52 protein-coding genes, 4 tRNA genes and 2 pseudogenes (2 of these 58 cut by a window edge) are annotated in these 57,671 nt (G+C 33.3%); 34 read left to right on the top strand and 24 right to left on the bottom strand.

Features of this window, described 5'->3' with window-relative positions:
- Positions 1-1,400: the 3' portion of an ABC transporter permease gene (locus phytr_RS02800; protein ID WP_106874372.1), read on the top strand. The gene continues 331 nt to the left of window position 1, outside the view; the window shows 1,400 of its 1,731 coding nt (coding positions 332-1,731); its start codon lies off the left edge, out of view; its stop codon occupies positions 1,398-1,400.
- A complete protein-coding gene (locus phytr_RS02795; RefSeq protein WP_106874371.1) occupies positions 1,400-2,626 on the top strand; it encodes an ABC transporter ATP-binding protein in 1,227 nt (408 codons plus the stop codon). Before phytr_RS02800 ends, phytr_RS02795 begins: the two co-directional genes overlap by 1 nt.
- On the opposite strand, the gene phytr_RS02790 is transcribed toward phytr_RS02795, so the two are convergent.
- Complete coding sequence (locus tag phytr_RS02790; protein ID WP_106874370.1) at positions 2,621-3,493, bottom strand: UbiA family prenyltransferase; 873 nt, start codon at positions 3,491-3,493, stop codon at positions 2,621-2,623. The genes phytr_RS02795 and phytr_RS02790 overlap by 6 nt on opposite strands.
- 5 nt (positions 3,494-3,498) lie before the next feature.
- The gene (gene rsfS, locus phytr_RS02785; RefSeq protein WP_106874369.1) at positions 3,499-3,822 is read right to left on the bottom strand and encodes a ribosome silencing factor; all 324 of its coding nucleotides are present in this window, start codon (positions 3,820-3,822) and stop codon (positions 3,499-3,501) included.
- 373 nt (positions 3,823-4,195) lie between these two features.
- Here rsfS and phytr_RS02780 point away from each other — a divergent pair, with 373 nt between their 5' ends.
- From phytr_RS02780 to nrdR, 7 genes are all read left to right on the top strand, one after another.
- Positions 4,196-5,455 (top strand): dicarboxylate/amino acid:cation symporter, encoded by a 1,260-nt coding sequence (locus phytr_RS02780; protein WP_106875029.1) that lies wholly within the window; start codon positions 4,196-4,198, stop codon positions 5,453-5,455.
- Positions 5,456-5,659: 204 nt separating this feature from the next.
- The gene (gene rpsB, locus phytr_RS02775; RefSeq protein ID WP_106874368.1) at positions 5,660-6,520 is read left to right on the top strand and encodes a 30S ribosomal protein S2; all 861 of its coding nucleotides are present in this window, start codon (positions 5,660-5,662) and stop codon (positions 6,518-6,520) included.
- Positions 6,521-6,579: 59 nt separating this feature from the next.
- Positions 6,580-7,446 (top strand): translation elongation factor Ts, encoded by an 867-nt coding sequence (gene tsf, locus phytr_RS02770; protein ID WP_106874367.1) that lies wholly within the window; start codon positions 6,580-6,582, stop codon positions 7,444-7,446.
- 36 nt (positions 7,447-7,482) lie between these two features.
- Positions 7,483-8,628 (top strand): DNA polymerase III subunit beta, encoded by a 1,146-nt coding sequence (gene dnaN, locus phytr_RS02765; RefSeq protein WP_106874366.1) that lies wholly within the window; start codon positions 7,483-7,485, stop codon positions 8,626-8,628.
- A 45-nt stretch (positions 8,629-8,673) separates the two neighbouring features.
- Positions 8,674-8,750 (top strand) — tRNA-Val (locus tag phytr_RS02760).
- On the top strand, positions 8,724-9,350 hold the full coding sequence (gene pth, locus phytr_RS02755; RefSeq protein WP_158706835.1) for an aminoacyl-tRNA hydrolase: 627 nt from the start codon (positions 8,724-8,726) through the stop codon (positions 9,348-9,350). Before phytr_RS02760 ends, pth begins: the two co-directional genes overlap by 27 nt.
- Complete coding sequence (gene nrdR / locus phytr_RS02750) at positions 9,331-9,780, top strand: transcriptional regulator NrdR (RefSeq protein WP_106874364.1); 450 nt, start codon at positions 9,331-9,333, stop codon at positions 9,778-9,780. Before pth ends, nrdR begins: the two co-directional genes overlap by 20 nt.
- Before the next feature lie 13 nt (positions 9,781-9,793).
- Here nrdR and phytr_RS02745 read toward each other — a convergent pair whose 3' ends face one another.
- The 3 genes from phytr_RS02745 to phytr_RS02735 all read right to left on the bottom strand — a co-directional run bounded on the left by phytr_RS02745 (position 9,794) and on the right by phytr_RS02735 (position 14,619).
- On the bottom strand, positions 9,794-11,470 hold the full coding sequence (locus phytr_RS02745) for an ankyrin repeat domain-containing protein (protein WP_106874363.1): 1,677 nt from the start codon (positions 11,468-11,470) through the stop codon (positions 9,794-9,796).
- Between the two features lie 245 nt (positions 11,471-11,715).
- Positions 11,716-12,750, bottom strand: coding sequence for an ankyrin repeat domain-containing protein (locus phytr_RS02740; protein WP_106874362.1), 1,035 nt, complete (start codon positions 12,748-12,750; stop codon positions 11,716-11,718).
- A gap of 126 nt (positions 12,751-12,876) precedes the next feature.
- Positions 12,877-14,619 (bottom strand): ABC transporter ATP-binding protein, encoded by a 1,743-nt coding sequence (locus phytr_RS02735; RefSeq protein WP_106874361.1) that lies wholly within the window; start codon positions 14,617-14,619, stop codon positions 12,877-12,879.
- A 175-nt stretch (positions 14,620-14,794) separates the two neighbouring features.
- Here phytr_RS02735 and phytr_RS02730 point away from each other — a divergent pair.
- From phytr_RS02730 to phytr_RS02720, 3 genes are all read left to right on the top strand, one after another.
- Positions 14,795-14,871: transfer RNA gene (locus phytr_RS02730), tRNA-Arg, on the top strand.
- Positions 14,872-14,886: 15 nt separating this feature from the next.
- Positions 14,887-16,680: an aspartate--tRNA ligase gene (gene aspS / locus phytr_RS02725; protein WP_106874360.1), complete on the top strand. Its 1,794-nt coding sequence runs from the start codon at positions 14,887-14,889 to the stop codon at positions 16,678-16,680.
- 160 nt (positions 16,681-16,840) lie between these two features.
- Positions 16,841-19,078 carry a hypothetical protein gene (locus phytr_RS02720; protein WP_106874359.1) on the top strand — a complete coding sequence of 746 codons (2,238 nt, stop codon included), beginning with the start codon at positions 16,841-16,843 and terminating at the stop codon, positions 19,076-19,078.
- Positions 19,079-19,258: 180 nt separating this feature from the next.
- Here the strand turns inward: phytr_RS02720 and dapE are convergent, their stop codons facing one another.
- The 3 genes from dapE to phytr_RS02705 all read right to left on the bottom strand — a co-directional run bounded on the left by dapE (position 19,259) and on the right by phytr_RS02705 (position 22,644).
- Positions 19,259-20,407 carry a succinyl-diaminopimelate desuccinylase gene (dapE, locus tag phytr_RS02715; RefSeq protein ID WP_106874358.1) on the bottom strand — a complete coding sequence of 383 codons (1,149 nt, stop codon included), beginning with the start codon at positions 20,405-20,407 and terminating at the stop codon, positions 19,259-19,261.
- 274 nt (positions 20,408-20,681) lie between these two features.
- Positions 20,682-22,328 (bottom strand): chaperonin GroEL, encoded by a 1,647-nt coding sequence (gene groL / locus phytr_RS02710; protein ID WP_106874357.1) that lies wholly within the window; start codon positions 22,326-22,328, stop codon positions 20,682-20,684.
- Positions 22,329-22,350: 22 nt separating this feature from the next.
- Complete coding sequence (locus phytr_RS02705) at positions 22,351-22,644, bottom strand: co-chaperone GroES (protein ID WP_106874356.1); 294 nt, start codon at positions 22,642-22,644, stop codon at positions 22,351-22,353.
- Positions 22,645-22,917: 273 nt separating this feature from the next.
- Between phytr_RS02705 and phytr_RS02700 the strand changes: the two genes are divergently transcribed.
- The 3 genes from phytr_RS02700 to phytr_RS02690 all read left to right on the top strand — a co-directional run bounded on the left by phytr_RS02700 (position 22,918) and on the right by phytr_RS02690 (position 24,498).
- Positions 22,918-23,304: a hypothetical protein gene (locus phytr_RS02700; RefSeq protein ID WP_106874355.1), complete on the top strand. Its 387-nt coding sequence runs from the start codon at positions 22,918-22,920 to the stop codon at positions 23,302-23,304.
- A 130-nt stretch (positions 23,305-23,434) separates the two neighbouring features.
- Complete coding sequence (locus phytr_RS02695) at positions 23,435-23,899, top strand: hypothetical protein (protein WP_106874354.1); 465 nt, start codon at positions 23,435-23,437, stop codon at positions 23,897-23,899.
- Positions 23,900-24,078: 179 nt separating this feature from the next.
- A complete protein-coding gene (locus tag phytr_RS02690; RefSeq protein ID WP_106874353.1) occupies positions 24,079-24,498 on the top strand; it encodes a hypothetical protein in 420 nt (139 codons plus the stop codon).
- Here the strand turns inward: phytr_RS02690 and phytr_RS02685 are convergent.
- The 7 genes and pseudogenes from phytr_RS02685 to phytr_RS02655 all read right to left on the bottom strand — a co-directional run.
- Positions 24,488-25,483, bottom strand: a complete 996-nt coding sequence (locus phytr_RS02685; protein ID WP_106874352.1) for a class I SAM-dependent methyltransferase — start codon at positions 25,481-25,483, stop codon at positions 24,488-24,490. The two genes, phytr_RS02690 and phytr_RS02685, sit on opposite strands and share 11 nt — an antisense overlap.
- Positions 25,462-26,232 carry a prolipoprotein diacylglyceryl transferase gene (gene lgt / locus phytr_RS02680; protein ID WP_106875028.1) on the bottom strand — a complete coding sequence of 257 codons (771 nt, stop codon included), beginning with the start codon at positions 26,230-26,232 and terminating at the stop codon, positions 25,462-25,464. Before lgt ends, phytr_RS02685 begins: the two co-directional genes overlap by 22 nt.
- Positions 26,233-26,241: 9 nt before the next feature.
- Complete coding sequence (gene murB, locus phytr_RS02675; protein ID WP_106874351.1) at positions 26,242-27,144, bottom strand: UDP-N-acetylmuramate dehydrogenase; 903 nt, start codon at positions 27,142-27,144, stop codon at positions 26,242-26,244.
- Between the two features lie 2 nt (positions 27,145-27,146).
- Positions 27,147-28,565, bottom strand: a complete 1,419-nt coding sequence (gene murC / locus phytr_RS02670) for a UDP-N-acetylmuramate--L-alanine ligase (protein ID WP_106874350.1) — start codon at positions 28,563-28,565, stop codon at positions 27,147-27,149.
- On the bottom strand, positions 28,562-28,987 hold the full coding sequence (locus phytr_RS02665) for a DNA polymerase III subunit chi (protein ID WP_106874349.1): 426 nt from the start codon (positions 28,985-28,987) through the stop codon (positions 28,562-28,564). Before phytr_RS02665 ends, murC begins: the two co-directional genes overlap by 4 nt.
- A gap of 6 nt (positions 28,988-28,993) precedes the next feature.
- Positions 28,994-30,256, bottom strand: coding sequence for an HlyC/CorC family transporter (locus phytr_RS02660; protein WP_106874348.1), 1,263 nt, complete (start codon positions 30,254-30,256; stop codon positions 28,994-28,996).
- 64 nt (positions 30,257-30,320) lie between these two features.
- Positions 30,321-30,428 (bottom strand): annotated as a pseudogene (locus phytr_RS02655) (DUF1674 domain-containing protein); the annotation flags it as partial.
- 42 nt (positions 30,429-30,470) lie between these two features.
- On the opposite strand from phytr_RS02655, the gene phytr_RS02650 reads away from it, so the two are divergent.
- Positions 30,471-31,175, top strand: coding sequence for an RsmE family RNA methyltransferase (locus phytr_RS02650; RefSeq protein ID WP_106874346.1), 705 nt, complete (start codon positions 30,471-30,473; stop codon positions 31,173-31,175).
- Here phytr_RS02650 and phytr_RS02645 read toward each other — a convergent pair.
- Complete coding sequence (locus phytr_RS02645) at positions 31,149-32,633, bottom strand: Npt1/Npt2 family nucleotide transporter (protein ID WP_106874345.1); 1,485 nt, start codon at positions 32,631-32,633, stop codon at positions 31,149-31,151. The two genes, phytr_RS02650 and phytr_RS02645, sit on opposite strands and share 27 nt — an antisense overlap.
- Before the next feature lie 582 nt (positions 32,634-33,215).
- On the opposite strand from phytr_RS02645, the gene phytr_RS02640 reads away from it, so the two are divergent.
- From phytr_RS02640 to phytr_RS02590, 11 genes and pseudogenes are all read left to right on the top strand, one after another.
- Complete coding sequence (locus phytr_RS02640) at positions 33,216-33,722, top strand: hypothetical protein (RefSeq protein ID WP_106874344.1); 507 nt, start codon at positions 33,216-33,218, stop codon at positions 33,720-33,722.
- Between the two features lie 173 nt (positions 33,723-33,895).
- Entirely contained in the window at positions 33,896-35,149 is a 1,254-nt protein-coding gene (locus phytr_RS02635) for an outer membrane protein assembly factor BamB family protein (protein ID WP_106874343.1), read from the top strand.
- Positions 35,150-35,151: 2 nt separating this feature from the next.
- Complete coding sequence (gene trhO, locus phytr_RS02630) at positions 35,152-35,877, top strand: oxygen-dependent tRNA uridine(34) hydroxylase TrhO (RefSeq protein ID WP_106874342.1); 726 nt, start codon at positions 35,152-35,154, stop codon at positions 35,875-35,877.
- A 6-nt stretch (positions 35,878-35,883) separates the two neighbouring features.
- Positions 35,884-36,702 carry an aminoglycoside phosphotransferase family protein gene (locus tag phytr_RS02625; protein ID WP_106874341.1) on the top strand — a complete coding sequence of 273 codons (819 nt, stop codon included), beginning with the start codon at positions 35,884-35,886 and terminating at the stop codon, positions 36,700-36,702.
- 74 nt (positions 36,703-36,776) lie between these two features.
- Positions 36,777-37,631, top strand: coding sequence for a DMT family transporter (locus tag phytr_RS02620; RefSeq protein WP_106874340.1), 855 nt, complete (start codon positions 36,777-36,779; stop codon positions 37,629-37,631).
- A 92-nt stretch (positions 37,632-37,723) separates the two neighbouring features.
- The gene (locus phytr_RS02615) at positions 37,724-38,620 is read left to right on the top strand and encodes a DMT family transporter (RefSeq protein ID WP_106874339.1); all 897 of its coding nucleotides are present in this window, start codon (positions 37,724-37,726) and stop codon (positions 38,618-38,620) included.
- Positions 38,621-38,734: 114 nt separating this feature from the next.
- A tRNA-Ala gene (locus phytr_RS02610) sits at positions 38,735-38,809 on the top strand.
- A gap of 16 nt (positions 38,810-38,825) precedes the next feature.
- Positions 38,826-39,679, top strand: a pseudogene (locus tag phytr_RS02605) (YihY/virulence factor BrkB family protein).
- Positions 39,679-40,035, top strand: coding sequence for a ribonuclease P protein component (gene rnpA / locus phytr_RS02600; protein ID WP_158706833.1), 357 nt, complete (start codon positions 39,679-39,681; stop codon positions 40,033-40,035). Before phytr_RS02605 ends, rnpA begins: the two are co-directional and overlap by 1 nt.
- A 36-nt stretch (positions 40,036-40,071) precedes the next feature.
- A complete protein-coding gene (locus phytr_RS02595) occupies positions 40,072-40,689 on the top strand; it encodes a protein-L-isoaspartate(D-aspartate) O-methyltransferase (protein ID WP_106874337.1) in 618 nt (205 codons plus the stop codon).
- A gap of 106 nt (positions 40,690-40,795) precedes the next feature.
- On the top strand, positions 40,796-42,139 hold the full coding sequence (locus phytr_RS02590) for an ankyrin repeat domain-containing protein (protein WP_106874336.1): 1,344 nt from the start codon (positions 40,796-40,798) through the stop codon (positions 42,137-42,139).
- Positions 42,140-42,242: 103 nt separating this feature from the next.
- On the opposite strand, the gene phytr_RS02585 is transcribed toward phytr_RS02590, so the two are convergent.
- The 3 genes from phytr_RS02585 to ettA all read right to left on the bottom strand — a co-directional run bounded on the left by phytr_RS02585 (position 42,243) and on the right by ettA (position 44,672).
- Positions 42,243-42,566, bottom strand: coding sequence for a hypothetical protein (locus phytr_RS02585; protein ID WP_106874335.1), 324 nt, complete (start codon positions 42,564-42,566; stop codon positions 42,243-42,245).
- 100 nt (positions 42,567-42,666) lie between these two features.
- Entirely contained in the window at positions 42,667-42,981 is a 315-nt protein-coding gene (locus phytr_RS02580) for a hypothetical protein (RefSeq protein ID WP_106874334.1), read from the bottom strand.
- A gap of 32 nt (positions 42,982-43,013) precedes the next feature.
- Positions 43,014-44,672, bottom strand: a complete 1,659-nt coding sequence (gene ettA / locus phytr_RS02575; RefSeq protein WP_106874333.1) for an energy-dependent translational throttle protein EttA — start codon at positions 44,670-44,672, stop codon at positions 43,014-43,016.
- Between the two features lie 124 nt (positions 44,673-44,796).
- On the opposite strand from ettA, the gene phytr_RS02570 reads away from it, so the two are divergent.
- The 7 genes from phytr_RS02570 to phytr_RS02540 all read left to right on the top strand — a co-directional run bounded on the left by phytr_RS02570 (position 44,797) and on the right by phytr_RS02540 (position 56,288).
- Complete coding sequence (locus phytr_RS02570; RefSeq protein ID WP_106874332.1) at positions 44,797-45,654, top strand: ParB/RepB/Spo0J family partition protein; 858 nt, start codon at positions 44,797-44,799, stop codon at positions 45,652-45,654.
- 2 nt (positions 45,655-45,656) lie between these two features.
- On the top strand, positions 45,657-46,322 hold the full coding sequence (fsa, locus tag phytr_RS02565; protein ID WP_106874331.1) for a fructose-6-phosphate aldolase: 666 nt from the start codon (positions 45,657-45,659) through the stop codon (positions 46,320-46,322).
- The gene (gene prfA, locus phytr_RS02560) at positions 46,312-47,394 is read left to right on the top strand and encodes a peptide chain release factor 1 (protein ID WP_106874330.1); all 1,083 of its coding nucleotides are present in this window, start codon (positions 46,312-46,314) and stop codon (positions 47,392-47,394) included. The genes fsa and prfA overlap by 11 nt, the downstream gene beginning before the upstream one ends.
- A gap of 182 nt (positions 47,395-47,576) precedes the next feature.
- The gene (locus phytr_RS02555) at positions 47,577-50,699 is read left to right on the top strand and encodes a UvrD-helicase domain-containing protein (protein WP_106874329.1); all 3,123 of its coding nucleotides are present in this window, start codon (positions 47,577-47,579) and stop codon (positions 50,697-50,699) included.
- Between the two features lie 4 nt (positions 50,700-50,703).
- Positions 50,704-51,504 (top strand): NADPH-dependent 7-cyano-7-deazaguanine reductase QueF, encoded by an 801-nt coding sequence (gene queF / locus phytr_RS02550; RefSeq protein WP_106874328.1) that lies wholly within the window; start codon positions 50,704-50,706, stop codon positions 51,502-51,504.
- A 319-nt stretch (positions 51,505-51,823) separates the two neighbouring features.
- Positions 51,824-54,016 (top strand): ankyrin repeat domain-containing protein, encoded by a 2,193-nt coding sequence (locus tag phytr_RS02545; protein ID WP_106874327.1) that lies wholly within the window; start codon positions 51,824-51,826, stop codon positions 54,014-54,016.
- Positions 54,017-54,314: 298 nt separating this feature from the next.
- On the top strand, positions 54,315-56,288 hold the full coding sequence (locus phytr_RS02540) for an ankyrin repeat domain-containing protein (protein ID WP_158706832.1): 1,974 nt from the start codon (positions 54,315-54,317) through the stop codon (positions 56,286-56,288).
- A 363-nt stretch (positions 56,289-56,651) separates the two neighbouring features.
- Here phytr_RS02540 and phytr_RS02535 read toward each other — a convergent pair.
- From phytr_RS02535 to rplU, 5 genes are all read right to left on the bottom strand, one after another.
- Positions 56,652-56,727 (bottom strand) — tRNA-Thr (locus tag phytr_RS02535).
- Between the two features lie 36 nt (positions 56,728-56,763).
- Complete coding sequence (gene rpsP, locus phytr_RS02530) at positions 56,764-57,117, bottom strand: 30S ribosomal protein S16 (protein ID WP_106874325.1); 354 nt, start codon at positions 57,115-57,117, stop codon at positions 56,764-56,766.
- Positions 57,118-57,120: 3 nt separating this feature from the next.
- Positions 57,121-57,288 (bottom strand): 50S ribosomal protein L33, encoded by a 168-nt coding sequence (rpmG, locus tag phytr_RS02525; protein ID WP_106874324.1) that lies wholly within the window; start codon positions 57,286-57,288, stop codon positions 57,121-57,123.
- 16 nt (positions 57,289-57,304) lie between these two features.
- On the bottom strand, positions 57,305-57,607 hold the full coding sequence (gene rpmA / locus phytr_RS02520; protein WP_106874323.1) for a 50S ribosomal protein L27: 303 nt from the start codon (positions 57,605-57,607) through the stop codon (positions 57,305-57,307).
- Between the two features lie 18 nt (positions 57,608-57,625).
- On the bottom strand, positions 57,626-57,671 hold the 3' end of the coding sequence (rplU, locus tag phytr_RS02515) for a 50S ribosomal protein L21 (RefSeq protein ID WP_106874322.1). The gene runs 272 nt beyond the window's last position; only the last 46 of its 318 coding nucleotides appear in the window; its start codon lies off the right edge, out of view — the gene reads right to left on this strand; the stop codon is at positions 57,626-57,628.

Raw genomic sequence — 57,671 nt, 5'->3', positions numbered from 1 at the left:
TACCAATATTAGGTTACATATCATTTACCACGGCGGGATTTATAGCTCTTGCCCCAGGCTCAAGCTTAGGTTTTGAGATGGTAGCAATTTTTGCGATTTTTACTTCACAGGCATGGAATATTACTTTTGCTATATATCAATCATTCAAAAATATACCTTCAGACTTATTGGAGGTAGCAGCTATTTATAATTTCAGCGGTTGGAGAACGTTTTGGTCTGTTAAATTTCCTTTTGCAATACCCGGTATTATTTGGAACTGCATGCTTTCGATGTCTGGTGCTTGGTTCTTTATTGTTGCTGCAGAATGTATTAGCTATAACGGTATGGAAGTCAGCTTGCCAGGTATAGGTTCATACATAGCTCTTGCCCTTGATCAAAAGGATATACATGCGATTATGGCATCTATTGTTGCAATGATAAGTATAATATTCTTATTTGATCAAATGGTATTTCAAACATTATTGGTATGGTCTAACAAATTTTGTTACAGCACAGAGAATAGCTCTAAACAAACACATTGGTTATACACCCTCTTAACGGGTAGTAATTTGTGTGAATATGTTATAAATTTTTGGCGTAAATTTACTAGATTATTTCTCAAGATACCAATAGGCGTTAACAATAATAGTCATATTAAGGTTATGCAATATCCCCAAATCAAGGAATTTTTTTGGGTTCTAATAGCCTGTTTTATATGTTACATATCTATAAGTTATATTTTATCTTTCCTATATGAAAGAGTAAGCATGTATGACGTATCAGTGGTATTTATGCTGACTCTAATAACTTTCTTAAGGATAATAATTCTTTCAGCTCTAATTTCACTTATTTTTGTTCCTTTAGGCATTTATATAGGTACACGTCCTATTTTATGTAGCTTAGCACAGCCAGTGGTACAAATGTTAGCATCTATGCCAGCTAACTTATTCTTTCCTTTAGCATATATCTACATTAATCGCCATAATGCTAATCCTGATATTTGGCTTAGTCCATTGCTTATAGTAGGCTCTGCTTGGTACCTCCTATTTAATATCATTTCAGGAGCGTCTCAAATACCATATGACTTTTTACAGGTAGCTCAACAATTTAATATTAAAGGATTACTTAAGTACAAAAAGGTCCTAATTCCTGCAATTATGCCGTATTACGTTACTGGTCTGATTACAATGATAGGAGGTGCTTGGAATGCAAGCATCATCGCTGAAATAATAACATGGGGAGGTAAAGGTATCCATGCTCACGGCATTGGTAGTTATATTGCAATAGCCACACAGCAAAATGATTTTTCAAAGATTACTTTAGGAATATCAATAATGTCCTTCACAATCGTGCTACTAAATAAGTTGTTCTGGCAAAAAGCGTACGTGTACGTCAACAAAAAATATAGCTATGTTTCATAATGTCCTTATTAGATTTTTCTTCAGTTAGTTTAAAGTATAATGATCAATACATTATACAGGACATTAATTTAAATGTTGAAGGAGGAGAGATTGTTGCATTAATTGGTAAATCTGGTTCTGGTAAATCAACAATATTAAAGCTTATCTCAAAATTACTTGAACCTTCAGAAGGTGAAATAAAATATTACGATAAGCTGAAAAAAGAGAAAATTTCGATGGTTTTTCAAAATTTCGCTCTATTACCATGGCTTAATATAAGTGAAAATATAGAAGCAGTACTCGAAGCTCAGAATATTCCAGAACAGGAAATAAAAGAACGCACTAAAAACATCATTGGTTTAGTTGGTCTTGATGGTTATCAAGCAGCTTACCCTCGTGAATTATCTGGAGGTATGAAGCAGCGCGTTGGTATAGCAAGAGCATTAGCTGCAAAGCCTCAAATAATGTTAATGGATGAGCCTTTTTCTGCTTTAGATGTCCTGACGGCAAATACGTTAAAGAACGATCTGATGGACTTATGGATTGGTCAAAAAGTTGAGCTTGAATCAATTATGCTAGTCACTCACAATATCGAAGAAGCCGTTATGTTGGCGGATAAAATTGTCATATTATCCTCTAAACCAGGTCGAATAGTTCTTGAGACAAAGGTAAATTTACCACGACCTCGTGATCCAAAAGATCCAGAGTTTATTGCTTTAGTGGAGAAGTTATATGGGCATTTTATTTCGGATAATAAGACTTCTAAAGTAAGTGATATATACTACCCTGTACCTCTTTTTCCAGTTAACGCCTTTTATGGTTTGTTAAAAATCATTAAAGATAGTTCCAATATACTTACTTTAAGCTCTTTGGAAAAACAGTCTAAAGTCAACGCATCTAAGCTACTGTATGTGATTGATTTCTTGGAACTTATTAAATTTGTTAAGACTAAAGATAATACAGTTTCTTTATTACCGGCAGGTCAGATTTTGCTTGAGTCCACTAAAACACAGAAAAAAAAGTTGTTTTCAGAACATCTTATACGTAATCTGCCAATCATGTCTTATGTTTATGAAACTTTAAAAGCTCGTCCACTACGCAGAGCTCCTAAGTCTAGGTTTTTAAGCTTATTAGAAGATCGTCTATCCAAAGAAGAAGCTATTGATACACTCAAGGCTGTAACGGGTTGGGGGAGACATATAGAGCTTTTCTTTTACGATGACCGTAGTCAGCAGTATTATTTATAAAATGCGGCTTAGCAGCATAACAAAGGCACTAATCATTCCTATTTGAGGTGCTTTATTAAAGTGAGTCTGACATTTTGAAACTACAAATACATCAAGCTCAAAAACTTCATTTATAAGCATACCCCATACAATTAAGAATAGATAGCTTGCATAATTTTGAGTTATTGCGATACAAGAGATAAATAAACAGAGTACAAATAAGCTATAGAAAAAAGTGAGATATAATTTAAAATTTTGATCTTCCAGCTTTATGGAAAGAGATTTAATTCCTATTTTTTTATCATCATTGATATCCATGAATCCATATACGGTATCATAACCAATGGTCCAAAAAATACATCCTATATAAATTAGGAAAGCTTCAATAGGAATATATTCTAAAAAGTTTGCCGCAGCTATAATTGAGCCAATGTTAAATATACAAGCTAAAACCACTTGAGGAAAATAGCTATATCTTTTAGCTAAAGGGTATAGGCATACACCGACAAAAGACAATAAGCCTATATGAATGGCATAAGTATTGAGGCGAGTAAGTAAGAATAAGCCTGTTAGTAGTAATATTGACAATAATCCCAATGCTTGGTTGACTGAAACTGCTCCACTTGCAATGGGTCTTGATGCTGTTCTTGCTACTTTGATGTCTAGATCGCGGTCTAAGATATCATTAATGATACATCCGGCTCCTCGCATTATTACACTCCCTGTAAAATAAAAGATGATGTAATAGACTAAGTCTAAAGGTGTTGAGTAGAATAATATTATTGAATACAGACAAGGAAAGAAAAGTAGTAAAAAGCCTGTGGGCTTATCTAATCTTAAAAGTGTCCAGATGTTGTGTTTAGATAAACCTTTGTGCTGAGAGAGCATGCTTATTATGCAGCTTTTGTGAATATATCGTCTATATTATAGTAATCTCTTGTTTCTGGATGAAAAATGTGTAGGATGACGGATTGTATGTCCAACACCACCCAATTACTATGGTTTACTCCTTCAAGAGCTACATTAAGACCTAATTTCTTTTTTATTTCGCATGAAATGTAATCGGCCATGGCTGATACGTTTTTAATCGATCTACCGTTGGCTACAATTATATATGATGCGATGTGTAAGTTCTTGGTATCAAATATTTTAATTTCTTCTGCCTTTTTCTCTTCTAGCTTTGACAAAACAAAATCTTTCAAATTTATCTCTTCCATAATAATTCTTTTAGATTTTTAGTTTTTTATATTTTATATAATACCATTATGAATTTGTTATATCAACTTAAATATTAAGATCGTCTTTCCTAATTTCAAAATTCTATTTGCCTCGAAAGGCAGTGGCCTGACTTTACATTTTTGTTACACTATGCTACCATAACTACTTGAGCTGCTTATAGGTTAAAATAACTTTATAACTTTAAAAGATAATTTTTCTTTTCTTTGAAGATGCCTGATTTAAATAGGATAATTTAGTGCATTCTTGAACAAAAATCTTGGAATCAATGATTTCAATTAATTCTAAATCTTTAACCTATAGCAGAAAGTTTTAAGGATTGTAATTTTAGGTGCGAGTATGAAATTAAAAAAATTGAAATTATGGCATAAAGTAATCCTGGGTCTTATACTTGGGGTATTAATAGGTCTATATCTTCCTGGTTATGCTGTTAAACTACAGTTTATAGGAGATGTTTTCATGAAGGCAATAAAAGTTGTCGTTGGACCTTTAGTGTTTTTTTCATTAGTTATGGGTGTTACGTCTGCAACTGACACGGAGTCTTTGGGTAGAGTTGGCATAAAAGCAGTGGTAGCGTTCCTCGTGACAACCACTTTTGCTGTAATTTTTGGCCTTGCAACTGGTATAATTTTTGAGCCAGGTAAAAATGTTAGCCTAGTTACAGAAGGTCCTGCCGTAATTATAGACTCTAATAGCTGTCCTATTGAATCAAATAAAAAGTTTTGTATTATTCAATTTTTAAGCGATATAGTCCCAGCAAGCCTTACTCAAGCAATGTTAGACGGTAATGTATTGCAAATTGTATTTGTTGCGATATTTACAGGTGTTGCCATAAATAAATTAGGCAGGGATCCTAAAATACAAAGAGAAATCAAAAAAGTTAAAGACTTTTTTATAGCGGGCAATAGAGTTTTAATGAGAATGATCTCTATGGTTGTAGAATTTTCTCCATATGCAGCTTGTGCGCTTATTGCTACAATGGTTGGAGAAAAGGGTTTAGATCCATTGATTGGGGTATCTAAGTTAATATTTGCGGTAGCCATTGCAATGGTGTTGCAGTACATCGTTTTTGGCTTCATGATTAAATATATCGCCAAATTATCTCCGTTGCCATTTTATAAAAAAAGCTTAGAATACCAAGCCGTTGCGTTTGCTACTAGTAGTAGTAAGGCTTCTTTAGGTAAAACCATGGAAGTGTGTAGAGAAAAGCTAGGTATTTCCGAGCCAAGTACTTCATTTTTGCTGCCACTTGGTACATCTATTAATATGGATGGTCTTGCTATTAACCTTGGAATAACAGCTATATTTTTTGCTCAAAGTTTTGGGATGGTCCTTACATTCCAAGATTATATGGTGATTATCTTAACGGCTACTTTAGGTTCTATGGGTGGAGCAGGGATACCAAGCGCATCTTTAATCATGACTCCGCTAGTCTTATCTTCGGCAAATATTCCGCTTGATGGAATTGCTATCCTATTCGGGATAGACAGGATATTAGATATGATGCGTACGGTGATTAACATTACGGGTGATGCAACTATTACATTATTGATAGATGCAAGCGAAAAAACTCTAGATACTGAAAAATATTACGAAGAGTCTAAAGACGAGTAGAAAGGGTATAGGTAAAATTTTAGTATTATAACAAGTACTATAGCATTCCTTTATTTTTTCTCTTTTCTTAGTAATTTAGCTACAAAAAAACTCCTTGAAACTGGCGTTTTAATATGCTATCCTTTCTACTGTTAAATTAAATGTAATTGTCGCTAAGGGCTATTGATGCCTTAAAAATTTAGCTTTATTTAATGGTTTTAATTAGTGTCAAATATTTCAGAAATAAGTATTAAAGACCTGTGGGATGCAGGCGTTCATTTTGGTCATAAGACTTCAAACTGGAATCCTAAAATGTCTCCGTATATTTATGGTCAAAAAAACAAGTTACATATTATCGATTTAAGACAAACTTTAGTGCTCTTAAAAGAAGCGCAAAAGGCTGTTTATGAATGCGTTAAGAATAATGGCAGAATCCTTTTTGTAGGAAGCAAGATTCAAGCTTCTAGCATTGTGGCTGAATACGCTAAAAAATGTGGTCAATACTACGTTTCAACAAGATGGCTTGGTGGTACCTTAACGAATTGGGTAACCATATCTAAATCCATCAAAAAGCTTGATGAAATTGAAAAAACCATAGAAAATTCAGCGGAAAATCAAATCTACACAAAAAAAGAGCTGCTTGATTTATCAAGAACAAGAGATAAACTGCTTAAATCTTTAGGTGGTATTAGAGATATGGGAGGAAAGCCTGATCTTATGATTGTTATGGATACAAAAGAAGATAGAGTAGCGATTGATGAGGCTAAAAAGCTTGACGTTCCCGTGATTGCAATATGCGATACTGATTCAAATCCAGTTGGTATTAAATATGTTGTGCCTGGTAATGATGATGCAGTTAGAGCTATCACTTTATACTGTAAGGCTTTTGCTGAAAGCGCTCTTGCTGGTATAGAAGAGTCATTAATCGCCTCAGGTGTTGATATCGGTTCAGTCAGTGATATTAAAGATGCTCCTAAGGTGAAAAAAGTTGCAAAAACAGAGCAGAAGAAAAAATATACAAATAAGGCTGCGAAAAAGATAGACCAGGCTGTATCTGAAGAATTCCAAAAAATTATAGAAGAATAAAATAAGGCAAGATAAATATATTTTTGCCTTCATCATCAATTAATAAACTAAATACTACTATGACAATAACAGCAGAATTAGTAAATAATTTAAGAAATAAAACCGGTGCTGGTATAATGGATTGCAAAAAGGCCCTTGTTGAGACTGGCGGTGACATTGAAAAAGCTATAGAATTATTGAGAAAAAAGGGAATTGCATCTGCCTCTAAAAAGGCTGGTAGAGAGACTAAGGAGGGTGCCGTTGCTTTTTCTGTTAGAGATAATAAAGGCGTACTAATTGAATTAAATTGCGAAACTGACTTTGTTGCTCGTAATGAAAATTTTCAAAAAGTGTTAAATCAACTTTTGGATTACGCTTTTGAGTTAAATGTATTTGATAAAGAGACTCTTCTTAATTCAACCTCTGGAGGTAAGAAGATATCAGATTATGTTTTAGAGCAATCTGCTGTTTTGGGTGAAAACCTTACATTCAGGAGGGTCGTGGCAATCGAGAGTAAGAATAATTTATTTTCATATATTCACAACGCATACTCCAATAATTCTGGCAAAATTGCTGTGTTGGTAGAGCTTACTTCAAATGCAAGCAAAGATAAGTTAGAAGACTTAGGACGTAAGGTTGCAATGCATATAGCTGCTATGAAACCATTGGTTTTAAATTCTGCTGATATGTCTTCAGAGGTATTACAGAAAGAAAAAGAAATTTTCACTGAACAAGCTAAAGCCTCTGGTAAACCTGAAGCTGTAATAGAAAAAATGGCTGAAGGCCGTCTGCGTAAGTTCTTAGAAGAGGTTGTACTAAATGAGCAAGTCAGTATTTTTGACGGTAAAACAAAAATCAAAGACTTTGTTGCTAATGTTGCTAAAGATTTAGGCGTAGATGTTAAAATTAGCGCTTACAAAAAATTTGAATTGGGTGAAATAGTATAGTAGAATTACTATTCTAGAATACAAAAAGTTAGTAATATGTTTTCTTCTGAAGCATTTGATATAGAGGTTTCGAGTAAAGAACTAGCAAGTTGCCTCTCAGCGGTGACTGCTGTCATCGAAAAAAGGAACGTAGAGCAAACCTTATCCTGCGTCAAGCTCTTTGTTTCAGAAGATAAGCTTTGTATTGAGGCTACTGATGGTAGTATTTTTATTCGGCAGTTTTTGGGAGCAAAAATTCAAAATGAATCCTTGAGTCTAATAGTTGAGGGGAGAATTTTGGAAAGGATGATCAGAGGGCTTGCTGATGAATTTATCAGGATTTTATATATCCCCGAATCTAACGAGTTACTTCTGTCTTCCATTAGCTTTGAACTCCGATTAATTGCTTTATCTCCAAATTCATTTCCAACATTCCCTGTTATTACTTCTCCAGTATCATTCGAGATACTTAGCAGCGATTTGTTTGATCTTATCAATTGTACAGATTTTTCATTATCGAAAGACGAGATTAGATATAACATAAATGGAATTTATATTTATGGTGCTAATAACCAAATACATGCAGCATCTACAGATAATTTTAGGCTTTCTGCATTTAATTTGGAAAGCAAGGGGGTACATAATAACTTTGCTATGATACTGCCAACCAAGACAGTATCTTTTCTCAAAAACTTAAGCTCCGCTAGCTCCGGTCAAGAGATTTTAAAAGTTACCTTGCACCATAATATAGTACAATTTAGCTCACCTAAGATGTGTATAGTATCCAAGCTTATTGATGGATCTTTCCCTGAATATACAAGCATCATCCCTAAAAATAATGACAATAAGCTGGTTATTCAAAAATCTCATTTAGCAAGTGCAATAGAGCGGATCGCATTTATTACCGATGAAAACTCGAGGGCAGTTAAAATGTCCATAAGTGAAAAAGAGGTGGAAATTTCTGCTTATACTCATTCTAAAGGTAAGGCCAAACAGGTCATAGAACACAAATTCTTTAAGTACAAAGGAGAGCCTTTAACTATTGCATTTCAGCCTAGGTATATTCTTGATATCTTATCACTAATTAAACAAGCTGATGCCAAAGTAACAATAGATCTCAAGTCATCATCTTTGCCTGTACTTATTACATCAGATCAATTGCCAAGGTGTTTATTTGTGATAATGTTAATTAAAATAACCTAGCAACTTGAATTTGGAGTTGCTTTCCTATACTATCTTCATAATAACGGGCAGTTAGCTCAGCTGGTTAGAGCACTACGTTGACATCGTAGAGGTCGGTGGTTCGAGCCCACTACTGCCCACCATCAATCAAATTTGACATGTTGTTGATATGCGGTCTGGGTAATTTTGGTAATGAGTACCATAATACTAGACATAACGTAGGTTTTATTTTTCTTGATCAATTAGCCCAGAAATTTGGCTTAAAATTTAACTTTAAATCTAAGTTTAAAGGGGAATTTGCTAAACTTGATTTTCATGACCATGAAATTATATTGTTAAAGCCTCAAACTTACATGAACCTTTCTGGAAGTAGTGTTCAGCCAGTAATGCACTATTATAAAATTCCTCCTTCTCATTTAATTGTTATTCATGACGATTTAGATTTAGCTCTTGGAAAAGTTCGTTGCAAGCTTGGAGGAGGTAGTGGAGGGCATAATGGTATTAAATCTATAGATAATGCTATAGGTAATTCTTATTTTAGAGTTAGAATAGGAATAGGTCGCTCGGATGTTTGGGATGCAAGTAGCTACGTTTTAGGAAAAATGAGTGAGCAAGAACAAACAGTTTTAAGCATTTGTTATGAAGGAATTATAAATAATTTAGAGTTGTTGTTTAATAAAAATGTGAGCATTTTTGTAGATTCAGTTATGAAACATATTAGTTATGAAGTGTCCGTTTTGTAATTCGGAAGATACCCAAGTTAAAGACTCTCGTACTACTAGTAATCATACAGTAGTGCGTCGTCGGAGATATTGTGGTAGTTGTCACAATAAATTTAGTACTGTTGAGAGAATATATTTTAAAGAACTATATGTAATTAAAAAATCGGGCATTCGTAAGCCTTTTGATCGTAATAAAATTAGGCAATCTGTTCAAACAGCTACTCGTAAGAGAAATATTCCTATCAATGAATTAGACAAGATAATTAACGATACTATAAATCAAATTGAGTCATCAAAATTAAAGGAAATTTCCAGCCGTAAAATCGGTGAAATGCTTATGCAAGAGCTATTGAAGCTTGATTTAGTATCTTGTGTACGTTTTGCGTCAGTTTATAAAGATTTTAGTACGCCTGAGGATTTTATAAATTTCATTAAATCTATCAAAAACTAAAAAAGGGAGAAGATTAATAAATAAAATATTTATTAGATCCCAGAATTTCTAAATTGGGGGTATTGCTAGTATTTGTTAATTCTGAGATTTCTGAAGATGGTTCTGCATAACCCCAATATTCTCCGATACAAATGGCCTTAGGATAGTTTATATTTATATTTTCAGATAGCTTGATACGTTTATTGCTTTTTTCGATACACTGCTTAGATTTTTCTAATTTTGGAGGATTTTTGATGGCTAAGAGTAAATTTTCAATATCTTCTCCTTTAAAGAAACTGATGAGATTTGCGATAGGCTCTCCAAATGGAGATAATTGAGTTAAGCGGTTCTCAAAATTTATAACATTATCATCTTGTTGTAGTTCGTGATTTAGTGAATCGGTAGCACTTTTTTCTATCTTTTTTAAACTATTTTTTACTTTGGGACTAATTTCGTCTATAAAACTTAGTAACTTATTATAAAGTTCTTTTATTGGGTCAGAAAATTTATCCATATTTTCCTTTAGTATTTGTTTATACAATTCTTTTATAACACCAGAAACATTATTTATGTTTTGTAAAGGGTTCAACAAACCCATATGTTCTAAATTCATTGTAGGTAGTTTACGAAGATCCTTTTTGGTATTGGGTAGTTTGTCTAGAGATTTTGTAAGCTCAATGGTTAACTCATTTATTATATTAATTTTAGCTGCTTGAACATCTTCTGGTTGTTCTTCTTCGCTAAATTCTTTTAAAAAAACTAATTTAAAAAGCAGCCGTTCCACTAGTTCTATTTTATTTGAAGCTTTGATTTTAAAATACTTAATTTTTTTAGCTAATTTGCAGCGCAATTTTTCATTTTTAAAATCAAATTTTATTCCATGCATATAGAAAGCAAGAAAGCATTCTCTTGAAAATTGATCTTTCAGAAGATAGTCCACGGGCGTAAGACTTTCAATATTTTTATCATGAGGATCAGCTCCCTTATTCAAAAGGAGTGTTATTATTTTCGCTGCCAACCTTGGCTGATAAGCTCTGTTGGCAACTATGAAATGTAAGGCGGTGTTATCTCCTAAATCTTTTAACTTTACGTCAACTCCTTGCTTTATTAAGTATTCTATAATTCTAAAATTACTCATTTCAGCTGCCTTTATTAAAGGCGTTTGACCAAAGTGATCCGTCTTATTAATATCTATCTGATTACTTAATTTATAATCTTCGCCTGATATTCCAAATTCAGAAAATATGTGGAGTATATTGCTACCCGTATTTGTTTCTACAGATGTTAAATCCAGACCATTATCCAAAAGTAATTTGATAATTTTTTCTAATTTAAAATAGTTGCTTTTTGTGTGATTGGAGAAATTGGTAGAAAACCTGGGTTGAGCACAAAAAATTTTCAATAGTGCAGGGCTATTATGCACTATAGCTTGTTTAGGTATGTTTGTTAATAAAAGCTCTATTAAATCCATTCTTTTAGCTGCGATAGCTCCATATAATATAGACATAAGTATAGATGTCGCATAGCTATAAGGATTATGTTTAGACATCTCCATAAGATTATTTAGATTTTGATAATTGATTACCGTATAATTTGCAGTTAAGAGTTGTATAGCTTTAAAATTTCTCAGTTCAATAGCATATTCTAAAGGTGTTTTAAAATAATATCCCAATGGATTATAGCCTTCTAGATTAAAGTGTTTGGTTTTCATTTCTACGGTTTGTCATACAACAAGTGCAATATGTTTGAATAAGAAGGGAAAGTTTTTAGGAATTCATTTCACCTTAACAAAAAATTCAATATATAGTGATACGTTTTGGGATTGTTGTCAATATAACGTTATGAATAAAATGAATTTGTTAAAAATAATAACACAAAAGCATTTGGATCTGTAGAATCTTTAATCAATCTACTAATTTGGATAGTGATAATTAATTAAAACTGAAGGTTATTAGTTTACCCTTCCATTTCAACCAATGAGATTAATTCTACCCCTAATTCTGTTGTAGGAGTCGTTTCGCGTAAGTCATAATGCTCTTTAATAAATTTTGTAGCTTCTGTAGATTCAGGAGAGCAACAGTTTTCGAGAGTTTGACATACTTTATTTATAGCATTGGTTTTTACTTTATCAGAAAAATTTATAGAAAATAGCTGTGTAATATTAGGTATGCTAGTTAAAAGATTGTGTATCAATGGTACCGATAAAGGTATATTTAAATCTTGTTTATTTAATAACAATAGGATCAATTTTCTATTTAATTCTTTTTGTAAAGGATCAGCGGATATAGATGCTTCGATTGATGCTGCTTGTTCAAGCACACTACTGCCACTTTTATCTACTTCGTTAACATTACTGCCATGATACATTAAAAGTGCCAAAATTTTAAGCTTCGCCTTATCTGTATCTTCCGCATCTGCGGGCTCAAAAAATCTAGAAATACTAGTTGATTCTCTTGCTTCAGGTAAAAATAGATCATGCAAAGCTGTGTGTCCTTCTTGACTTTTAATAGTGAAGTCAGCATGATTTTTTAAAAGTAGTTCAACCGCCTCAAACCTTCCAGAGCTTACTGCCCAGTGCAAGGGAGTGTCGCCATGACTATTTTGAAGATTAATATTTTGGCCTTTTTCTAGCAGCCAACTAATCGCTTTGATATTATTCTTTTCTGCGGCCGTATGTAATAAAGGGAAATTAGGAGGATTGATTATATGGCTGGCCTCAAACTCGTTTAGTAAACTATTTTCCAATAAACCTGCACAAATAAAGTGTAGTACAGTAAGACCAGTCTCAAGATCTTGGGGATTGATATCAGCTCCTTGCTTTTTTAATGCCTTGATTTTTGCTTTAGTCTTTGAGGTATGTTCTTTTAAGTTAGATAGCCAATTCTCAAGTCCTTCTTTTTTTATCAAAATCATTATTTCGTCTATTAAGGTGACGCAGTTTTTGGAACTAGGGGATAATTTTTTAGTATCAAAAAAACGACGAAAGAACATTATACACCTAATTTTTAAGTTATCTTAATTAAAGCATAAAGGTTTGTATAAATGTTATCAAGAAAAAATAAAATAATAAAATATAGTCTAAGTTATACGAACCAGTGAGCTAAATTGCTAAAAATGCTACAATATCAAATCCTCTGTATGGCTTGTCCAAAGCTTTTGATATAGTCCTTCCTGCTTGATTAGTTCCTCGTGCTTACCATCTTGGATTATCTTTCCTTTTTTGAACACCAAAATCCTATCCATGGATACAACGCTAGAGAGTTTATGGGCTATCAAGATAACGGTTTTATCTTGCATCAAGAAACTTAAGGATTGACGTATAAGTTTTTCCGTAATGGGATCTAAGCTACTTGTTGCTTCATCTAAGATTAGTATAGGTGCGTTTTTTAATATAGCTCTTGCGATAATTATTCGCTGTTTTTGGCCACCTGACAGGTTTTGTCCTTTCTCGCTACACATAGTATCATAACCATCTGACATAGATATGATCGCTTCGTGAATATGAGCCTTCTGAGCTGCATCTATTATTTCCTCGTCCGTCGCATCAGGTTTACCATATCTAATATTATCTTTTATGCTACGTTGAAATAAAGTTGGCTCTTGTGGAATGAAACTTATTGAGTCACGTAAAGAATGTTGCGTGACTTGTGAAATATCTTGTCCATCAATGAAAATTTGACCTCTATGTACGTCGTGCATTCTTGTAATCAGGCTTATAAAAGAAGTTTTACCAGATCCCGATTTTCCAATCAATGCCACCTTCTGTTTTCCTGGTATAACAACCGATTGATCCATAAAAAGTGGGCTGGTGCCATAGTGAAAACTTACTTTTTCAAATATGATCTCACACTTACTAATTTGTAGATCTTTTGCACCTTTTACATCTTGCACAATATATGATGCAAGAAGTTTTGTAGATTGCTCAAAGGCGCCATAATTCTCAAATACATCTCCTGCTTCTTCTGTTAACTCCCATATTTCTTTAGATATAGTATGACAAAGATACATAACTTGTATAAAATCACCTATGCTCATTTGGTTATGGGTATATAGCTTGCTTAAGTAGTACATCACTCCAAATACAGCAGCAGTGGATGCAAGCCCCAAAAAATATCGGATAATTAGCATGCTTTTATGTAATTCCACATCACTTTTGATGAAATTTTGTACAGGCTTTTCCATATAAAGCAGCTCTTGATCGTAGCCGTTAAACATACGAATAGACAAGATATTATGTATACAATCTATAATTTTACCTCCTATCTCGCTGCGACTTGCTGCTAAATTACGAGAAAATTTCTTGATTATAGGTGATACAAAAAAACTTATTGTATAGACAATAATTATCCAGATAGAGAAGATACCAGCGAAAAGTTTATTTATGTAACATGTTGTGATTAAAGCTCCGATAATGCCGATTAATTTTTTCACTACTTTATCACTTGCTCCATGTAAAAAGTCTTCAAACGCGCGAGCTGCTTCTAAGATTCGATCGGAAAGATTGCCTGCGAGTTGTTGTTGAAAAAACGTATGACTTTGTTTTTGAATATAATCATAAAAATATTTTATTACTTTGCCCTTAATTTGAGGAAAAAGGCATAGATAAATATAATCATATAAACGATAAGTGACGTTTATTGTTTCATTCCAAACGGCATAAATGATTGCCCACTTGAATAGTATGGAAAATGTTTTATGATCATGACTCTCTAGAATATTTATAATATTTTTTAATATGATGCTATCAATGCTTGGAACTATTCCAATAATCACAATCATCAACATTAAAAGCGTGTACTTTACTTCAAATCCTTTAAGGAAAAATAGAACAAAAGACTTAGGGGTGTTAATTTTATTCATTTAAAATTAGATATATATCTCTACAGACTAACAGATTTTCAAAAATTTTCAGATATAACTTTTCATTCTATAACATAAAAGAGTTTTATCAAGTTTTTAAGTCAAAAATTTAGATTTTTTATTTAAATAATTGACGTCAGGGGTCGCTTATTGTTAGAATAGTGCCTTGAATAATGGGGTCGTAGCTCAGCTGGATAGAGCAAGTGATTCCTAATTACTAGGTCGGAGGTTCGACTCCTCTCGATCCCACCAAATTATATTTTACAAATGCATCAATATAGAACTCACAATTGCAAGGAACTTAGAACAAGCAATATTAATTTAGAGGTTAAGCTGTCTGGATGGGTCAGTAGAAAAAGAGATCATGGCCAATTAATTTTTATAGATTTGAAAGATCACTATGGTGTAACACAAATCGTGATAGATAATGCAGAATTAATAGAATTGTGTAATTCCATCTCTCTCCAAAGTGTTATTACTGTTGTTGGAACTGTTAAAAAGCGTGATGCTGATTCTGTTAATAATGCTTTAGCAACAGGGGAAATTGAAGTTGCAGCGCGCAAAATTAATATTGAGTCATTAGCACGTCTTTTACCGCTGAATGTAACTTCTGATACAGATGTAGCCGAAGAAATTAGGTTAGAATATAGATTTTTAGATCTAAGAAGAGATAGGATGCATCAAAATATTATGCTTCGCTCTAATGTGATTAAGGAGATGCGAGACATAATGATAGAAAAGGGTTTTACAGAATTTCAGACGCCAATTCTAACCTCTAGTTCCCCTGAAGGTGCAAGGGATTTTCTAGTGCCATCTCGTATGCATCCAGGTAAATTTTATGCTCTTCCTCAAGCACCTCAGCAGTTTAAACAGCTTTTAATGGTAGCTGGTTTTGATAAATATTTTCAAATTGCTCCATGTTTTCGTGATGAAGATGCAAGACGTGATAGGTCTCCAGGTGAGTTTTACCAGCTAGATATTGAGATGTCTTTTGTGACAGAAAACGATGTATTTACTTGTTTGGAAGACTTGCTATGCCGAATATTTAATAAATTTGGCAAATACGACTCAAGAGTTGTAGCTCCTTTTCAGCGTATTACCTATCATGACTCAATGCGTAAATATGGCTCAGATAAGCCTGATTTGCGAAATCCTATAGAGATGTCTGATTTAACTGATTTTTTTGCTAAGAGTAATTTTACTATCTTTAAAAATAACGTAGCTAAAGGGTTTGAAGTGAGAGGTATTCCAGCCCCAGGTGCAAGTTCTAAGCCTCGTAGTTTTTTTGAAAAAATGGGAGAATTTGCTATATCTCAAGGTGCTAGCGGTCTTGGTTACATTATTTTTGATCCAAACAATGGTGTAGGGAAACGGCCGGTTGCAAAGTTTTTATCCGAAAATGAGCAAGATAATTTAAAGCAAATCGCTGGTCTAAAGAATGGTGATGCTATTTTCTTTTCATGTCAAGACAAAGATTCTATTAATAAGATAAGTAGCGCCATTAGGACCAAGTTAGGTGAAGAGCTTGATATAATTGAAAAAGATGTATATCGTTTTTGCTGGATTACTGATTTTCCATTTTATGAGTGGAATGAAGAAAAGAAAGCTATAGATTTTAGTCATAATCCTTTTTCTATGCCCAAAGGTGGCTTAGAAGCTCTAGAATCAGCAAAATCTAAAGAAGATCTTTTAAAATTAACAGCTCATCAGTATGATATCGTATGTAATGGTATCGAGCTTTCAAGTGGCGCTATAAGAAACCATAAGCCCGAGATCATGTATAAGGCTTTTGAGCTTGTGGGGTATAGCAACGAAGAGTTGGAGCAAAAGTTTGGGGGGATGCTTAGAGCGTTCAAATATGGCGCTCCTCCTCACGGTGGTATTGCTCCGGGTGTAGACAGGATTGTGATGCTACTTTGTGATGAGCCTAATATTAGAGAAGTCATTGCATTTCCATTGAATCAACAGGGTCAAGATTTACTAATGAATGCTCCTGCCGAAGTTATGCAATCCCAACTTGATGAGCTTTATATTTCCATCAAAAAGCCTCGAAAACAATAGGCGCTGTAACTAATTTTTGCATCAAATTATATCAAGAAACAGACCTTATTATCTATTTTAGGCAATCTTTGCTGTAATAAATATATTTTTTATTGATATCATATCCTTTCGTTCATAATATGTGATTATTGTTTTTATGAAACTTTTAATCTTATAAAAAATGGACAAATTACCGGGAAATAAATTTATAAATTTAAATTTATTAAAGAATTACTACATAGACGGATCTTTTGGTGACGTTTTAATTTTGATGTTCATTCATGCTGGGCATAATCCCCAGTATTTAGAAGCAGCACAATATATATATGAACATTTCAAATCAGAGCCGGGTTCTGAAGAGAGTATGAAAGTGATATTCAAGATAGTGCTCATGAATATATGTCATATGGTTAACCATTGTTCGGATGAAGGTCATCCAAAAAGGATAACCTTAGAGAGATTTACTGAAATATTCAATTTTTTGTGCGGCAAGTATGATGTAGAAGCTGAGTCTTTTTTAGAGCTAATTAAACCATGTAAAGTAGAATTTCGCGACATATGTTTGGAAAAGGCTAGAAAAGCGCAAAAATACTTAGGAGAACCAGCTGAGGTGGTGTTCATTCCACTGAATCATTTAATTGATTTTGATCACGTGGCTAACATAATGTACAAATTTATAGCCTGCCAGTCTTTATCTACAGATGAAATTGATGAACTTCTTACTAAAAGAATAGACTTAGTTGGATTTAAATTCATAACACATGAGGCAAAACGAATGGTCAAAAGAAATAGTATAGTTATGACCGTAGATTTTTTCGCTCAACTTGCAGATAATAAAACTTTTAAGTGGTTTATAGAAAATATTAAGATGCGTCCTATTTATGTTGATTGTAAATTGAGACTCCAGACTCGTATTGCAAAGGATTTGTTCACTGAAGGTCATTTTAGTGATTGTCAAAAAGCTGTAGCTAAAATGGACAGTTTATTAGAAGATCTTGAATTTGATGGAATAGATGATATGAGAAGCAAACTTACTACCTTTAATGCTTTGAATTTTAAAGCAGAATATTACTTTGCTTGTAACAATATTCTTGAAGGTATTTATTCACTATTAGCGAGTTATAAGTTAAGTCCTGAGGATGCTTTCACTAATACGCATACCTGGGTTTTAAATCTAAGATTTTTAGATCCCTTAAAAAGAAAGGAGGTGCTTGATCAATTTAAGATTAACTGGCCTATTCCAGGAGAATTAAAAATGAAGCTTTTAAGGTTTTTTAAAAAAGGTTATGAACTTTTTGAAGAGCCTAGTAATCAAAATTTTAAAGAATATGAAAAAATAAAAGAAAGATTAGGAGAATTTTCTGAATTTAGACTGAACGAAGCTATTAATCAAATATTTATAACTCATTCTCTCTATTTTTATGCATCTTGTAATAAAATGAAAGAGGTTTATGATTTACTTGGCATACTGAAGTCAAGAAGTTATATACTTGATCAAGAATATTCTTTAACTATTTTGGATATTTTGTACAATATTCCAACTGATCAAAAGTTGTTTAATATGCTAGAAAAGTCCAACTTTTTTAGCTTAGAGGTACTACCTAATATTTTGGCATGGGAGGTTTATTTAAAATTATCTCAACAAACTTTAGACGTTAGGTATTGGAATAAAGCTATGTATTACCTCGATAAAGCTAATTCAATATTTTATGCAAATTCAGAGGTATTAAAAAACTTTAAAAATTTAATCATATCAAGCAATAAAATAACTGTTATTGAGGCTAATAAAGTTGGTATAAAATGTTACAAATTTTTTAATTTAATATCGAAGATATCTTCTTATGAAGATTTTAAAAAATTTGAAGAATATCTTAATGGATTGCATCAAAAAGTTTTAGAAAAAGATACAGATAGGGATGAATTTACAATATATCGAGATGAAAGGGATGCTTATTATGGAGAATTAGTAAGAGAAAATGCGTCACTAACACGTAATTTAAGAGTTATTAAAAATAATGTATCTCATTGGCGTATAGGTGATAAGTTAGTAAGTTCAAAGGATTTAGATTCTTTGAAGATAGCTGATAATAAGATTTTTGTGTTGATTGATTCTGCTTTATCGTCAAAAGAAATTGCAAAACTATACAAGGCCTTAGAAGCTGGTATGTCATTAGATACAACAAGTTTAAAATTATCCTTAAGTAAAGATATACTAGAAAAAATTAATGTAGCTAAAATATACACCGATTACTCAACGGGTGATGAATTGATATACTTAGCTACTTCTAAAAGTCCTGATACTCCAAGTTCAGATATTGAAACAGATGCATCTAATCAGAAAATTGAATCGAGTGTTGATGAAATTATTGCAGAAAAATTAGGTGATTCTGTAACAAAGGATTTTGATGCATATTATTAACTAAGAGCTTAATCTTTGATAAGCAACGTACAGGTTTATATTGGAGGTAGAAGTATGGGGTAGAAAGCCTAATTAATTAAGCTTTCTAACGGCCTAAAAGGGATTGGGCCTGCCAGCCTCTCAGAGTAAGATTTTTGGTCTAATGCCCCTACTATTCCACCATATCAGCTTACATCTAAATTAAGATTGAGTATCAAAGAATTTTACTAAAAATTCACCATATAATTTAGATAAATTTTCTAATTCGCTAACAACGAGGTGTTCATCTACTTGATGAGCTGAACTGCTTCCTAAGCCAAATTCAACTACTTGACACATTCTTCTTATAAATCTTCCATCTGAAGCTCCACCGTAAGCGGTTAATTCCGTCTTCTGGTTAGTAAATTCTTCAACAGTTTTGACAAATAATTTTACATATTCATCTTCTATATCGCTCATATATGGCTCGGGGCTTGGCTCTACTAAGGCCAGTGTAAAATCTTGCGTTACCTGAGAGATTAACTCATTTAATTTTTTCGTTAGCAATTCTACATTTTGTAAATTGTTATATCTAATATTAAATCTAATCGTCGTTTTGTCGGGTACAATATTAGTAGCCATGTTATCTGTGTCAAATGAAGTAATATTTAATTTAGATGGTGGTAATATCCCGTTGCCTTCATCTAACTTCATTTCTTCAAATAATGCTGCTATTTTAGTCGCATAGGAGTGGGGATTAATAAAGTTATCATATGCTACGTGCCCTTGTTTGCCGTAAATTTCTAATAAAAAGCTTGCACTACCCCTCCTTGCAACTTGCACAACATCACCAAATCTTTCTTTATAAGTAGGCTCCCCTAATATACAAAAATCCAAGGTAGGATTTATTGATTCTAATAATACTTTAGTACCATAAATAGCAGGTCCTTCTTCATCGGAAGTGATCAAAAAAATGATTTGAGCCTTATCATTGTGCTCTAAATAGTTCCTAGCAGCAACAATCATAGCGGCTATTGCTCCTTTCATATCAACAGCTCCTCTACCGTAAAGTTTGCCATCTCTAATTTCAGGTTTAAAAGGAGGGCTTGTCCACTTTTTTTCATCTCCTACGGGCACGACGTCAATATGACCTGCAAAACAAAGGTTAGGTCCTTTTCCTTCATTAATAAAAGCATATAAGTTAGTTACCCGGGCTCCTTCTGGTCCTTCGCAGATAATCTCGGTTTTAAAACTATATTCTTTTAGTAAACTTGCTATATATTCTATGCATCCCGCGCTTTGAGGCGTGATTGAAGGAAATGACATCAATTTTTTGGCTAATTCAAGGCAGTTGATTTTATCTCTAGTCATTGATTTTTTAATATTTGATTAATAGCAATTTTGATTTTAGTCTCAAAGAAAACTTTTTTAATTATTATGAAGGGAATCGTACTTATCTCTTTTATGCAAAAGAGTTAAATCGGCTAATATAAAGAGATACTATTTCATAAATAATTTTGTTTTTATACTCTCATATATTTTGGTCTAAGGGTCTAAGGCTACCTTGGCCCATACTAAACCAAAGAGATAAAGATGGAGGATAGAAAGCCCAATTAATATAGGCTTTCTATTGGCATGATAAAGGTTAGAAATCCATGCCTCCCATGCCTCCCATACCTCCCATTGCACCTGGGCCTTTTACGTCACTTTTACTATCATCTTCAACAATTGCGGCTTCAGTAGTGATCACTAAAGACGCAACAGATGCTGCGCTTTGTAAAGCAGTACGTACGACTTTAGTTGGGTCGATGATACCAGACTTGAGCATGTCTGTGAAAACCATTTTTTGAGCATCAAAACCATGGTTTAAGTCTTTGCTTTCAGCCAATTTGCCAGCAACAACAGCGCCATCCCAACCTGCATTTTCTACGATCTGGCGAAGTGGAGCCTCTAATGCAGCTTTAATGATGGAGATGCCAGATTGCTGAGCTTCGTTTGCGCCTTTTAAATTTTCTAAAGTTCTTGCTGCATAAAATAACGCTGTACCACCTCCTGGGACAATACCTTCTTCAACAGCGGCTCTAGTAGCATTCAAGGCATCTTCAACTCTATCTTTCTTTTCCTTCACTTCAACTTCAGTAGCACCACCAACTTTCAATACAGCAACGCCTCCTGATAATTTAGCTAAACGTTCTTGAAGCTTTTCTTTGTCATAATCAGATGTAGAGTTTTCGATTTGGTTCTTAATTTCTAAACAACGAGCTTCAATAGCGCCTTTTGAACCGATACCATCAACTATAGTTGTATTTTCCTTAGAGATAGTTACTTTTTTCGCGCTACCTAGTTCAGTAATTTTAACGTTCTCGATTTTCTTACCTAAATCTTCGCTAATTAACATACCACCTGTTAAAATAGAGATATCTTCTAACATAGCTTTTCTTCTATCGCCAAATCCAGGAGCTTTTACAGCTGCAACTTTTAAGCCGCCTCTAATTTTGTTGACAATAAGAGTAGCAAGAGCTTCTCCTTCAACTTCTTCAGCAATAATTAATAGCGGTCTGCCAGTTTGTACTATAGATTCTAAAATTGGAAGGATTGGCTGAATGGTTGATAATTTTTTCTCATATAAAAGAATGAAAGGATTTTCTAACTCTGCAACCATTTTTTCTTGATTAGTTACAAAATAAGGCGATAAGTATCCCCTATCAAACATCATACCTTCTACGACATCAACTTCGAAGTTCAGTCCTTTTGCTTCTTCAACAGTAATGACACCTTCTTTACCTACTTTTTCCATTGCTTCAGCAATTTTGGTTCCAATTTCATCATCTCCATTAGCAGAAATTGTACCAACTTGAGCTATTTCTTCATTATTAGTTACGTGTTTACTGCGTTTTTTAAGAGATGAAATCACTTCATTTACAGCCATATCGATACCGCGTTTTAAATCCATTGGATTCATTTTCGCAGCTACTCTTTGATTGCCTTCTTCGACTATTTTTCTTGTCAACACAGTTGCTGTAGTGGTACCATCACCAGCTGTATCACCAGCTTTGCTTGCTGCAGATTTAATTAATTGAGCACCAACATTAATGGCTTTATCCTTGAATTCAATTGATTTTGCAACTGTTACGCCATCTTTTGTGATTTTTGGCGCTCCGAAGGATTGCTCAATTGCTACATTTCTTCCTTTAGGTCCAAGTGTAACTTGAACTGCATCTGCTACTTTGCTGATGCCCTCGATTAAAGCTTCACGAGCTCTTTGTTTAAGTAAAAGTACTTTTCCTGACATAATTTATCCTATAATTTAAAAGTTAATTGTTTGATTTGATAGCTAAAACGTCTGATTCTTTCATAATAGAAAGAGTCTTACCATTTGATTTAATTTCCGTGCCTGCCCATTTTCCATAAACAACGGTATCTCCTATTTGAATTTTTAAAGGAGATATCTGGCCATTTTCTAATCTATAACCTTCTCCAATAGCAAGGACCTTGCCTTCCATTGGTTTTTCTTTAGCTGTATCTGGAATGAATATTCCGCCTTGTGTTTTTTCTTCTTGTTCAATAGGTTCAACCAAAATTCTATCGTATAGTGGTTTTAATGACATAAAAATACCTAATTTATTTGTTAAACGCGCAAGTAACTTATGAACTTATTACTTATGATATGTGATATAGGTATGTTTTATTAGATTTCAAGTTTTAAAGTTGAAAAATTTGTTAGGGTAAGATTTCTGCTCTCAAAATATATTAAGTATTATTTATATAAAAAAATATTTGAAATACAGAAAAAATCCTTTACGTTTTAGTAAAAAATAGTATTATTAATATTATAATTAGCTTAAATAACTTTTTTACAATATATAAATTTAGGTATAATTATGAAAAATACAGAATGTTATGTACCCGGTTTGCATCCAGCTATTTATGCATTTGGTACAACTGTTTTGCTACCATTTATCGGAGGGCTATTAGGAAATAAGTCTTTAAACAAATCTAAAATATTCAATACAATACAAGGAGCTGCGCTTTGTGCCATAGGAGTAGAAGGTGTAAAACAGTGTTTAACGAATCCATCAATCATATTAACTTTTGAGAATATAGGATTATTATCAATGAATATAGTATATAGTACTATGGGAGTATTAAAAATTCGCGATTGTGGCGAGCCAGTTGTTGCGCAACCACATTTTGCTGAAGCAGCAGCGATACCTCAATTACTAGAAGCAAGGGCAATACCTGAGGCAGCAGAAGTTCGCCATGACTGAATATTAAAGCTCTAGAAATTTTTCTAGGGCACACTAATCACTAATTAAGTATCCTTCAATTTAGTGTAATTTGTTTTACGAAGTTAATTTTGGTATCATAATTGCCAAAAAACGACGTATATGCAATTAAATGATATCTTACCTCTCCTTAAAAGATTCTTCAACCTATCTGAACACTGCTTTTTTATTTGTATCTTATAATACAACAACACTACTCTATGATAAGCGCATATCAAAATTGAAAGCAAAAAATTTAATGAAAGAATATTCTCAATTGGAGAAAATGAAATTAATTAACAATTCACTATGCTTTATAACAGCGGTCAATCACATAGTTAATCTTTTAAAACAAGGACCAGAGAGTAAGGGTGATCACGCTCATGGAATTGCTCTTGTAACGAATGCAGTTATGGTGAAAGATTTATTCTATGAAATAATGAATTATGTATCTAAGGAAATAAAAGAAATACGAAGCGAGGTTGAAGAAATTCCAGTTGCCGAAGTTGTGCTAACTGAAAGTGCAGTAGAAGGAGTTTCTTCTGGGGGAGATGTAGGAGTTATGAATGTAGGGGAAGAATCTAAAAATTTAGAATAATCAATTTAAACAGTTTTTTACTTTTCTTCAATTATTTCACTACATTGATCGCATAGATTTTTGAAAGCGTATAAATTGTGCAAAATAATATCTAAAATACAAAATAATTCTTTTAATTTTTTAGTCAAAATAAGTATAATAAGAGTTACAAACAAGCTATATAGTAAATCAATATAATTATGGATAATCTTGGATCTTTGGTACCAGGTTTGCGTTCTGTTATTTATTGCCACGGTCTAGTATGTGTCCGTCCATTTCTAGATGAGTTGATACAAGGCAAGGAAGGACCTGAATCTAAAACATTAAAAACAATACATGGGGCTTTGTTATCTATTCTAGGTGCTGAAGGTGTGAGAGAGTGCTTAAATAATCTACATTCAAGCCCATCAACTTTTGATAACACAGGATTATTACTAATCAACTCCTCTTATATGTTAGTTGGTGTTTATTACGTTGTGTCTAATATAAGAGACGAACATAAGGCCCCGGTTCAGGCTCAGCCATACTTCATTGAAGCATCTGAAATATCCCAATCAAGAGAAATATCTGGAGAAATACCCCAAGCAATAGCTGAAGCAATAGAAGTTACTAGTTCTTGAGTGTCAAAACCTTAAATAATTCTCCCATATCTTTGATTAGCCTATTATATTGATTGTGTAAAATATTGGATAATTCAGGGTTATGGGATAGGAGTTGTTGAAGGCGTAAAGATATACCATAAGATTCTAAGAAATCTTTTTGAGAATGGACTGTATAAGGTGCTTTTTGGATTTGGGCAATGTGTTTTAAGGAGTGAAAGTCAACGTGAGTGGTTAAATCTGCTTCGCCTAAATTGTCTAAGACGTCGCAGTATTGATGATTTTTTACCGACTGCAAGGTAGATTTATATTGATTGGGTTGACGTAATTTGGGCTCAATATCATAACCATAATCTATAATTAGAATGCTCCCTTTAATTTTACAAAGCTTCTGCATTAGTTTTTGTTGTTGATCAGATATTTCTATTATAGCTCCGTCTTGAGCATTGGGATGGTCATTTATAGATATAGGAGTCTTAGATATATCAAATCTTAAACCTTTTTTCACGATAACTTCATACCAGCTATTTTGGATTTTTTTATACTGCTTTATGGGTAAAGCGTCAAAAAATTCATTAGCAATAACTATGCCATTAGGAATATGGTCTATATTATCTATGTATCTGATTTTATCTTTATAAGGTGCTAGGATTTCTAGCTGTTTCTTTTTAAGATAAGGATTGATCTCAAGCAAGAATATTTGTTTTAAGGACTGAATAAATTCGGGCTTAATTTTGGAAACGGTGCGAAGTATATTGAAAATTAATGCCCCAGTACCAGGACCTAATTCAGTTAAATTAAACCCTTTTTGATTTTGCCATGCATCTAAACACCATAATGCAACCATCTCTCCAAACATCTGCGATATTTCTGGAGCGGTGATAAAATCGCTACCTACTGCTTCTTTAGAAGTATAATAATCATTTAATGCAATAGACATTAAGGCATCTACAGTGATATATTCTTGCTGCTCTAAAATATTTTCTATCTTTTTTTTAACAGACATAATATGCCTACTAAGATCATCGGTAAAGATAGTATTTGACCCATCGTGAAAGAATCTGCAATAAAACCGACTCCTATGTCTGGCTCTCTAAAGAACTCACATATAATCCGATTTATTGCGTATAATATTAAAAAGGCCCCGGTGATAGCTCCTTTGCTTTCGATTAAACGATATTTTTTAATAAGTAGATTTAATACTATAAAAGTAAGAAGTCCCTCTGATAAAGATTCATATATTTGACTTGGATGTCTTGGTAGAAACTGAGGGGGGAATAAGACTGCCCATGGTACATCCGTAATACGTCCTACTAATTCGCAATTGATGAAGTTAGCAATGCGAGCGAAAAAGATGGTAATAGGAGAGGCGGCAGCTAATAGGTCGGTGATTTCAAGCATGCTAACTTTTTGATTGCGACTGAACAAATATGCACCTATGAAGGCTCCAATTAAACCGCCATGGAATGACAATCCTCCTTCGTAGATTTTTAATATTTCGATAGGGTTAGATAGGTAGTGCAAGGGATCATAAACTAAAACATATCCTAACCTGGCGCCAACTATTGCTATTAATAGGTAATTAATCAGGTCGTCTAACTGATTTTTTGTGATACGTAATTTGTATTTATTTATGAGATGGCGACAATATAGGTAGCCTAAAATGATTCCGATAACATATGAGAGCGAATACCAAGAGACTGCAAATGGTCCTCCGACATGCCAGATAATTCTGTCGATATTAGGAAATTTGATATACATAATTTACTTTTCGCCAAGTCTTTTTACTTCCCATTCTAGCCTAATACCTTTTTTTCTGTAAACTTTTTCTTGGGCTGCTTCTGCTACTTCTTCAAGGTCTTTTGCGGTTGCGTTACCTAAATTAATTAGAAAATTGCAATGCATATCTGAAATTTGCGCTCCACCTATAGTAAAGCCTCGCATACCAACTTCATCGATAAGTTGCCATGCTTTTTCTGGAGTAGGGTTTTTGAAAGTACTACCTGCTGTTTTTTGGTTAATCGGCTGAGAAAGCTTTCGAGTGGTATTGATTTGGTCTATTTTAGCTTTAATAATATCTGGACTCACTCCAATTGCGTTCTCAGGTACTTTAAACCTTGCCTCTGCAAATACTAGCGGCTGGCTTATACTATGTGATCTATATTTAAACCCCATCTGCTCATTTGTAAATATTGCAAGACTTCCATCACGTTTGACGGCTATCACTGATGAGATAATATCTTTAAACTCTTTACTATAAGCTCCTGCATTCATGCTGATACCTCCTCCAATAGAGCCAGGAATACCCGCTAAAAACTCAAACCCTCCTATTTGATGCTCAAGGCAAAAGTGCACTAGAGAAGAATTGAGAGTCCCAGCTCCTGCTATCAAGCTATCTCCTTCGTGTCTTACGTAATTAAAGGCGGGGCCTAGTTTTATAACTGCGCCTTTTACGCCTTTATCTCGGATAAGTAAATTAGACCCGGCTCCTATAGTATTTAATTCATAATTTGTAGGAAGAGCAGAAAGAAAGGTTTGTAGATCCTGGAGGTTGGAGGGTTTATAAAAAATTTCGGCTTTTCCTCCAACTTTAAGCCATGTTAGGTGGGCAAGGCTATATCCAAATTTTAAAGTTCCTTTACAATCTTTAAAGATACCTAGATCCATATCTATAATTGCTTTAGTTTATTTGCAAAGCTTTCTGCGTGATGAGATATGCTGCCTGCTCCCATGAATAAAATTACCTTTGGACCTTCTATTTTAGATGTTATATCTGGTAAATCGTCGAATGAATCAAGTGGTTTAGAATTTTTATGTTTTATTCCTTTAGCCAAATCATGATGTGATATACCAGTGGTATTTTGCTCGCCAGCTGTATAGATTTCTGAGATATAAACATAATCTGCATCTTTAAAGCACTCGATAAAGCGATCAAATAAGTTTATCACTCTAGAATACCTATGTGGCTGGCATATAGCTATTAATTTGGCTTTTTTAATATCTGCAAGATTTCGTGCTGCTTTTAGCGTTGCTAATATCTCTTCTGGGTGATGAGCATAATCATTGATGACTATGTTATCCTTATGGTCTGCAAGCTTGGTAAACCTTCTTTTTACTCCCTGGAATGATTTAAGAGCTCCTTGAATAACCTTAGGGCCAAAATCCATCTCAACAGCTATGGCAATTGCAGCAAGTGAATTTAGCACATTATGAATTCCTGGGATAGGTAAATGAATTTTCTCGATTGTGATATTTCCTGTACCTTTTAGCGGGTTAGAAATTTTTACATCAAACGTAGAGAAAAAGTCACCTAATTGAATATTGAAAGCGTAAATATTTGCTTCAGGATTTTCGATTGAATATGTAATAATTTGGCGATTGGTAACATTTTTGACTAAATCGCGTACGATTTGTTGGTCTATGCAAGCAACTACATAACCATAAAAAGGTATGTTATTAATAAATGTTTTAAAGGCATCTAATAGAATTTCAAAAGATCCATAAAAATCTAAGTGTTCTGCATCGATATTTGTAATAACCCCAATTGTTGTAGGTATCTTTATAAAAGTGGCGTCTGATTCGTCTGCTTCGGCTATAAGGTAATCGCTACTACCGGTATAAGCATTCGTTGCCTTTTTGCTAATGATACCTCCGTTAATCACTGTAGGTTTCACACCGGCTGCTTCAAACATGTGAGCAGTCATTGAGGTAGTGGAAGTTTTGCCGTGTGAGCCAGATATGGTAATGCAGGTCTTAAAACGCATAATCTCTGCTAGCATTTCAGCTCTAGGAATTACGACAATTCCTTTATTAATAGCTTCAACTAATTCAGGATTATCTTTTGGAATAGCTGAAGAAAAAACTATATAATTTACGTTTTCAACATTAGCCGCATCGTGTCCTTCAAAAATTTTTATACCTCTTTGGATTAAAAGCTTTGTATGAGCACTTGATAAGTCCGATCCTTGTACTTGGTAGCCAAGGTCATGCATAATCATAGCAAGACCACTCATTCCTATGCCGCCAATACCAATAAAATGTATGATCCCAAGTTTGCCTTCTACTTTCTTTTTTTCGATTAATCTCATATGGTTTGATGATCCCAAGTTCCCTTTGAATTAAGTGTATAATAATTTATGGTTTGCTTGATTAAATTTTTTATGTTTTGAATCTGAGTATCTTCAGTACAAAATATCATCGCTCTCTGGAAGTTTGGTATATCAACTATATTCTCAACTAGGACCAAGGTATCAAAATCGCTTTTAACTATATCTTGCCAAGTGATTAAAATTGGCTGAGATTCCTTGAATTCATCACTTATAAGCCCATGAGGGATAAATGATTGCTGAGCAAATGTCCAGAGCTTGTTGTCTACCTCTTGTGCCTGATTATAATCTTTTGTTTTAACCAAGGTCTTATATCCTTGAGAGTAGCATTTGGATAATAGCTGACAAAGATATTTGTAAAGCCCTTCTGTGTTTAGTTTATATAGATTGATACTTTGGGACATATTTTATTATTCATCAGAATCGCTTCTGACTTTTTGTACGCTCACGCTCAAAATTTTATTAGCAACCTTCTTGCGTATTGTAATATTTAGTCCTAAAATTGTCAATCGCTCGCCTTTTTCGGGTATAGCTCCCATATGATTAATAATAAGTCCAGCTATGGTATTTGCATCATCTTCTGGTAGATTCCAATCAAGCTCTCTGTTAATTGCGCGTACTGTAGTGACCCCGTCTATAATATATGAATTTTCTAGTTCTCTAATACCTTCAGCGTCTTTTTCGCCAATGTCATGAATATTACCTAATATTTCTTTCACCACATCATCGACGGTAACCATACCTTGCAAGTCACCATATTCATCGACAACAAAAGCTACTTTATCATCACGTAGCTTAAAATTCTGAAGCATCTGACTTACTAATAAAGAGTCGGGTATAAACCAGGCTTCTTGGGTTAATTTACTTAAAGAAATTTTTTCAGGAGGGATTTTTTCCTCATACAAATAATGCATTAAGGTGCGAACATTAAGTACGGAAATTATGTTGTCACTATCATCCTTCCATAAAGGTATTTTGGTATATTTTGATGCTAGTGCTTGGGATATAATATCTTCGATTGGCAAATCGTGTTGTAGTGTAATCATCTTGCTTCTATGAATCATAATCTCATCTACAGACATGTGCGTAATATCCAAAACTGCATCGATCATATTCTTGTCGATTTTTTGTACGTCACCTTCCACTTGATAGTGCTTAATAATTCCTTTTACCTCTTCAACAGGTGAGATATTTTGACTTAAGTTAATTCTAAAAATAAAGCAAAAACCTTTTACAAAATAGTCTAAAGCATGATTGATAGGGTACATCAAATACAAAAACCATTTTACAATTTTGGATGATAGTATGACTATTTTTTCTGGTCTTGCAACAGCAATAGCTTTTGGTAAAACCTCCGCAAATATAATAATGGATAATGCCATTACGATCGAAGATATCAAAGTTCCCGTTTCTTCACCGTAAAGCATAATAAATAAGCCCGTTGCGATTGTTGTTGCAACGGTATTAAGCAAGCTATATAGAATAAGACAAGTGCTAATAACTTTTTCTTTGATCTTAATTAGTTCTAAGCTTATATCGGCAGAGCGATTTCCTTCAGATTTAATTTTATGAATTTTGGCGGGTGAAGCGGCAGTAAAAGCTGTTTCAATCGCCGAACAAAAGCAAGCTATAAGTATAAAAACTGATATTATAACTATCGTAACGGTAATCATTAAAGGCAATCAATATTATTTCAGTATGATTTAATTAAAAGGTTAAAGTCAATGGTCAGAACCATTAAAAATCTGTTACTTTACCGTTATGCTGCCAATCTCCGTAAGTAGTTGGTTCAGGTCCGTTATAACCACCAATTTCTTGAGGCTTATTGTCTTTTGAATTATTGTTAAAGATGTTATCATCTTGTTTTTGAATTTTAAGTCCGGGCATATGTCTATTAAAAATTATCGTTTATATATTCCATTTAATCTTTGCGAGGGCGCAATTATTAACCTAGATAGTAATCTATTGCACTACATAAGTATAGTATTAAGGCTTAAAGATAATCAACTAATCAGGGTATTTAACAGCAAAGATGGAGAATTTGTGGCTAAATTTAGTCACAATAAAAAGGATTCGTATCTTACTGTTACGAGTTTTATGCAAAAATCCAAGATATCTCCTTATTTACATTTAGGTATTGCAGTTCTAAAAAATTCCGTATTACCTGAAATGATAAATCAAGCAACTCAGCTTGGTGTCACGCATATTACTTTATTACAAACTAGTTATTCTCAAAACCACTCTTTAAATATACATAGATATCAAAAAATTGCAACAGAGGCAATAGAGCAGTGTGGACGTTTTGATTTACCAAATATATCGGGTCCTATTATGCTAGATGAATTTTTAAAAGTAGATCTAGACTTATTAATTTTTGCAAATGAAAAAGAGATAGATTCTAAATTGCTGAAGGTTCAAAATTGGCCTGAAAGGGTAGGTCTTTTGATCGGTCCTGAGGGTGGTTTTAGCTTAGAGGAAGCTCAAAAAATTCAAAAGCTTCCTCATGCTTTATCGGTAAAGTTATCGGATAATATATTACGGGCAGAAACTGCTGCAACCGCCTTATTAGCTCAGATCGTTTTGTTGAGGTAGTAGCTTTTTGTATTCTCCGTATATTTCTTTCACTGCCCATATCCACAAAAGCGAAGCTACTAGAAAAAATACCATAATAAGAGGTGCCATAGTAATAGCTGTTGCCGCTGGATAAATTGTTAAAACTAGTGATTGAGCAAATCCGCTACAAGATTTACCAATTTTAGAACTCACAAGATCAACGGCTGCTTTACCTTTAGTTTTTAATTCACTATCAAGAGGAATATACAGCATCTCACGTGTTGTATCCCATATTGAATATTTCGTACCTTTTACTATAATGTTTTGAATAGCTCCAACCATTACAGCTAAAAATAAAGGAGAGGTGGCAAAAAATAAGCTGGTTATGGAATAAACAGGCTGTTCAAAAACTATTAGAGCAAAAAACATAACGCCAGTAACAAGAATTAAAACAGGTGTAATAACTGCTGAAACAAACCAATTTTTATACCTGATAATATTATTGCCTATCACTGTCATAACAATAATCGATGCTCCGGTCCATAAAGTGGAATAAGATAAGAATCTTGCATACTCATTGACGTTTGGATATAGCTCTTTAATTTTCGCTTTCCAGATAGCTTCTATTAGGTTCATTGTTAGTCCAAAAGAAGCCGAACAAATTACGAGTAACCATAAATATTTGGATGAAAGAATATATGAAAAGCTTTCTTTTAAACCTAGTTTTGGTTTAGGTGCTTTTGATACTTTGGAGTTCCTTGAAATGCGTGGATAGATAATTCGTACTAAGAATAGAGATATAAAAGAAAATATGACTACCAGAAAGGTACAAGCTTGAACTAAGAATACTTTAGCATCACCATTACTAAACTGTTTGCTTATCCATGATGTTTCTGATGAAAGTGCGATAATAATGAACCCAACGAATACTATTGCGGTGTTGCCAAGTAAAGAAAAGCGTATATAAAACCTTTTTGCTTGTTCTGTGGTGGTTGTTTGGTTGGCTAGTTGCCAAAACAATAATATATAAAAAATATTTGGCCAAAATTCAGCAAATACATAAAAGACAACAAAGCTCCAATGTTCGCATATGGCAATATACCATTTTGCGTAAGGATAATGGTATACCAGCTCCTGCATTTTAGCTGGATCTAGGTGCCATAATTCAACATTTGGATATATAACCCATGCGAATAAAACAAAAAATGCTAGAAAAAAAAGGATCAAATAAGAAAATATCTTTTCCAAACTCAAAGAATTGACCATTTGTGCATATATAACCACAAAAATGGCGGCAATAGGAGAGACGCAATATACTTTAACAAAATTAGTGATTTCAGCGTTGACTTCAGCTATAAGGATGCTGTCTTTAAGGATCCTGAGAATGCTTTGGTTGAAGAGTATACAGAACATTAAGGCGGACATGGTGTAAAAATGGAAGTTTTCTTCCTTTTTAATAGGCCACAGTTCTTCTCGTAAATTTTTAAAAAAAGACATAGTCTTATATTTTTGAGAATATCTTAATCAAGAGACTTTAACTAGTCAATAGCTAAGTAAAAGTCATTTTGCTCTTTTTTAATTAATTTTATCCAAAACTTATTTATTCTTAATAATATAAATGTGGTTTATGAGGATATAATATTGTTTAATTAGATTATGTCATTGTGAAAAGTTTCTACAATGAGGGAAGGTTGGTATATATGTTATAAAGTCTTATGTTTGAGGTATTTAAAGAGAGGATATTCAAGAAATGGATAAGTATGAATATACTAATCTTTTAATGGAGTTTTTTAGTCTTCTTACTCTTCAAAGAGATGATAGTTAATTAAGTATTTTATTATTTTGAAAAGCATATATTAGAAGATAATTGCTACAAACATTATTTTATCTCTTAAAGAAGTAATCCTTGTCACTAACATTTACCTGAATTTAGTCTAGCTATTTTTTAACATTTAATTCTATTAATATTATTTTGCTAAAAGAATACTTTTTAGCAAGAAATATTTAGAAATTTGTTTTATTTATGATATAATATCAAATTAATAGTGTAATAGATAATAATATAAATGTAATATAATTATGTCAGATGAAGTGATTCAAAATAATTCAGAACTGGATGGTCTAGAAGCATTACATATCTTTCTTCAGGTGTATAGGGAAATGGAACAAAAACGATACGCAGAATTTCAAAAGAAGCAAGGTGTATCATTTTGTGTTGTTGGTGCTTCTGTATCCTTATTTATGATTAGTATTATGATCCCTAATCCCGTATATGCTATCGTATGTCTTTCTGCTAGTTGCCTTGGTTGGAGTGCATTCTTCGCAGATCTTGTGGGGTTGGTCGATATAGTAAATGCTTACGATTTTGTTTGTGCTAAGACAAGTTGGGTTATAAATAAAATCAAAGGTGTTCATGATACAGAAAAATCAAAGGCAGATTTAGATGAATCTAAGATAGGTGAAAAACCAAATGATGAGACTAGTTCGATTGAACTTGTCATAGATGAGCGACCAAATGACGAAGATGCCTTGCAATCAAGTGCTTCATTGTTAGGTTCTGAACAAATAAAGACGCACTTGATTTAAGAGTTTCATTGTAACCGAGCGAACAAATTAATAAAATCTTTAACCAAGTAGTATAGATTTTTAGAAATCATTGCCTAAGGTATTAAAACATCTATTTATACAAAATAGACATTGCAATTAAGTAGTTTTTGCCTCAAAATATGAGGTTAAAAACATACTTATTTTAGAGTTATATGATGAATAAACTTTTTGGTTTGTTGTTAATTGGAATTATGATTAGCAGCTGTGGTAGCAAAGGTAATAAATTACACCCAATACCATCTTTTACACCTAGCCTTAGTAAAGAAGTTTCTAATTTTGTTCCTAAATTTCCTAAATCAGTTGAGGTAAATAAATGGACTGGAATTGGTTTCATGAACGACGTTAGTGGTAACATAAGGGTTCGAAGTATTGATTTTAAATTTGGAAAATCTCCTTTTAAAATAAAGGCAGAAATTGCAACAGCTCCATTCATAATTGATGATAAGTTATTTATTTTAGATAAACAAAATAATGCATATTGTTTTGATTTAGCTGGAAATAAAAAAATATGGCAAACAAACTTAAGCCTAACGAATAAAAATAATCTTATATTTAGTGGGGGTATAACTGTCGATAAAGACAGGGTATACGTCACTAATAATACCAAAGAATTGATTATTTTAGAAAAGGATACAGGTTACGAAGTTTCAAGAATAAAGCTTACAAATATTATCTTCAATCCAGCGGTATGTGATGAAAAAAATGTTTATGTTATCGTTGGAGGGAATCAAATTTTTGCTTTTGATAAGGAGAATCTTTCACTTAATTGGCAAGTTGGTGGTGTTGAAAATAACATAAGTGTTGCAAGCAATAACTTCACTCAGCCCATAGCTTTGAAAAACTCGTTAATAGTGCCATCCATTACGGGTGATGTTATAAGTGTAAATAAAAATGATGGTTCGCTTATATGGCATTTTGCAGCTCTGGAAGGTAATATTTTAGCTCCAAAAAATCTTTACTCAAACCCTTCAGCTCAAATGTTGATCGACTCTCATGCGATAACTGTGCCTTATGTTCATGGAATATTTGTAAAGCTTGATATTTCTAAGGGTACTCCAGTTTGGCAAAAATCTATATACGATGTTCTATCTTTAAATCGTTTAGGTAATTTTACGGTGTTTAACAATAATGCTCAACAGGTTGTAGGATTATCTGATAAAACGGGGCAAGTTATATGGACTGTGGACTTGCTAGAACCTAAACAGAAAAAAAGTTATAATTTGTTAACTCCGATAATGTTTAATGACGTTATTAATGTATTTAGTTCTCAAGGCAAGTTGTATCAAATTAGTCCAGAAGGATCTCTGTTAAAAGAGATCAAGGTTCCAAAGGATGCTTCATTTTATGCTGTTTGGGGACAAAATGTATATCTTTTTGCTGGTAAACATATTTGGATTAATAGATAGGTATGAATAGCGATTTAACTACTTGGAGTTTTTACAGCTTTGTAAAGATTGATTCTCCAGATTTGTTAGTACCTAAGTTGCTTTTAGTATGTAAAAAAAAATCAATTAAAGGTACGATACTTCTAGCTGAAGAAGGTTTTAACGGATATCTTGCTGGTGAGCGTCAAAATGTACAACTTGCTTTTGATAAACTGCTAAGCTTAACAGGTGCTAAAGATCCAATTTTCAAAGTTCATAAGTGCGATTTTGTTCCTTTTAATAGGCTTAAGATTAAGGTGAAGAAAGAGATAGTGAGATTTGACGTCGATGGACTTGATATTGCAAAACAGAAGGGTCAGTACGTGAAATCTCATGATTGGGATGAATTAATTAGTAATAAAGATACAGTTGTTATAGATGTGCGCAATAATTATGAGGTTGAAATGGGCTCATTCAAAGGAGCTATTAATCCTCGTACTCGTACATTTCGTCAATTTGCTTCTTGGACCAGAGATCATTTAAATGAACTTCGGGGTAAAAAAGTAGCTATGTTCTGTACGGGAGGAATTAGATGTGAAAAATCTACAGCCTATCTTAAATCTTTGGGGCATGATGAAGTTTATCACCTTGAAGGTGGCATTTTACAATATTTAGAAGACAAAAAAGGTAGTCAAGATATGACTTGGTCAGGTAAATGCTTTGTATTTGATGATCGCATTAGCGTAGACAAAGATTTAAAGTCCTCTTGAGTATAAATGTTTGCTGTACAGCAAAAAGAACTAGATTACTATTCATGTAAGTGGCAGCTAATTAACCTAAAGCTTTTAAGTTCATCATCTACAAGCTATTTATTAGAAGGATATCAAGAATCAAGTAAATCCAAAGTAATATTAAAATTTGGATTAAAATCAGAGATTATTTCAGAAGCTTCTGCATTAAAGTTTTATAACGGATTAGGTTGTGTTCGATTACTTGCTGTAGATGAAAAACGCGGTGTGCTCCTCAGATCTTATGCTTATCTTCCATCTTTGAGGTCATTTTTTCCCAACAAAGATGAAGATGCAGTTTTATGTGCTGTAAGCGTTATGAAAAAATTGCATTCAAAAAAGCCTCCCAAAGATGGGTATCCCACAATTGCAGATTGGATAAATTCTCTAAAAACTCATAGCGTTATACTCAAGAATCATATAGATAGAGCTAAATCGATAACTAGAGATCTTTTAAATTCTAGCGAGCAGAACGTATTACTACATGGTGATTTGCATCATGATAATCTATTGCAAAATGAACAAGGTGAGTGGATTGCAATAGATCCTAAAGGAGTAGTCGGAGAGGTGGCTTATGAAGTGGGGGCTTTTATTCGTAATCCTATGCCTGAATTGTTAAAGTATAATGCGTCAGACATTATCAATCGAAGAATTAAGTTATTCTCAGAACATTTAGGTATAGATGAAGAGCGTATTAGGAAATGGAGTTATGTGCAATCAGTGTTAGCTGCTTGCTTTGCTATTGAAGATAATCAATCTTGGAGGCCATGGATTAAATGTACAGAATTAATCACTTACAGTAATTGAAAATCTTTTTTTAATTATACTTTTAACTTCTTTTAAAGATATGTATAATATGTATAATAACCTATTGAAATTGTATGGTTTATTTAATTATCGCTTCTATTATATGGTCTTTCACTTTTGGACTCGTAAAATATAATTTAGCAAATTTAGATGCAAATTTTATAGCTTTCTTAAGATCGCTATTTGCGTTGCCCATACCTCTGTTTTTCCTCAAGACATCTAATTTAAACAAAAGGCATATACTAACTTTTATTGCTTTAGGTGCAATTCAATATGGAGCAATGTATTTATCTTGGACTAAGTCTTTTTTCTACATTAACGCTCATTTAGTCGGATTATTTACTGCCATGACGCCTCTTTACATCACTTTAATAAATGCGTTATACCAAAAACATCTATCTTGGCTTAATGTTTTAACATCTACAGCTTCTTTTCTTGCTATAAGTATCATTTATTATAATGATTTTAATACTGTACCCGGTTTACTGAAGGGTTTTATTTTAGTGCAAATTGCTGATATATCTTTTGCGTTTGGTCAACTTACTTATAAAGACTTCAAAAGCAAATTACCTGGGTTGCAAGATCAAGAGGTCTTTGCTTTGATGATATTCGGGGCCATAATCGTTACATCAATTGCTACAACCTCTTCAAATGGTTGGAACTTTTTAGCGCAAATTTCCATTAAACAGTTTAGCATCATCTTATATTTAGGTCTTGTTTCAACTGGTTTGTGTCTTTTTTTATGGAATAAGGGGGCCTGTATAGTCAATACTGGAACTCTTGCGATCATGAACAACCTTAAAATTCCTTTAGGTGTTTTAGTCTCCATTTTTATTTTCCAAGAAAAGGCTGACTTGATTAAAATAATTGCCAGCTTGATGATTATACTTGTCTGTGTTTTTGTACACGAAAAAGCTCCGAAGAGCTAGTAAATAATCTTTAATTATTAAACACAAAATTATTTTCTTTAATTTTATTTAAATTTAGTTATAATTGATTATATAAAATTTTATTTTACTTTATGATCTACTTAATTATTGTATCAGTCATATGGTCCTTGACCTTTAATTTGATGAATTATCCGCAACCTAATTTAGATCCAAATTTTATTGTTTTTCTAAGGATACTATTTCCTTTACCTATTTTTATGTTTTTTATTAATACCACTAAGCTAAATAAGAAGTTAATTCTAGGTTTTGTAGCTTTAGGTTCAATACAGTATGGTGTTACATATATAACCTTTGTTAAGGCTTATTTGTACATAGATAAAGATATTCATTACGCGATATTATTTCTGTCTATGGTACCAATCCATATAGCTTTAATTGGTATGGTATACGAAGGTAAGTTATCTTATGTCAATTTATTTACATCGGTGGCTTCGTTTTTGTCAATTTTACTTATTTATAACGATCATCTTAGGTTTAATTCTAAGATATTAGAAAGTTTTGCATTTGCTCAAATTGCCAACTTTTGTTTTGCATATGGACAAGTGACTTATAAAAGGATTCAAGAAAAGTTACCAGGAGTTAAAGATAGCGATGTATTCGCTTTAATGCTTTTGGGAGCCTTAATTGTTGTTATGATAGCTACAACGGTTTCGGGTGGTTGGAACTTTTTAGCACAAGTTTCTCATAAACAGTTTGGTGTTATTTTTTATTTTGGTACGGTTGTGTCTGGTGTGTGTATGTTTCTATGGAATAAGGGAGCTTGTAAGGTTACTGATGGTACTCTTGCGGTTATGAATAACTTCAAGATTCCATTAGGAGTTTTAGTATCAACTATTCTGTTTCAACAAAAGACGGACTTGACTAAAGCAATTGCAAGCTTAGCAATTATACTTATTTGCGTTTTTATTCAACAACGATATGAAAAAAATCGTATCATAACTGATCAATATTCTTCTGTGAAAACTTAATTAGTAGGGTGATTGTGAATAAGCATCAATGATTGATTTCAAAGATATAAGGTTAAATCTTCTTGACTTATAATAAAAAATGAATAAGATATTTTATTAGGCAAGAAAAAAATAGGGGGTGTAGCTCAAAGGTAGAGCACCTGCTTTGCAAGCAGGTGGTTGGGGGTTCGAGTCCCTTCACCTCCACCAAATCTATATTAATGCAGTGTATAAATTAAAAAAATTACCCAAGATTCTTATTAACTCTTTGGTAGATGTAATTGAGCACGACGGTATCGAGCACGCGGGTTATTTATCGTTTCTAGTGCTATTTTCTATTTTCCCATTCATAATTTTTTTTTTATTTTAACATTTCTTTTTGGCTATTCTGATTTTGGTACGAGCTTTATTGTTTCGGCAATTGATCTAATTCCTGGGGATATAATTAAAATTAGAGTTAAAGAATTATTAAAAGTGCCTCCTCAGCAGCTAATGACTTTAGCTATTATTGGTGGTGTTTGGACCGCATCTTCTTTTGTAGAGGCTCTTCGGACAATACTAAACCGTATTTATAAAATTCATTCCCCTCCTCATTATATTTTTCGTAGGACTCTTAGCATTATTCAATTTCTGTTCATAGTAATTTTCTTATTTTTAGGGATGATGATTCTTGTGGTGTTACCTATAGTTTTAAATAATTTATTTAATTTGAGCATGAGCGTAAATCATGATTTAAGTCGTAGTGTGATACATGCTTTAAATAAGATGAGTTTTATTTGGATTTATGTGCGCTCTATATTAGTTTATGTATTTTTGTTTCTAAGTAGTTCGACTCTTTATTATATAATTCCTAATGTTAAGATTAAATTTAAGGAAGTACTTCCTGGAGCTTCGTTAGTAGTTGTACTCTGGGCAATTAGTGGACGTATATTTTCAAAATATATAACCTATTATAGTCAATTAGATCTGGTTTATGGTTCTTTAGCAAATATTATAATTACAATGATATTTTTCTACGTTAATAACATTATCTTTATTTACGGTGCAGAGTTTAATTATCATCTCTCAAAAGGATCTTAGTGATTAAGGCTATTAACGATAATAAGGTATTTCAAAGGATAAATCGTTTGGGTTATAAAGTTTTTAACCCAAATTTCCTTATCATCATCTGTGATAAAGCTACAGTTTTTAAATATCACCCTGAGTTACAGGCGGATGATCTTTGTTATTACGGTATTCGTATTAGTAAAAAAGTTGGTAAAGCTGTTGTGCGTAATAAAATTAGACGTAGGTTAAAAAGCATTATTCATCAATTAGATAAAACTGAAGAGCTCAAATCTAAAGCATTTATGATAGTTCCTAGATCTAAATGTTTTTCGTGTGAATTTCAAGCACTCTTCAAAGCCGTAGAAAAATCTTTCAAAGGTCTAAAATAGTTGTGTTATCCTTAAAATGAGGATAATGAATGTTTTATGTACGAAATCCTTAGAGCTAGCATGGTGAAATTGCTAAAGGACTATGGTATTTCTGATCCTTTAGTGCTGGGGGCCATGCATAAAATTCTGCGGCATTTATTTGTCCTGGAAGAATATAAAAGCAGAGCTTATGAAGATAGTGCTTTACCCATATCATGCGGACAAACAATTTCTCAGCCTTATATAGTAGCTCTTATGACAGAAAAAGCGGATTTAAATGAAAATTTAAAGATCCTTGAAATTGGAACCGGCTCAGGTTACCAAGCTGCGATATTAGGGGAGATATGTAAGGAGGTATATTCATTAGAGGCGATAGAACAATTGGCAAATTCTGCTAAAACCTTATTAAATAAGCTAGGCTACAAAAATGTGTATGTTAAATATGATGATAGCCTTTTAGGATGGATGACAAAAAGTCCCTTTGATAGAATTATTGTTACTGCTGCAGCAAATGAAGTGCCGCAAATTTTATTCAAGCAACTATCTGTGGGAGGGCATATTTTAATACCCTTAGAAGTACAATATGGTAAGCAGATATTAGTTAAGTTAACCAAAACTCTAGAAAAATACAGAATAGAAAAGATATGTGATGTAGCATTTGTGCCATTGGTATAAAAAAATCTAAGCAAAGTTTAATTAAGAAATTATTGTATACTTTACTAAATTGATATATTACAAGCACCATATTTAGTTTTTATATAACAATTTTTATGAATTAATAATGCTAAAATTAATAACACACGTTTTTGGAGTTTACGATAAAATTAGTCCTATCCACGAAGCTGCCACTTTGGGTGATGTTTCTGAATTAGAACGGTTAATTAAAGAGGGGGTGAATGTAAACTTAAAGAATTACGAACAACATACTCCTTTATATTTAGCGGTACAAAATGGTAATGAACTAGCTGCTAAATTGCTTTTAGAAAGTGGAGCAAATGCTAAGAATTTGATGCGTATTGCTGTGGATAAGGGTAATCTTAAGATGCTTCAACTATTAGATCAGTTTGGTGCAGACGTTGAAGGTGATAAAAATGGGCCAATATACCCTTACATGAAAGTCAAAGACGGTCTACATCTTTTTCATTTAGCTGCGCAACAAGGTTATTTAGATATTGTTAAATGGTTTGTTGATGTGAAAGGTGTGTCTATTAACTTATCCAAAAATCCATTGAAGCAGACTGCGTTACATTTAGCTGCCAAACAGGGTCATCAAGATGTGGTGGAATTTTTGTTACAAAAAAATGCTAATCCTGATGTGTTGGATCTAAATGAAAATGCTCCTGTTCACTTAGCTGTACAACAAGGTAATTTACCAATTCTTAAGCTATTGAAAGGGTATGAAGCTAGTTTAGAGATTTATGGCAATAAATCTAAAATAACTCCTTTACATGTAGCTGCAAAACATCATTATTTGTCAATAATTGAATACTTAATCGATACTGCAAAAGTCAATATCAACGCTCTTGCTAATGGTCTGCAAATTGGAAAATTATATTTACCTGAATGTATGCAATCGAAGTATACACCTTTGCAAGCTGCGACTTTTTTTCCTGATGCAGGCCAAACTATTGCTTTACTTGTATATAAAAGGGCGGATATAGATTTAAAGCATAATTTTGGGAAGTTTCGTAGCTATATTATTAAACACCAAAATGCTATTTTGAATTCTGGGCCTATGGAACATCAGATAGCTCTGGGTTTAGCTTTTTTGAAAGTCTTTCATGATTATAATGATTCAAAAACAATCAACTTTAAAAAGTTCGTGGTTACTACATTAGTTACAAAAATGAAAAATATATCTGAAGGTGATACGACCGCAAAGCTTAAAGAAATTCTTTCGACTCAGGAACAAGGAGAAAACTTTTATAATTTCTGCTTAGCAACTACTAAAGATTTAAAATTCGGAAATATAGAAAGCGAATTAAAAGAACCATACGATAAGATATTGTCAGCGTTAAAGAGCGACATAATGGGTCACGGTTCGGCTACAACTGATTCCATAGCTTTAGCGGTAGCTGGAGCAGGTTCAGTGACAGAGACTTCTAGTGTGGAAATAGATCAATAATTTTTTTCGAATAAGTTTTAAGAAGTCTTTCTTAAATCTGTGTTAAGTAATGAAAATTTATTGGCAAAAACTAGACCACATGGTCTAGTTTTAAGTTGAATTTCTAGCTACCTGGAATCTCACTCCCATCTTGAGCTATTTCTCCTATGATATTCTCCAATGGTTTTTCTAGCGGTAATTGATTGTTGATATCGTGATCGGTTAAAATATTTGTTGTTAAGCCAACAATTCCTTCAGATCCATAGTCTATCATTTTTTTAATATAATTGCTTATAGTATGTGTATTAAATTCAGACTTGACCGTATTTGTAGTAGAATTGTATAAAGCACTAGTGCCAAGTAATATACCATGTAATGCTTCTGATATAGCGCCTGCTAATGCTTCTTCATAAGGTGTGGGTGTGGGTGAATAGCTTGGTATTGTCATATATTCTAAATTATTAAATTGTTTGGGGACAATGCTACATCTATAGTTAAGCGATGTCAATGACAATTATTACCAAATTTTATAAGTCAATGAAAGGGGTTCATTGAGGAATAAATTTACAATCTGCCCCAGTAGTATCGGTTTTAACTTCTTCGTGTAAGATTTTCGTATCTCCAAATGGTGGAGATGACGCAAAAGGTGGTGTGGAATTTGAGATTATGTTTGACTTTGTTTGTGTAGATGGTGTAGGGCCTGTTGCTATAGTTACTGGTGTTGATGTGCTAATAACTTGTGTTACAGGTGTTGATGAATCAATAGCAGGAATTTCTATTTGATATGATAATTCTATAAATCTATCAATATCATTTTCTTCTAGAGCTAGAATCATTCTAGCTAAAATTTGGTCGTATGTCATAGTTACTTAATATGCTGAATTTTATGTAATTATTATACTAATTTTTTATGTTTATATTTCTCTTCTCGTGCATCAGAGTTTGAGCCGATATGATTACAGTAATCTTGATAATTACCTTGGAACCATGTTGCATGCCCTGGTGTATCAAAAGAGATGATATGTGTTGCAATACGGTCTAAGAACCAGCGATCATGGCTGATAACAAATACGCAACCAACAAAATCTAAAATAGCATCTTCTAATGCCCTTAAGGTGTCAACATCAAGGTCATTAGATGGCTCATCAAGTAAGATAACATTGGCTCCAGATTTAAGCAATTTTGCCATGTGTACTCTATTACGCTCACCTCCAGATAGTTGTCCTATTTTCTTTTGTTGATCAGGGCCTCTGAAATTAAAGGCGGCACAATACGCCCGGCTTTTCATGGTACCGTTACCAACATCAATATCATCTAAGCCTCCAGATATTTCTTCCCAAAGAGTTTTATTGTCATCCAAATGCTCTCTAGTTTGATCTATAATACCTATTTTTACAGTAGATCCAATATTTATTTTACCGCTAGTTGGTTTTTCAAGTCCTGCAATCATTTTAAACAATGTTGTTTTACCAGCTCCATTAGGTCCGATAATACCTACAATTGATCCGGGTTGTACTTTAAAGCTGAAGTCTTTTAGTAATTCTTTTCCTTCAAAACTTTTGGATATATTTTCTGCTTCAATTACTAAATCTCCGAGTCTCGGGCCGCTAGGTATAATGATTTGAGGAGCGCCAGTCACTCTGTTTTTTTGTTTGGCAAGTAACTCTTGGTAATTATCAATCCTTGCTTTGCTTTTTGATTGACGGGCTTTTGGAGATTGTCTGATCCATTCCAATTCGCGAGCTAATTCTTTCTGTCTTGATGATTCTTCTTTTTCTTCTAGTTCAAGCTTTTTCTTTTTCTTCTCAAGCCAATTTGAGTAATTACAATGCCAAGGTACGCATGAACCACGGTCCATTTCTAAAATCCACTCAGATACGTTATCAAGGAAATATCGATCATGGGTAATTGTAATAACCATACCCTGATACGTTTTTAAATAATTTTCAAGCCACGATACAGATTCTGAATCTAGGTGGTTCGTAGGCTCGTCTAATAATAAAATATCAGGCTTTGAAAGAAGTAGTTGGCACAATGCAACTCTGCGCTTTTCGCCTCCTGATAACTTATCTACTGACCAATCTCCAGGCGAGCAACGAAGAGCCTGCATAGCAATATCAGCAGTGCGTTCCAGATCCCATGCATCAAGTGCATCTATCTGGTCTTGTAATTTGGTTTGTTTCTCTAGAAGCTCATTGATTTCCTTTTCTTCAGAAACATATGCAAATTGTTCGCTAACGTGATTGAAATCGTCAAGCAGAGCTTTTACTTCTTTAACTCCGTCTAAAACATTTTCTAAAACATTCTTTTTAGTATCAAGCTTTGGCTCTTGTGCTAAGTATCCAACTTTGACTCCTTCTTGAATCCAAAATTCGCCATCAAACTCTTTGTCAATTTGAGCTATAATTTTTAATAAGGTAGATTTACCGGCTCCATTTGGACCGATGATACCAATTTTTGCTTTAGGTATAAAAGATAGGTATGTTTCTTTTATGATTTCTTTGCCATTAATTTTTTTAGATAGCCCTTGCATAGAGCAAATGTATTGAGTCATCGATTTTTATTATTTAATTCTTAAATTAAGTTAGGAATTTAACTATTGTAACAAAGTTTTATTTTTAACTTTGATAGAGGTATAATCAACTATAACATAAAAATATGATATTTAATTATAAAAAATGATGACAAGTAAAACAAAAGGTCTGGGAAAGGGCCTTGCAACTTTGCTAGGAGAAGCTGGAGTAAGCTTTAATCAAAATGACAGCGAGTTTCGATATTTGCGTTTGGAGCATATAGTACCTAATAAGGAGCAACCTCGGAAGAATATACCTCAAGATTCTCTGGAAGAGCTTGCGCTTTCCATTAGAGCAAATGGTGTTATTCAACCTATTGTAGTGCAAAATGTTTCTGATAACCGTTATCAAATTGTAGCTGGTGAGAGAAGATGGCGTGCATCTCAAATAGCTGGTCTTAATGAAATTCCGGCAATGGTAAAAAAATATGATCCTGCTCAAGAATTTGAAATAGCCTTGATAGAAAATGTGCAACGCCAGAATTTGGATCCAATTGAAGAGGCACAAGGTTATGGTCGTTTGATAGATGAGTTTAAATATAAGCAGGAAGATATTGCGAATTTGTTAGGAAAAAGCCGCAGTCACATAGCAAACACTTTGCGTTTGAACTCATTGCCAAGTTTTGTAAAGCAAGCTATAATTGATAAGCAGATTTCTCCAGGGCATGCTAAAAGTTTAGTAGGTCTTGAAGAGAGATGTGTAAAAGAGATGTTAGAAAAAATCATATCTGCTGGTCTTAGTGTACGTCAAACAGAGTTATTGGTACAAAAGTCAAAAAAGCAAGCTGGACGCCTTCAAAGGTCTAGTAAAAAGCAGATTGGAGATTTTGCGGAGCTAGAAGAAATGCTCTCTAGCAAACTTGGCGTCAAAGTAACCTTGGAAGAAAAAGGTGAGGGTGGACAGATCAAAATCTTGTTTGCGGATATGATGGAATTAGATGCAATTTTAACGAAAATAGCTTAAAAATGGAATTTTTTTTAGATACAGCTGACTTAGCTGAAATAGAGAGTTTATTGCCTTATGGCATAGTTGATGGTATCACGACAAATCCAAGCTTAGTAGCAAAGCATAAAAATCAGTCTTTCTCTAAGATCATTAAAAATTTGTGTAATATTTTTGAGGGTCCAATTAGTGTTGAAGTAACTTCTCGGGATTACGATCAGATGATAGATCAGGGCAGGCGTATTTTAGATCTAGCGTCAAATATTGTCTTAAAGCTTCCAATTACTTGGGATGGAATAAAGGCGTGTAATTACTTTGCTGCCGATGGTCATAAAGTAAATATGACTTTATGTTTTTCTGTAAATCAAGCTTTAATGGCAGCAAAAGCAGGCGCTTATTACGTATCTCCTTTTATCGGCAGACTTGATGATATAGGTTATGATGGTATGAGCTTGCTTTATGATATAAGGGGTGTATTTGATAATTATGAAAACATTGAGACTAAAATTTTAGGCGCTTCAATCAGGAATGTTTACCATGTTTATGAGGCTGCTAAGATGGGGGTTGATGTTGTTACAATGCCGGCAAGCGTTATGAAAAAATTAATAGATAATCCATTGACAGAAGCAGGTCTTGCTCAATTTGAAAATCAATGGAATAATTCAGGTTTAAAGATAGATGACAAGTAAGAGTTTTATAGATGATTTGGATGATTTAGTTGCTAAAAAAGAGAATTTAGAATCAAAGGTAGCAATAGGAATTAAAGACCCTGATTTTGTCAAAAATATGCAAGATTTAGCAGAACTTACTCCGATAGTTGAGAAAATACAGGAATATAAACAAACCAAATCTCAGATTACTGAATTAAGTCAGATGCTTGACCAAGAAAGTGACAAAGAGCTTGCAAATCTAATAGAGGATGAAATAGAAGAGCTTAAATCAAAAATTTTGAATATAGAAGAAGAGATAAAAAAATACTTAGTTCCAAAAGATGAGGATGAGGCTAAAAATGCGATAATCGAAATTCGTGCAGGAACTGGAGGAGATGAAGCGGCAATCTTTGCCGGCGATCTTATGGTGATGTATCAGAGATATGCTGAAAAAAAGGGTTGGAAGTTAGAGATAATGAACTGTCAGACGGCAGAGAAGGGGGGGTGCAAGGAGGCTGTACTATTAATTAAAGGTTCTGGTGCATTTTATAACTTGCAATTTGAGTCTGGCGTTCATCGCGTACAACGTGTACCAAAAACTGAAGCAAATGGTCGAGTACATACTTCTGCTGCAACAGTTGCCGTACTTCCTGAAGTAGAAGAGATCGATATAGATTTTGATGATAAGGATATTAAGATTGAAACTTGCCGTGCATCTGGCGCAGGAGGTCAGCACGTAAATACTACGGACTCTGCCGTAAGAGCAATACACATACCAACAGGTATAGTCGTAACTCAGCAAGATGAGAGATCTCAGCATCAAAATAAACAAAAAGCTTTAAAAATACTAAGAGCTAGAGTATATTCTCATGAAAAGCAAAAAAGAGATACCGCAAGATCTGATGATAGAAAGCAGCAAGTTGGCTCTGGTGATAGATCAGAGAAGGTAAGAACTTACAATTTTCCACAAAACAGGATTACGGATCATAGAATCAATTTGACTGTATATAATCTTGATAATGTGATGGCGCAAGGAACTTTAAATCCAATTATTGAAGCTTTGATAGCGGACTATGAGGCTGCAAAATTAAAAGGTGTGAATCAAAACTAGTTCTTTTTGGTATTTTTAGCGTTACAATCGTGCTCAAATCCTCAAATACGTTTGAAGTATTATCCGGTTTTCCGCGCGCTTGTGCCTAAAAAATCCTCAAAAATAACTAGTTTATTAAATATTGATTAATTAACACAGGTTTAAAAGTGTGTTAAGATGAGGGCATCTTAATACTCATAAAAATGTCTTCACATAATTTAGAGCAACAAAAAGCGGCAGATCCAAGTCAATCAGTTTGGCTGCGAGCATCTGCTGGTACGGGTAAAACTAAGGTTTTAACTGATCGTCTCCTTCGACTACTTTTAAAAGGTACCTTACCTAGTAAAATCCTTTGTCTTACTTTCACTAATGCTGCAGCAAATGAGATGCATGAAAGGATATATCAAAAAATCAGTAGTTGGGCTGTTGCAAGTGATTCGCAACTCAGATCAGATTTGCAAGCTTTAGGTTATGCAAATCTAACTTCTGATGACATTAAGAGTGCAAAAACCCTTCTGCAAGATTATCTACATAAAGAAGAGAGCTTAAATATCCATACAATCCACTCGTTTTGTCAAAAAGTACTGCAAAAATTTCCGATTGAGGCGGGTATCTCACCAAATTTTAAAATTATTGACGAAATAAGCAGACCGCAGATTATTTCTTATATAAAAAGACTATTGATCAAGGATAAAAAATTTTTGGAAGCAACCAGTTTAATACTAACCCAGATGCATGAAAGTAAGTTAAATGAGCTTTTTGCAGAAATTATGGCCTCTCAAATCAAGTTCAAGAATTTCTTTAGCGAGTGTCAAACGTTACCCAAGTACCAAGATTATTTAAAAAGTACCTTAAATATTACTCATATCAATGAGGAAGAAATTATTGAAGATATTTGTACAAAAGCATCCAAAATAATTGGATCAGAGATGGGATTTGAAGAGTTAAAAAAAATATGTTTGACGCAAGATGGTTCTAGAAAAAAAAGACTAAGTTTTCAGAAAAAAGATAAAGATACGTTGTTCGCTATCCAAGACCTGGTTTATGAAGGATTGGATAAAATTAAGGCTCTAAGTATTTTTCATGCATCAAGTAGCTTTTATTCTTTAGCTAAAATGCTCATAGACAAATACGATGAGTATAAGAAGCAAAGAGGAGTATTGGACTATGATGATCTTATTTATTACACCCAGAATTTGTTTTTAAAGTCTGAATTTAAGGATTGGATTTTATATAAACTTGACGGTGGGATTGAGCATATATTGGTCGATGAGGCTCAAGATACTAACTTGCATCAATGGTATTTGATAATTGCTCTTATCAGCGATTTTATAGCAGGGGATACTGGAGATGAAAGAGAAAAATCAATCTTTGTAGTGGGTGATGAAAAGCAATCTATTTACAGTTTTCAGGGTGCACGTTATGAATATTTTGCTGAAGTAAAGCAGAAAATTATGCAAGCTTTATCTAGGGCTAAAAAGAAAAATCAGGTATTAAATTTGAAAACTTCTTACCGCTCCTCAAATATTATCTTAGAGACTGTAAATAAAATTTTTAGACACATAAGAACTGTAGATAAAGAACTATTTGATGTGGATAACTTTGAATTAGGTTGTCATAACCAGTCTTATGGAGGGGAAGTGGAATTATGGGATGTATATCTACCTGATGTGCAAGAGGAATTATTTTGGCCTGTTTTTTGCCAGGAACAAGAAAAAAGTGATCCAAAGAATAGGTTAGCAAGAGATATAGCAAAATATATTGATGAGTTAGTAAAGTCGCAAAAAGTTCTATTTTCTACAGGAAAAAAGGTATGTTTTAGTGATTTTATGATTCTACTGAGGCAAAGAGGAGAATTGGCTCAGGAGATAGTAAGTGAGCTAAAAAAACTCCAAATTCCTGTATCTGGATTAGATAAAATGCTTTTACTGGATGATCTATCGGTACAAGACCTACTTGCAGCTGCAAAATTTGCTCTATTCCCAGATGATGAATTAAATCTTGCTTGTCTTTTGCGTTCGCCATTATTTGGCTTCAATGAAGCAGAACTACATAAAGTGATTTACAAACGTAAAGATAAACTTCACTTGCATTTAGGATCAAATTATCCCGAAATTCAAGAAAAATTGGATAAGATTATTAACTTAGCCCATAGTGCTAATATTGCTGATTTTTTTCATATTTTAGTCTATGGATATAATAATTTGGAAAACTTTATTAAGCACAACGGATACGGTGCAGCTGATTCAATAGGTCACTTAATTGGCCTTGCCATAAAATTTGAACAAGAGTCAAATAGCTTACAGGAGTTCATATCCTGGTGCAGTTCGTATGAGATTGAGATATCTAAAGATTTAACAACTCAAAATGTTGTTAGAATCATGACTGTCCATGGGGCAAAGGGTCTGCAGTCGCCGATAGTAATATTGCCAGATACAACTTCTGTGCCAAGAAGTGATCATAAGTTTTTTTGGGACCAAAATGATTATCCGTTTTTTTCTATCAATTCAGCTGCTCATAATAGTTTTTACAAAGACCTAAAACAGACATCAACGTATCTTGCTTATAAAGAATATTTAAGACTACTTTACGTAGCTGTGACAAGAGCGCAAGAAAGGCTGTTAGTTTGTGGATATTCTACTAATTCAAAAACGGATCCAGAGGCATGGCATTCTATACTATTTAGATCGATATTAGATGATATGGAAAGTTTAGATGAAGGGAGATTTATTTATAAAAGTGAAAATATTCCACCTGATAATATGATTCAGCCATCTAAAACCATAACTTTGCCATTAGTGAATCTTCTAGTCGACAAAGAATATGTTGTGGAAAAAACTGAAATAAATTCAGAAAGAAATTCTCCATTAGAATCTTCAAATGCTCTTATTTATGGTGAATTAGTACATAAAATATTAGAAGATGCATTGCAAAGCGAGAATATTGATTTGCTAAATTCTCATAATCTTTTTGATTTACTTCCTGAAAGTTATGCTGAAAAAATGAAGAATAACCTTAAACGGCTTCAAGGAGATCCAGAGTTTTCGGAATTATTAAAAAGTAAATTAAGAGCAGAGATTGTTATTGCGAGTAGCATGGATTATAATTTTGGCAGAATAGATTTGTTAGTGATCAAGGAGGATAAGGTAATTATAGTTGATTATAAGACAGATACTAAGGTTCCTGATTCGCCTGATCTAATACCAGTCAAATATCAGGAGCAGCTGCGTAATTATAAGCGTATGGTGCAAAATATTTATCCTGATAAAATAGTAGAAGCAAAATTATTGTGGTTAAGTGCTCCTAAATTTATGTTAGTTAATTAATTATATGGATTCTTCTTTATTAGGTAAAAAAATCTCAGCACCAAGTTTTTACGATCCGCAAATATTATTTCCAATTGCTCGCAGCCAGCAAAGATTAAATTTACCTGGAGTAAAGTTTGAAGGAGTTGATATTTGGTATGCATATGAAGTGTCATGGCTTGATCTACAAGGAAAAGCATGCGTTAAAATTGGAAGGTTTATTTTCGATGCAAATTCTGAATTTTTAGTCGAATCCAAATCTTTAAAACTATATTTAAATTCTTTTAATAATACTCGTTTTGAAAGTGCTGAAAAGGTTGCACAACTAATATCTAAAGATCTATCAGCGGTATCTAATTCAAAAGTAGAAGTGGAATTACTGAACTTGGATGATAGATATGAATTTTTTCAATATGACGGCATCTGTTTAGACAGCTTAGAGATAGAAATGGATTATGAAAAAGATGTAGATACTGCTTTTTTAGCTCGTCATGATACTTGGGTAAAGGAGAAGCTATACACTAATTTATTTAAATCCAATTGCTTAGTAACTAATCAAGCTGATTGGGCAAGCCTTTATATTGAGTATGAAGGATATCAAATGGATTATAAAGGGCTATTAAAATATTTGCTATCATATCGAAATCATAGCTCCTTTCATGAGCATTGTGTGGAAAATGTTTATCATGATTTATTAAATACTTTTGAATGTAGTTTCTTAAGTGTGTATGGAAAATACACAAGAAGAGGCGGATTAGATATAGCACCTTACAGAGCAACTAAGATGGAAAATCTCCCCTCATTTGACAGAACTAGTAGACAATAAAAAGATATTATATTAAAGAGGCATTGCATACTAAAAGATAGCCAAATGAGATTCGAATAAAAAATAACAGACAAGTTCAATCGTTTTTCGTGATTTGGAATAACAGGGAGAAATGCCTAACATTACAGTTAATGTTCTCAGCTTTTTCTTTGTTTTTTGGGCGTAATGCTGCATTTCATCAATCTAAACAACACCTATTTCTTTAATTTGATCAATGCTGATTTAAACAAAATAGTTAAAACTATACAATAAAGATAATATTTTAAGTTCTTTTTTAATTACCATATAATCTAATTTATAATTAAATATTAAGCTTTATATGAATCAACTATTAATTTCAAATGACGACATACCTTTGCACGCAGCTATAAAAAGGAATGATTTAGAGGAAGCCGCAAGTTTGTTGAGCCAGGGAGCTAATATTGCAGAAAAGAATAAGTATGGTCAAAACGCGTTTCACATTGCTGCGCTAACGGGCAATAGAGAAGTGCTAAAGCTGCTGTTAGATACTAATCCATCCACTGAAGTTATTAATGCTAGAGATGAATACGGTAACACACCTTTTCATTTTGCTTGTAGAGAAGCTGATGAACAAACCGCTGCGTTACTCTTCAATACAGAAAATATTGATTTACAAAATCTTTTAGGTTACACAGCGTTACATCTAGCTTCGAAAGAGAATAAATCGAATATGGTGAATTTTTTATTAAGTAAAAAAGCTAATGTTAATGTTTTAGATAACAATCAAAACTCTCCTTTGCATCTAGCTATAAAAAATGGTTTGTTAGAAGTTGTAACGATACTCTTGGAAGTACCCAATATTTGTGTTAATGCTCAAAATGCTGAAAAAGATACTCCTTTATTTTTGGCTGCTAATTTATGCTCTTTAGATCTTATTAAGCATCTTGCGGCAAAAGGTGCTGCAGCTGGAATAGACAAAGCCTTATATTATGCAGCAGAACAAGGGTGGAAAGAGGGTATAAAATATTTGTTTGATCTATGTCAATATCAGTATCAAGACAGTGGTATATGCGTTCCTTTAAAATTTGCTATAGAAAAAGATTATGCAATGTTAGCTAAACTTTTCTTTGCTAAAGACAATAGATTTTATTCTAAAGCTTTTGGCTATTCGGTGGAGCATAGCAACCTTAATGCTGTAAAATACATATTAAGTAAGTATCCCCAATTCATAAACCAAAATTGCCAGGGCTATGGGGAACCGCCATTATTTCTAGCAGTAAATCGTTCTAGCTACGAAGTTGTAAATTTTTTAATAGATTATGTTGAAGATATTAATGTTAAACATCATGGAGTTTCTATTTTAAATGCAGCTGCTTATAATAGACATCATGGTTTTGAAATAATCAACTTACTTATTGCAAAAGGCGCTAAACCCATAGAGCATATGGATTATAGGGAAAACACTCCTTTAGGTGAAGCTCTCAGAGTAGGTTCACTTGAATCAGCAAAAGCTTTTTTACAAAATGGTGCAGATTTATCTCTTGCAAAAGGTAGAAGGTCGAATATTATTCATGCGATGGATAGACACCAGCCTGGTCAAGTCATAGATAAATTAAAGTTTTTACAAGAGTTTATAAAGTATGGCTTTGATCTAAATGAAAAAAATAGACAGGGTTTAACTTTTGTGGAAGAACTAACTGATTCTTACCGTCCCGAACCTGCTGTATTGGCATATTTGTATAGCCTTGTAGATACTGGAGTTAACTTATCTTCTGCTAGATTACGTAAAGCACTTATCGAAAAAACTGACCTGATGCTAAAAACTAAAGATGGCGTTTTTGCTGCGGCTAATATTTTCTTTAATTTTGTTCACTCAGCAAACCTAGAAGATCAACACTTTGCAAAACAAATGTTATCTACAATGCCTGAAGCAAGGACAAGTTTAGAAAAAATCCTTGATCAAGAGGATAAAGAAATCCAAAAAATGAGCAAGGAAATAAAAATTTTAATTAAAAGATTAAATACAGAAGATAAGTCGTCGACAAAAGTATCATTAGGAAAAGAAACAAATAAGTTATTTGAAAGTTTATATCAAGGAGAAATCTTGTATAAAAGGGGCAAAGCTATGAAAAATAAAGTAGAAGGTATTTTAAATGATGATTCCATAGATAAAGTGTTGCCCAAAATAAGTAATCTTAATGAAAAAATAAAAGTTCCAATCTCAAAGGTTATACAAATAAATATAGATAAGTGGTCAGAATTATCAGGAAAGAGTGGTTCCAAAACGCCTATTTTTAAATTACAAGGTAATAATAACGCTGTGTGTTCAAAAATATCTTCATTCCTTAATCATGATGAGCTTGAAAGTTTTTTTAATACTATTCCATTAGGAACTATACCAAGAGTGGTACCTGTACAAGAAGACACAGAATGTGATAGGGCAACAAAACGACCTAAAGAAGGTATATTTGAAGATGATACTGGTATTTCGCGGAATGCTGAGGATTATGCTTTATTGACGGGTTTAGATAGTGATGGGGATTGTTTATAATATGAAAGTACTGCTACCCTTATGCTTAAGGGGCGAAAATTTACTAACAATTTTGAACTTGCTTGAACTTACAAATTTAATTAAAATATTAACTACAGTTAGTAAGTTAGTATTATAAGGTAGTGATTATGGATGATTATGATGATTATTATGATTCAGATTTAGACTGGGAAGAGATAAAAAAAAGAAGGAGGATGCGTTAAAAGAAGAAGCAGCTAAATTTCTTCAAGCGGTAAGTGAGGGAGATATAAAAACCTTAGAAAAATCAACAATTGATAGTACAAAGATTGTTAATAGTGTGTATAAAAGACCCATGCACTATGCAGCAGAGTACAATCAACCAGATGTGATACAATGGCTTTATGACAAAGGTCATGACATAAATCAAGTTACTATACCTAGTGGTGCGCCAAATCCCAGATTGATTTACGCAAATGTTCGGTCTAAATCTGAGGGGAGCCATGATGATAACCAAATTACTCCTGCCCATTTCGCAGCTCAGGAGGGTAGTCTTAGGGCCTTACAGAAACTTAAAGAGCTTGATGCTGACGTTTATTATAAAGAAGCCTTTGATGAGCTTTTTTCGGGCCATGATGACTTTAATTATGATTACAAAAAATCTCCTATATATTATGCTGTAAAATATGATCAATATAATATATTAGAGTGGTATTTAGATAACGGAGTTCCGAGTATGATGCATATAGCTGCTCTATGCGCTAATTTATCTTTAATGGAATGGCTTAAGCGCGAAAAAAATATAGATTATACTACTGCAGATGAATTTGATAATACTAACATACATTCATTATTATTAGGAAATCATTTGAATCAAGAAGATAAATTGTTGGAAGTAATACAATGGCTTGTGAAAGAAAGAGTTAATATTAATGCGACAAATGATAAAGGTACTACAGCCTTGCACCTAATTGCAAAGAAGAATTATTTCAAACTAGCCGAATGGTTTATAGAAAATGGTGCAAAGCAAGTAGAAGACCATAAAGGTGAGACGCCTATGGATCTTGCGATAAGAGGAGGGGAGTTGAATCTTATGCAACTGTTTAAAGATAATGGAGGTTATGTGAAAGCTAATTCTTTTTATCTGTATATGAATAACCCTAATTGTGATCGAAGTCTAGAGTTATGCAAATGGCTTAAGAATAATGGGGCTAATATTAATCTTCCAGGAGAGCTGGATGGATTAACCCCTTTACATTTAGCCCTGAAGCAAAGTAGCCTTTATAGTTATCAAAGTCTAGAGATATGCAAATGGTTTAAGGATAATGGTGCTAATATTAATCTTCCAGGAGGGGTGGATGGATTAACCCCTTTACATTTAGCTGTGAAGCAAAGTGATCTTAGAGCTGTAGAATGGCTTTTAAGTAACGGAGCAGATGTTGATATTAAAGATTTACACCGTAAAACTACTATTGAAATGGCAGTATCTGCGCTTGTTGCGAAGCAGCAAAATAATCTAAGATATTCCGATGATGCAAGTGATGACAAAGTGTGTAACGCTGATATCATTATATCGTTACTTTGTCACTATGAAGGCCAGCTAAAAGAAGCTCCTCCTTCAGTATGGAATTGTATAAGTGATAATATTGTGCGGATAGTAAATATAGAGTTCAATGGATCTCAAAATTTGGCACAAGGAGTATTTAATATTTTCAATATTTCTAGTAATCGTGAGGGAGAAAAAGCGGCTGAACTTAGTGTTGATTTATTAAGCGTATTAGAAGAAGGCCTAAAGGATAGGGCGCCATCAAAGATTGAAACTTATGAAGAACTCAATGAATCTAAACCAAAAATTGAAAATGCCTTTGATATGCAAGATAAGTTAGAAGGTTTAAATGTTTTATTTTCATGGCCTGAAAAAAAAGGAAAACTGAAGGGTGATAATAAGTTTACAGGGAGATTTAAGGAGATTATTGATGAATTAAGTATATTAAAGAAGTACAAGCACGATTTAGAAAAATATATATTTCAATCATTTTCTGACAAATGGCAAGGAAAAGATTTAACGTGTATTGTTCGCAAAGAATTATTTACTCATATTTTAACTTTTCTTAATAGTGACCTATTTAGCCATATTTTAATTTTTCTTGATAAAGATGAAAAACTTTCTTTATTCCAAGATGAAAAACTTGCTAATCAAAGTGACAAATTATCTCCACACCTAGTAGACATAGATGCGCAAAATGAAGATATGCCACCTACAAAAATCTTTAAAGCAGACCATACATCTTTGATGGGTGAAGGACCTTTTTGATTTTTTACGAATAGTGTAGTAAGTAATTTTGATCAGGTAAATTTTGGATCTAAATATAGAACGAGCAATAGTTTTTAATTATGGAGAAAATCAACAATTTCGATTCAAGAAGTTAGAGTGATTGGTCTTGTTGCATTTAAACTTTACGAAAGCAAGTATCATAAGATGAATTTTAGGCGCTTTTTGCACAAAACTTAATTTGATAAATAATTCAGCTCTAGATAAGGTGAAGAAGGTGGATCGTCTCTGGCTAAAGCTGGTAGTGATGAGGAAAGTTAAGGCTTAAATTTCTTTCAGTTTATTTGCAATCTTTCTTCGCGTGCAACTTTTGTAAGTAATTGATCTGATAGAAGAAATAAAAAGTGGTGCCGGATATCAGAGTCGAACTGATGACCTACCGCTTACAAGGCGGTTGCTCTGGCCACTGAGCTAATCCGGCCTAGGAAAAGGAGATGTAGATTCTCCTTAATAGAAATTATTCTGCAGTAGCCGTTGCAGCTTCTTTTTTAGGGGTGCTTACTTTAGCTTTAATTTGAGCTAATTTTTTATCCATTTTGACCTGAATTTTTTCAGGTAGCTGGCCACCTTTTGTTTGAATAAACTTTGCTACTTTATCGGTTGGTTGAGCTCCTACCTTAAGCCATTCTTGAACGCGATCTAGTTTAAGGACGAATCGTTCTTCATGGTCTTTTGGTAAAAGGGGATTGTAATACCCAACTTTTTCGATGAAAGATCCATCGCGAGGTGCGGTTGAATTGGCAACAACTATTTTGTAGTGAGGTCTTTTTTTGGACCCTCCTCTTGCTAAACGTATTTTAACAACTGACATAAATTATTTTAATTTTTCTTCTTTAAATAAAACGTGCTTACGTAATTTTGGGTCGTATTTCCTGAAAGATAGCTTTTCTTGCTTAGGATTACGTTCCTTCACTTTGAAATAGCCTGAACCTTCAGAGCTTGCAAGCTTTACTAAAAAACGCTTTCTTTTACTTTTCGACATATTATCTTTCTAACTTTTAATTTTCTGTAATAGCTTCTGAAGCTTCTAATAACTCCGGATCGTAAACAATAGGTACAATATTTACAAAAACTTTGTTTTTGGTGCCTCTTGTAAATTTTACAAAACCGTCACAATATGCATAAATAGTATGATCTCTACCTAAACCAACACCTTTTCCAGGATGCCATTTTGTGCCCCTTTGTCTGATCAAAATGGATCCAGCTGATACTAATTGGCCGTCAGATCTCTTGACACCAAGTCTGCGGCCAGCGGAGTCTCTACCATTACTACTACTACCACCTTGTTTCTTCGTTGCCATATTCTATTCCAAATTCTGTTAACTGTTAATGCTCACAACTTTAACTAATGTGAAAGCCTGACGA

It is taken from the genome of Candidatus Phycorickettsia trachydisci, assembly GCF_003015145.1.
GTDB lineage: Bacteria > Pseudomonadota > Alphaproteobacteria > Rickettsiales > Rickettsiaceae > Phycorickettsia > Phycorickettsia trachydisci.
The sequence above is the reverse complement of the archived record's forward strand: the minus strand, read 5'-3'. Positions and strand labels throughout refer to the sequence as shown.

Coding starts and splice junctions, on each gene's coding strand:
- phytr_RS02795 (WP_106874371.1), top strand. CDS start 1,400: ATGTCCTTATTAGATTTTTCTTCAGTTAGTTTAAAGTATAATGATCAA.
- ettA (WP_106874333.1), bottom strand. CDS start 44,672: ATGACTCAATACATTTGCTCTATGCAAGGGCTATCTAAAAAAATTAAT.
- phytr_RS02545 (WP_106874327.1), top strand. CDS start 51,824: ATGAATCAACTATTAATTTCAAATGACGACATACCTTTGCACGCAGCT.
- dapE (WP_106874358.1), bottom strand. CDS start 20,407: ATGACTAGAGATAAAATCAACTGCCTTGAATTAGCCAAAAAATTGATG.
- phytr_RS02700 (WP_106874355.1), top strand. CDS start 22,918: ATGAAAAATACAGAATGTTATGTACCCGGTTTGCATCCAGCTATTTAT.
- phytr_RS02735 (WP_106874361.1), bottom strand. CDS start 14,619: ATGAATAAAATTAACACCCCTAAGTCTTTTGTTCTATTTTTCCTTAAA.
- phytr_RS02720 (WP_106874359.1), top strand. CDS start 16,841: ATGGACAAATTACCGGGAAATAAATTTATAAATTTAAATTTATTAAAG.
- aspS (WP_106874360.1), top strand. CDS start 14,887: ATGCATCAATATAGAACTCACAATTGCAAGGAACTTAGAACAAGCAAT.
- phytr_RS02625 (WP_106874341.1), top strand. CDS start 35,884: ATGTTTGCTGTACAGCAAAAAGAACTAGATTACTATTCATGTAAGTGG.
- phytr_RS02705 (WP_106874356.1), bottom strand. CDS start 22,644: ATGTCATTAAAACCACTATACGATAGAATTTTGGTTGAACCTATTGAA.
- phytr_RS02660 (WP_106874348.1), bottom strand. CDS start 30,256: ATGATTACCGTTACGATAGTTATAATATCAGTTTTTATACTTATAGCT.
- phytr_RS02580 (WP_106874334.1), bottom strand. CDS start 42,981: ATGACATACGACCAAATTTTAGCTAGAATGATTCTAGCTCTAGAAGAA.
- murC (WP_106874350.1), bottom strand. CDS start 28,565: ATGAGATTAATCGAAAAAAAGAAAGTAGAAGGCAAACTTGGGATCATA.
- phytr_RS02570 (WP_106874332.1), top strand. CDS start 44,797: ATGATGACAAGTAAAACAAAAGGTCTGGGAAAGGGCCTTGCAACTTTG.
- rpsP (WP_106874325.1), bottom strand. CDS start 57,117: ATGTCAGTTGTTAAAATACGTTTAGCAAGAGGAGGGTCCAAAAAAAGA.
- murB (WP_106874351.1), bottom strand. CDS start 27,144: ATGGATCTAGGTATCTTTAAAGATTGTAAAGGAACTTTAAAATTTGGA.
- phytr_RS02645 (WP_106874345.1), bottom strand. CDS start 32,633: ATGTCTTTTTTTAAAAATTTACGAGAAGAACTGTGGCCTATTAAAAAG.
- phytr_RS02740 (WP_106874362.1), bottom strand. CDS start 12,750: ATGTTCTTTCGTCGTTTTTTTGATACTAAAAAATTATCCCCTAGTTCC.
- phytr_RS02650 (WP_106874346.1), top strand. CDS start 30,471: ATGTCTATTAAAAATTATCGTTTATATATTCCATTTAATCTTTGCGAG.
- groL (WP_106874357.1), bottom strand. CDS start 22,328: ATGTCAGGAAAAGTACTTTTACTTAAACAAAGAGCTCGTGAAGCTTTA.
- phytr_RS02745 (WP_106874363.1), bottom strand. CDS start 11,470: ATGAAAACCAAACACTTTAATCTAGAAGGCTATAATCCATTGGGATAT.
- phytr_RS02635 (WP_106874343.1), top strand. CDS start 33,896: ATGATGAATAAACTTTTTGGTTTGTTGTTAATTGGAATTATGATTAGC.
- queF (WP_106874328.1), top strand. CDS start 50,704: ATGGATTCTTCTTTATTAGGTAAAAAAATCTCAGCACCAAGTTTTTAC.
- phytr_RS02685 (WP_106874352.1), bottom strand. CDS start 25,483: ATGTCTGTTAAAAAAAAGATAGAAAATATTTTAGAGCAGCAAGAATAT.
- phytr_RS02790 (WP_106874370.1), bottom strand. CDS start 3,493: ATGCTCTCTCAGCACAAAGGTTTATCTAAACACAACATCTGGACACTT.
- phytr_RS02695 (WP_106874354.1), top strand. CDS start 23,435: ATGATATCTTACCTCTCCTTAAAAGATTCTTCAACCTATCTGAACACT.
- phytr_RS02590 (WP_106874336.1), top strand. CDS start 40,796: ATGCTAAAATTAATAACACACGTTTTTGGAGTTTACGATAAAATTAGT.
- phytr_RS02555 (WP_106874329.1), top strand. CDS start 47,577: ATGTCTTCACATAATTTAGAGCAACAAAAAGCGGCAGATCCAAGTCAA.
- nrdR (WP_106874364.1), top strand. CDS start 9,331: ATGAAGTGTCCGTTTTGTAATTCGGAAGATACCCAAGTTAAAGACTCT.
- tsf (WP_106874367.1), top strand. CDS start 6,580: ATGACAATAACAGCAGAATTAGTAAATAATTTAAGAAATAAAACCGGT.
- phytr_RS02595 (WP_106874337.1), top strand. CDS start 40,072: ATGTACGAAATCCTTAGAGCTAGCATGGTGAAATTGCTAAAGGACTAT.
- rpmA (WP_106874323.1), bottom strand. CDS start 57,607: ATGGCAACGAAGAAACAAGGTGGTAGTAGTAGTAATGGTAGAGACTCC.
- phytr_RS02615 (WP_106874339.1), top strand. CDS start 37,724: ATGATCTACTTAATTATTGTATCAGTCATATGGTCCTTGACCTTTAAT.
- trhO (WP_106874342.1), top strand. CDS start 35,152: ATGAATAGCGATTTAACTACTTGGAGTTTTTACAGCTTTGTAAAGATT.
- dnaN (WP_106874366.1), top strand. CDS start 7,483: ATGTTTTCTTCTGAAGCATTTGATATAGAGGTTTCGAGTAAAGAACTA.
- phytr_RS02665 (WP_106874349.1), bottom strand. CDS start 28,987: ATGTCCCAAAGTATCAATCTATATAAACTAAACACAGAAGGGCTTTAC.
- prfA (WP_106874330.1), top strand. CDS start 46,312: ATGACAAGTAAGAGTTTTATAGATGATTTGGATGATTTAGTTGCTAAA.
- phytr_RS02620 (WP_106874340.1), top strand. CDS start 36,777: ATGGTTTATTTAATTATCGCTTCTATTATATGGTCTTTCACTTTTGGA.
- phytr_RS02640 (WP_106874344.1), top strand. CDS start 33,216: ATGTCAGATGAAGTGATTCAAAATAATTCAGAACTGGATGGTCTAGAA.
- phytr_RS02585 (WP_106874335.1), bottom strand. CDS start 42,566: ATGACAATACCAAGCTATTCACCCACACCCACACCTTATGAAGAAGCA.
- fsa (WP_106874331.1), top strand. CDS start 45,657: ATGGAATTTTTTTTAGATACAGCTGACTTAGCTGAAATAGAGAGTTTA.
- rsfS (WP_106874369.1), bottom strand. CDS start 3,822: ATGGAAGAGATAAATTTGAAAGATTTTGTTTTGTCAAAGCTAGAAGAG.
- rpmG (WP_106874324.1), bottom strand. CDS start 57,288: ATGTCGAAAAGTAAAAGAAAGCGTTTTTTAGTAAAGCTTGCAAGCTCT.
- phytr_RS02690 (WP_106874353.1), top strand. CDS start 24,079: ATGGATAATCTTGGATCTTTGGTACCAGGTTTGCGTTCTGTTATTTAT.